At 65.6% G+C, this 56,273-nt stretch carries 58 protein-coding genes (1 of these 58 running past the window's edge); 23 read left to right on the plus strand and 35 right to left on the minus strand.

The features are described 5' to 3' along the window. Positions 1-81: 81 nt before the first annotated feature. The 6 genes from Q9G87_RS27805 to Q9G87_RS27830 form a co-directional block, all read right to left on the minus strand. Positions 82-783, minus strand: coding sequence for a collagen-like triple helix repeat-containing protein (locus tag Q9G87_RS27805; RefSeq protein ID WP_305919430.1), 702 nt, complete (start codon positions 781-783; stop codon positions 82-84). A gap of 162 nt (positions 784-945) precedes the next feature. After that, the gene (locus Q9G87_RS27810; protein WP_305919431.1) at positions 946-1,761 is read right to left on the minus strand and encodes a CPBP family intramembrane glutamic endopeptidase; all 816 of its coding nucleotides are present in this window, start codon (positions 1,759-1,761) and stop codon (positions 946-948) included. Between the two features lie 328 nt (positions 1,762-2,089). Continuing rightward, positions 2,090-3,271: an RNA polymerase sigma factor gene (locus Q9G87_RS27815; protein WP_305919432.1), complete on the minus strand. Its 1,182-nt coding sequence runs from the start codon at positions 3,269-3,271 to the stop codon at positions 2,090-2,092. Next, positions 3,265-3,612: a YciI family protein gene (locus Q9G87_RS27820; protein WP_305919433.1), complete on the minus strand. Its 348-nt coding sequence runs from the start codon at positions 3,610-3,612 to the stop codon at positions 3,265-3,267. Before Q9G87_RS27820 ends, Q9G87_RS27815 begins: the two co-directional genes overlap by 7 nt. A gap of 319 nt (positions 3,613-3,931) precedes the next feature. Continuing rightward, complete coding sequence (locus tag Q9G87_RS27825) at positions 3,932-4,291, minus strand: ankyrin repeat domain-containing protein (protein WP_305919434.1); 360 nt, start codon at positions 4,289-4,291, stop codon at positions 3,932-3,934. Positions 4,292-4,767: 476 nt separating this feature from the next. Beyond that, positions 4,768-4,929: a hypothetical protein gene (locus Q9G87_RS27830; protein WP_305919435.1), complete on the minus strand. Its 162-nt coding sequence runs from the start codon at positions 4,927-4,929 to the stop codon at positions 4,768-4,770. Between the two features lie 23 nt (positions 4,930-4,952). Here Q9G87_RS27830 and Q9G87_RS27835 point away from each other — a divergent pair, with 23 nt between their 5' ends. Further along, positions 4,953-5,795 (plus strand): helix-turn-helix transcriptional regulator, encoded by an 843-nt coding sequence (locus tag Q9G87_RS27835; RefSeq protein ID WP_305919436.1) that lies wholly within the window; start codon positions 4,953-4,955, stop codon positions 5,793-5,795. 450 nt (positions 5,796-6,245) lie between these two features. On the opposite strand, the gene Q9G87_RS27840 is transcribed toward Q9G87_RS27835, so the two are convergent. Together Q9G87_RS27840 and Q9G87_RS27845 are read right to left on the minus strand one after the other, a co-directional pair. Next, positions 6,246-6,806: a cysteine hydrolase gene (locus tag Q9G87_RS27840; RefSeq protein WP_305919437.1), complete on the minus strand. Its 561-nt coding sequence runs from the start codon at positions 6,804-6,806 to the stop codon at positions 6,246-6,248. 215 nt (positions 6,807-7,021) lie between these two features. Beyond that, a complete protein-coding gene (locus Q9G87_RS27845) occupies positions 7,022-8,017 on the minus strand; it encodes a zinc-dependent alcohol dehydrogenase family protein (RefSeq protein ID WP_305919438.1) in 996 nt (331 codons plus the stop codon). Positions 8,018-8,120: 103 nt separating this feature from the next. Between Q9G87_RS27845 and Q9G87_RS27850 the strand changes: the two genes are divergently transcribed. Continuing rightward, a complete protein-coding gene (locus Q9G87_RS27850) occupies positions 8,121-9,050 on the plus strand; it encodes an AraC family transcriptional regulator (RefSeq protein ID WP_305919439.1) in 930 nt (309 codons plus the stop codon). A gap of 258 nt (positions 9,051-9,308) precedes the next feature. After that, complete coding sequence (locus Q9G87_RS27855; protein ID WP_305919440.1) at positions 9,309-10,244, plus strand: DUF2332 domain-containing protein; 936 nt, start codon at positions 9,309-9,311, stop codon at positions 10,242-10,244. 63 nt (positions 10,245-10,307) lie between these two features. On the opposite strand, the gene Q9G87_RS27860 is transcribed toward Q9G87_RS27855, so the two are convergent. The 4 genes from Q9G87_RS27860 to Q9G87_RS27875 all read right to left on the minus strand — a co-directional run bounded on the left by Q9G87_RS27860 (position 10,308) and on the right by Q9G87_RS27875 (position 13,998). Next, positions 10,308-10,808, minus strand: a complete 501-nt coding sequence (locus Q9G87_RS27860; protein ID WP_305919441.1) for a hypothetical protein — start codon at positions 10,806-10,808, stop codon at positions 10,308-10,310. A 182-nt stretch (positions 10,809-10,990) separates the two neighbouring features. Continuing rightward, positions 10,991-11,968 carry a trypsin-like serine peptidase gene (locus Q9G87_RS27865; protein WP_305919442.1) on the minus strand — a complete coding sequence of 326 codons (978 nt, stop codon included), beginning with the start codon at positions 11,966-11,968 and terminating at the stop codon, positions 10,991-10,993. 106 nt (positions 11,969-12,074) lie between these two features. Next, positions 12,075-12,746: a hypothetical protein gene (locus Q9G87_RS27870; protein ID WP_305919443.1), complete on the minus strand. Its 672-nt coding sequence runs from the start codon at positions 12,744-12,746 to the stop codon at positions 12,075-12,077. 409 nt (positions 12,747-13,155) lie between these two features. Continuing rightward, on the minus strand, positions 13,156-13,998 hold the full coding sequence (locus tag Q9G87_RS27875; RefSeq protein ID WP_305919444.1) for an NmrA family NAD(P)-binding protein: 843 nt from the start codon (positions 13,996-13,998) through the stop codon (positions 13,156-13,158). Positions 13,999-14,062: 64 nt separating this feature from the next. Here Q9G87_RS27875 and Q9G87_RS27880 point away from each other — a divergent pair, with 64 nt between their 5' ends. From Q9G87_RS27880 to Q9G87_RS27905, 6 genes are all read left to right on the plus strand, one after another. Next, entirely contained in the window at positions 14,063-14,398 is a 336-nt protein-coding gene (locus Q9G87_RS27880) for a winged helix-turn-helix transcriptional regulator (RefSeq protein WP_305919445.1), read from the plus strand. A gap of 185 nt (positions 14,399-14,583) precedes the next feature. Continuing rightward, the gene (locus tag Q9G87_RS27885) at positions 14,584-15,003 is read left to right on the plus strand and encodes a RidA family protein (RefSeq protein ID WP_305919446.1); all 420 of its coding nucleotides are present in this window, start codon (positions 14,584-14,586) and stop codon (positions 15,001-15,003) included. 708 nt (positions 15,004-15,711) lie between these two features. Beyond that, positions 15,712-16,188 (plus strand): ATP-binding protein, encoded by a 477-nt coding sequence (locus tag Q9G87_RS27890; RefSeq protein ID WP_305919447.1) that lies wholly within the window; start codon positions 15,712-15,714, stop codon positions 16,186-16,188. A 42-nt stretch (positions 16,189-16,230) separates the two neighbouring features. Continuing rightward, positions 16,231-16,995, plus strand: coding sequence for an alpha/beta fold hydrolase (locus Q9G87_RS27895; RefSeq protein ID WP_305919448.1), 765 nt, complete (start codon positions 16,231-16,233; stop codon positions 16,993-16,995). 21 nt (positions 16,996-17,016) lie between these two features. Then, entirely contained in the window at positions 17,017-18,291 is a 1,275-nt protein-coding gene (locus Q9G87_RS27900) for a cytochrome P450 (protein ID WP_305919449.1), read from the plus strand. Next, a complete protein-coding gene (locus Q9G87_RS27905; RefSeq protein WP_305919450.1) occupies positions 18,288-18,986 on the plus strand; it encodes an IclR family transcriptional regulator in 699 nt (232 codons plus the stop codon). Before Q9G87_RS27900 ends, Q9G87_RS27905 begins: the two co-directional genes overlap by 4 nt. A 78-nt stretch (positions 18,987-19,064) precedes the next feature. On the opposite strand, the gene Q9G87_RS27910 is transcribed toward Q9G87_RS27905, so the two are convergent. Further along, positions 19,065-19,817: an MBL fold metallo-hydrolase gene (locus Q9G87_RS27910; RefSeq protein ID WP_305919451.1), complete on the minus strand. Its 753-nt coding sequence runs from the start codon at positions 19,815-19,817 to the stop codon at positions 19,065-19,067. Between the two features lie 27 nt (positions 19,818-19,844). Here Q9G87_RS27910 and Q9G87_RS27915 point away from each other — a divergent pair, with 27 nt between their 5' ends. Next, positions 19,845-20,246 carry a MerR family transcriptional regulator gene (locus Q9G87_RS27915; protein WP_305919452.1) on the plus strand — a complete coding sequence of 134 codons (402 nt, stop codon included), beginning with the start codon at positions 19,845-19,847 and terminating at the stop codon, positions 20,244-20,246. A 202-nt stretch (positions 20,247-20,448) separates the two neighbouring features. Here the strand turns inward: Q9G87_RS27915 and Q9G87_RS27920 are convergent, their stop codons facing one another. The 5 genes from Q9G87_RS27920 to Q9G87_RS27940 all read right to left on the minus strand — a co-directional run bounded on the left by Q9G87_RS27920 (position 20,449) and on the right by Q9G87_RS27940 (position 24,127). Continuing rightward, positions 20,449-21,096: a dihydrofolate reductase family protein gene (locus Q9G87_RS27920; RefSeq protein WP_305919453.1), complete on the minus strand. Its 648-nt coding sequence runs from the start codon at positions 21,094-21,096 to the stop codon at positions 20,449-20,451. A gap of 569 nt (positions 21,097-21,665) precedes the next feature. Further along, entirely contained in the window at positions 21,666-22,061 is a 396-nt protein-coding gene (locus Q9G87_RS27925) for a hypothetical protein (protein ID WP_305919454.1), read from the minus strand. Between the two features lie 96 nt (positions 22,062-22,157). Continuing rightward, entirely contained in the window at positions 22,158-23,423 is a 1,266-nt protein-coding gene (locus Q9G87_RS27930) for a S1 family peptidase (protein ID WP_305919455.1), read from the minus strand. 272 nt (positions 23,424-23,695) lie between these two features. Then, on the minus strand, positions 23,696-23,842 hold the full coding sequence (locus Q9G87_RS27935; RefSeq protein WP_305919456.1) for a hypothetical protein: 147 nt from the start codon (positions 23,840-23,842) through the stop codon (positions 23,696-23,698). 99 nt (positions 23,843-23,941) lie between these two features. Next, positions 23,942-24,127 (minus strand): transposase, encoded by a 186-nt coding sequence (locus Q9G87_RS27940; RefSeq protein WP_371825834.1) that lies wholly within the window; start codon positions 24,125-24,127, stop codon positions 23,942-23,944. Positions 24,128-24,268: 141 nt separating this feature from the next. Here Q9G87_RS27940 and Q9G87_RS27945 point away from each other — a divergent pair, with 141 nt between their 5' ends. The 3 genes from Q9G87_RS27945 (at position 24,269) to Q9G87_RS27955 (ending at position 25,463) form a co-directional block, all read left to right on the plus strand. Further along, the gene (locus tag Q9G87_RS27945; protein WP_305919457.1) at positions 24,269-24,694 is read left to right on the plus strand and encodes a hypothetical protein; all 426 of its coding nucleotides are present in this window, start codon (positions 24,269-24,271) and stop codon (positions 24,692-24,694) included. After that, positions 24,691-24,996 carry a winged helix-turn-helix domain-containing protein gene (locus Q9G87_RS27950; protein ID WP_305919458.1) on the plus strand — a complete coding sequence of 102 codons (306 nt, stop codon included), beginning with the start codon at positions 24,691-24,693 and terminating at the stop codon, positions 24,994-24,996. Before Q9G87_RS27945 ends, Q9G87_RS27950 begins: the two co-directional genes overlap by 4 nt. A gap of 182 nt (positions 24,997-25,178) precedes the next feature. After that, entirely contained in the window at positions 25,179-25,463 is a 285-nt protein-coding gene (locus Q9G87_RS27955) for a hypothetical protein (protein WP_305919459.1), read from the plus strand. A gap of 689 nt (positions 25,464-26,152) precedes the next feature. Here Q9G87_RS27955 and Q9G87_RS27960 read toward each other — a convergent pair. Further along, positions 26,153-26,326, minus strand: a complete 174-nt coding sequence (locus Q9G87_RS27960; protein WP_305919728.1) for a hypothetical protein — start codon at positions 26,324-26,326, stop codon at positions 26,153-26,155. Positions 26,327-26,364: 38 nt separating this feature from the next. Between Q9G87_RS27960 and Q9G87_RS27965 the strand changes: the two genes are divergently transcribed. Continuing rightward, complete coding sequence (locus Q9G87_RS27965; protein WP_305919714.1) at positions 26,365-26,622, plus strand: GNAT family N-acetyltransferase; 258 nt, start codon at positions 26,365-26,367, stop codon at positions 26,620-26,622. A 297-nt stretch (positions 26,623-26,919) separates the two neighbouring features. Here Q9G87_RS27965 and Q9G87_RS27970 read toward each other — a convergent pair whose 3' ends face one another. Further along, positions 26,920-27,045 carry a hypothetical protein gene (locus Q9G87_RS27970; RefSeq protein WP_305919460.1) on the minus strand — a complete coding sequence of 42 codons (126 nt, stop codon included), beginning with the start codon at positions 27,043-27,045 and terminating at the stop codon, positions 26,920-26,922. Between the two features lie 152 nt (positions 27,046-27,197). Between Q9G87_RS27970 and Q9G87_RS27975 the strand changes: the two genes are divergently transcribed. Further along, on the plus strand, positions 27,198-28,808 hold the full coding sequence (locus tag Q9G87_RS27975) for a hypothetical protein (protein WP_305919461.1): 1,611 nt from the start codon (positions 27,198-27,200) through the stop codon (positions 28,806-28,808). Positions 28,809-28,829: 21 nt separating this feature from the next. On the opposite strand, the gene Q9G87_RS27980 is transcribed toward Q9G87_RS27975, so the two are convergent. From Q9G87_RS27980 to Q9G87_RS27990, 3 genes are all read right to left on the minus strand, one after another. Then, positions 28,830-29,276, minus strand: a complete 447-nt coding sequence (locus Q9G87_RS27980) for a hypothetical protein (RefSeq protein WP_305919462.1) — start codon at positions 29,274-29,276, stop codon at positions 28,830-28,832. Positions 29,277-29,644: 368 nt separating this feature from the next. Continuing rightward, positions 29,645-30,064: a hemerythrin domain-containing protein gene (locus Q9G87_RS27985; RefSeq protein ID WP_305919463.1), complete on the minus strand. Its 420-nt coding sequence runs from the start codon at positions 30,062-30,064 to the stop codon at positions 29,645-29,647. Continuing rightward, the gene (locus Q9G87_RS27990) at positions 30,061-31,383 is read right to left on the minus strand and encodes an MFS transporter (RefSeq protein ID WP_305919464.1); all 1,323 of its coding nucleotides are present in this window, start codon (positions 31,381-31,383) and stop codon (positions 30,061-30,063) included. The genes Q9G87_RS27985 and Q9G87_RS27990 overlap by 4 nt, the downstream gene beginning before the upstream one ends. A gap of 22 nt (positions 31,384-31,405) precedes the next feature. Here Q9G87_RS27990 and Q9G87_RS27995 point away from each other — a divergent pair, with 22 nt between their 5' ends. Continuing rightward, on the plus strand, positions 31,406-32,044 hold the full coding sequence (locus tag Q9G87_RS27995) for a TetR/AcrR family transcriptional regulator (RefSeq protein ID WP_305919465.1): 639 nt from the start codon (positions 31,406-31,408) through the stop codon (positions 32,042-32,044). A 346-nt stretch (positions 32,045-32,390) separates the two neighbouring features. Here the strand turns inward: Q9G87_RS27995 and Q9G87_RS28000 are convergent, their stop codons facing one another. Both Q9G87_RS28000 and Q9G87_RS28005 read right to left on the minus strand, forming a co-directional pair. Beyond that, positions 32,391-32,888 (minus strand): NUDIX hydrolase, encoded by a 498-nt coding sequence (locus Q9G87_RS28000; RefSeq protein WP_305919466.1) that lies wholly within the window; start codon positions 32,886-32,888, stop codon positions 32,391-32,393. Positions 32,889-34,159: 1,271 nt separating this feature from the next. After that, positions 34,160-34,825: a TetR/AcrR family transcriptional regulator gene (locus tag Q9G87_RS28005; protein WP_305919467.1), complete on the minus strand. Its 666-nt coding sequence runs from the start codon at positions 34,823-34,825 to the stop codon at positions 34,160-34,162. A gap of 132 nt (positions 34,826-34,957) precedes the next feature. Between Q9G87_RS28005 and Q9G87_RS28010 the strand changes: the two genes are divergently transcribed. Beyond that, positions 34,958-35,662 (plus strand): DUF4386 domain-containing protein, encoded by a 705-nt coding sequence (locus Q9G87_RS28010; RefSeq protein ID WP_305919468.1) that lies wholly within the window; start codon positions 34,958-34,960, stop codon positions 35,660-35,662. A 691-nt stretch (positions 35,663-36,353) separates the two neighbouring features. Here Q9G87_RS28010 and Q9G87_RS28015 read toward each other — a convergent pair. Continuing rightward, complete coding sequence (locus Q9G87_RS28015) at positions 36,354-36,941, minus strand: TetR/AcrR family transcriptional regulator (protein ID WP_305919469.1); 588 nt, start codon at positions 36,939-36,941, stop codon at positions 36,354-36,356. A gap of 467 nt (positions 36,942-37,408) precedes the next feature. Between Q9G87_RS28015 and Q9G87_RS28020 the strand changes: the two genes are divergently transcribed. Then, positions 37,409-37,786, plus strand: coding sequence for a cytochrome P450 (locus tag Q9G87_RS28020; RefSeq protein WP_305919470.1), 378 nt, complete (start codon positions 37,409-37,411; stop codon positions 37,784-37,786). On the opposite strand, the gene Q9G87_RS28025 is transcribed toward Q9G87_RS28020, so the two are convergent. The 6 genes from Q9G87_RS28025 to Q9G87_RS28050 all read right to left on the minus strand — a co-directional run bounded on the left by Q9G87_RS28025 (position 37,773) and on the right by Q9G87_RS28050 (position 50,796). Next, entirely contained in the window at positions 37,773-38,186 is a 414-nt protein-coding gene (locus Q9G87_RS28025) for a hypothetical protein (RefSeq protein WP_305919471.1), read from the minus strand. The two genes, Q9G87_RS28020 and Q9G87_RS28025, sit on opposite strands and share 14 nt — an antisense overlap. A gap of 421 nt (positions 38,187-38,607) precedes the next feature. Further along, positions 38,608-40,398 carry a DrmB family protein gene (gene drmB, locus Q9G87_RS28030; protein ID WP_371825835.1) on the minus strand — a complete coding sequence of 597 codons (1,791 nt, stop codon included), beginning with the start codon at positions 40,396-40,398 and terminating at the stop codon, positions 38,608-38,610. Next, positions 40,338-43,490: a helicase-related protein gene (locus tag Q9G87_RS28035; RefSeq protein WP_305919473.1), complete on the minus strand. Its 3,153-nt coding sequence runs from the start codon at positions 43,488-43,490 to the stop codon at positions 40,338-40,340. Before Q9G87_RS28035 ends, drmB begins: the two co-directional genes overlap by 61 nt. Continuing rightward, entirely contained in the window at positions 43,487-45,313 is a 1,827-nt protein-coding gene (locus Q9G87_RS28040) for a UvrD-helicase domain-containing protein (RefSeq protein ID WP_305919474.1), read from the minus strand. The genes Q9G87_RS28035 and Q9G87_RS28040 overlap by 4 nt, the downstream gene beginning before the upstream one ends. Beyond that, entirely contained in the window at positions 45,298-49,899 is a 4,602-nt protein-coding gene (locus Q9G87_RS28045; protein WP_305919475.1) for a DEAD/DEAH box helicase, read from the minus strand. The genes Q9G87_RS28040 and Q9G87_RS28045 overlap by 16 nt, the downstream gene beginning before the upstream one ends. A gap of 201 nt (positions 49,900-50,100) precedes the next feature. After that, positions 50,101-50,796 carry a hypothetical protein gene (locus tag Q9G87_RS28050; protein ID WP_305919476.1) on the minus strand — a complete coding sequence of 232 codons (696 nt, stop codon included), beginning with the start codon at positions 50,794-50,796 and terminating at the stop codon, positions 50,101-50,103. A gap of 1,016 nt (positions 50,797-51,812) precedes the next feature. Here Q9G87_RS28050 and Q9G87_RS28055 point away from each other — a divergent pair. Further along, entirely contained in the window at positions 51,813-52,001 is a 189-nt protein-coding gene (locus Q9G87_RS28055) for a hypothetical protein (RefSeq protein ID WP_305919477.1), read from the plus strand. Between the two features lie 143 nt (positions 52,002-52,144). Here Q9G87_RS28055 and Q9G87_RS28060 read toward each other — a convergent pair whose 3' ends face one another. After that, on the minus strand, positions 52,145-53,248 hold the full coding sequence (locus Q9G87_RS28060; RefSeq protein WP_305919478.1) for a DNA cytosine methyltransferase: 1,104 nt from the start codon (positions 53,246-53,248) through the stop codon (positions 52,145-52,147). Between the two features lie 379 nt (positions 53,249-53,627). On the opposite strand from Q9G87_RS28060, the gene Q9G87_RS28065 reads away from it, so the two are divergent. Then, a complete protein-coding gene (locus Q9G87_RS28065) occupies positions 53,628-54,047 on the plus strand; it encodes a very short patch repair endonuclease (protein WP_305919479.1) in 420 nt (139 codons plus the stop codon). Then, positions 54,034-54,210, plus strand: a complete 177-nt coding sequence (locus Q9G87_RS28070) for a hypothetical protein (protein WP_305919480.1) — start codon at positions 54,034-54,036, stop codon at positions 54,208-54,210. Before Q9G87_RS28065 ends, Q9G87_RS28070 begins: the two co-directional genes overlap by 14 nt. Positions 54,211-54,380: 170 nt before the next feature. Here the strand turns inward: Q9G87_RS28070 and Q9G87_RS28075 are convergent, their stop codons facing one another. Continuing rightward, the gene (locus tag Q9G87_RS28075; RefSeq protein WP_305919481.1) at positions 54,381-54,626 is read right to left on the minus strand and encodes a GntR family transcriptional regulator; all 246 of its coding nucleotides are present in this window, start codon (positions 54,624-54,626) and stop codon (positions 54,381-54,383) included. Between the two features lie 148 nt (positions 54,627-54,774). Between Q9G87_RS28075 and Q9G87_RS28080 the strand changes: the two genes are divergently transcribed. Then, positions 54,775-55,053 (plus strand): hypothetical protein, encoded by a 279-nt coding sequence (locus Q9G87_RS28080; protein WP_305919482.1) that lies wholly within the window; start codon positions 54,775-54,777, stop codon positions 55,051-55,053. After that, complete coding sequence (locus Q9G87_RS28085) at positions 55,050-55,343, plus strand: hypothetical protein (RefSeq protein WP_305919483.1); 294 nt, start codon at positions 55,050-55,052, stop codon at positions 55,341-55,343. The genes Q9G87_RS28080 and Q9G87_RS28085 overlap by 4 nt, the downstream gene beginning before the upstream one ends. 327 nt (positions 55,344-55,670) lie before the next feature. On the opposite strand, the gene Q9G87_RS28090 is transcribed toward Q9G87_RS28085, so the two are convergent. Further along, positions 55,671-56,273, minus strand: partial view of a hypothetical protein gene (locus Q9G87_RS28090; RefSeq protein WP_305919484.1) — the end only. Its footprint extends 615 nt past the window's final position; only the last 603 of its 1,218 coding nucleotides appear in the window; the start codon falls outside the window, past its right edge; it ends in the stop codon at positions 55,671-55,673.

Raw genomic sequence — 56,273 nt, forward strand, 5'->3', positions numbered from 1 at the left:
AGCATCTTGCCGTTGACGTTGAAGCGGCGGTCATGGACCGGCGAGCTTCGGCACCGCGAGCGCGCCGCGACCGTGCCATGGTCAGTGGAGGGTGCCCACTCGGGTGGCGATGATCTTTCCGTTCTCCACGTCGACGTCGTTGAAGATCTCGTTGGCGCCCTTGGTGCAGGTCAGCGTGATCGTAGTCGGCTGGGCGTAAGTCGCTGCGGTCATCAGGGGCACGGTCGTACTCTCGAACGAGTCGTCGGTGAACCCCCAGTCCGAGCTGTCCGCGCCCCGCGCGCCGTTCTCCAGGAGCTCGCACCAGCCGACGCTCTCGGTGTCGTCGGACAGCAGCACGCTCGCCTTGGCCTGGATCACGTACGTTCCGGCCGGCACGTTCAGCGACACGATCGGCACCAGGCTGCCGTTCACGTTGATCCGATTGAGCTGCTCGGCGGCGTAGGCGTCCGAGGACCCGGGATCCCCTTTGGGCCCAGTCGCCCCCTGCGCTCCCTGCGGACCTTGCGGCCCGATCGGGCCACGCGCCCCCATGTCGCCCTGTGGCCCTTGAACTCCCGGTGGGCCCTGCGGCCCTTGCGGGCCGATCTGGTTCCACTGCACGGGCAGCTCGCCCAGTCGGCACGACGAGCCCTCCTCGACCACTCGTAGCAGCCCGGTGAGCCGGAGGTAGCAGCCATGAATCAGCCCATCCGTGCTCGGTATGGCGGCCGCGCCGGCCACCCCAGCCATGCTGAACGTTACGACGGCCGCCGCCGCGGCCAATGTCATCGGCTTTCGCATGCGCCCATGCTCAACCGGCCCGGCACCCGCCACATGAGTATGCCCCTACTCAAACGCCGCCGCGGGCGGACAGCGGCCGTGGGCGCAGGCATGAGGGTGACGGGGCACCCGCGAGGCGTCCGGCCCTCGGCCGGCGGACGGCGCCCCTCGTTTCGGGTGGTCTTATATCGAGTAGGCGCCGGAGGCGAGGGCGATGACGCCGACCACGGTCATCAGCAGTGCCGAGCCGGGGTGCATGGCGATGGAGATGCGGATGTCCTGCTTCTTCCAGGCGAGCCAGATGCCCGGGTAGAGGAAGACGAGCTTGGACAGGACTGTCCATGGGGCCCAGAAGTGGTACATCGAGAAGAAGAAGGTGTTGAAGAACGGGGCCCACTTGCCGAGTTGCGGGAGGCGGGGCAGCAGGAAGCCGCGGAAGTAGTACTCCTCGAGCAGGGGCAGGGTGAAGCCGGTGAACGGCGCGCAGATGAGCAGCGTGGTGAGCACGAGCTCCTGCGGGTAGCCCTGGAGGTAGGCGGTGCCGTCGGGGCCGGCGCCCTGGTAGTCCACCCAGGTGAAGAACCAGTCGTAGACGATGTTGTCCAGCGGGGTCAGTGAGAGCGAGACCACGCTCATCCACACGAGGCACGCGGTCCCGAGCCAGAAGACCTTGCCGCGCGAGACCGGTTTGTCGCGGTAGTGGACGACGCCCTTCATCGTGAAGCGGCCGGTCTGCTTCTTGCCCAGCCACAGCAGGAAGAGCTGGAGCGGGAAGAGCACAACCGCGAGGGCGATGGCCCAGGCCAGGAAGATCGGGAAGTCCATCGCCCGGACCAGGGGGGCCGCGAGGAACGCGTACACGGCGACGATGACCGCGCCGGGCACCAGGTGCAGTGCGATGGAGAACGGGACGGAGTGACGGTCGGCGAGGAGCTTGGCGACGAAGCCTTTCGGCTGGGCGCCCTGGGTGTCGGCCGGGGGCCGCATTGCTTTATCCATGCCGAGAATCGTGGCCCCGAGACCCGACACGGAGCTGACATCGCTCTGACACGGCTTCGAGTCGCCGTGAAAGGCGCAGGTTATGGCGGGTGCGTAGACCCAGTCAGCAACTCTACGACTCGGAGATCTGCAAGACGATCCAGCGATCCAGCAGGCATGTGGTGTTCGGGGAGACCAGCAACGGCGGCCTGAAGTCGCTCGCTGCGTCTAAGGCCCGGCGAGCATCTCCAGGATCAGGCCGTGGGCGGTCAGGTGATCGGCCAGCGCGGTCAATTCGGCGGCGTCTCGGCCTAGCCGCTTCATCTCATAAACCGTCAGGATGACCCAACTAACCCGAGCCTGCCATGCCTGCCAGTTCCGTTAGCCGGCGTTCGAGGAAGCGCCGTTCGGCGCCGTCGTCGGTGAGTTGTCTGGCACGTCGATATTCGTCACGCGCCTCGTCGATGCGCCCGAGGCGCCGCAAGAGTTCTGCCCTGGTCGAGTGTAGGTAGCGGAAGTCATCGAGACCGAGTTGGTCGACGATGCCCAGCCCGGCCTCGGGGCCTTCGGTTTCGGCGATGGCGATGGCGCGGTTGAGCTCCACGACGGGCGAGCCGGTCAGGCGGGCGAGTTGGCCGTACAGCGTCGCGATCTGTGCCCAGTCGCATGACACCTCGGCGTGCAGCGACGCGATGGCGGCCTGCAGGACGTACGGCCCGCGGCCGCCGAGGGCGAGTGCTCGGTCAAGTTCGGCGCGTCCATCGGCGATCTGCTCGGTGTTCCAACGTGACCGGTCCTGATCTCCGAGCAGCACGAGTTCGCCGTCGCGGAACCGCGCCTCGCGACGGGAGTCGTGCAAGAGCATCATCGCCAGCAGCCCGCGAACTTCGGGGTCGTCCGGTAGTAGTTCAGCGAGCGCGCGTCCCAACCAGATTGCCTCTGCCGCGAGCTCGTCGCGTCCGCCGTAGCCCTCGTTAAAGATCAGGTAGACGACGGCGAGAACAGCGTCGAGTCGCTCGCGCAGCAGGTGATCCGGTGGCACGCGAAACGGGATCCCCGCGGCTTTGATCTTGCGTTTGGCCCGGACCAGCCGCTGCGCCATCGTGCGCTCCGATACCAGGAAGGCACGGGCGATCTCGTCGGTGGTGAGCCCGCCCAGGGTGCGCAGGATGAGCGCAACCTGCGCCTCGACCGCGAGCGCCGGGTGACAGCAGGTGAAGATGAGCTCCAGACGCTCATCGGGAAACTTGGTGTTCATCGGCACCTCGACACGATCGCTAGCAACGAGCAGGCCGAACTTGGCCGCGAAGGCCCGATCGCGGCGGATGCGGTCCGTGGCCCGGTTGCGAGCTGTCGTCATCAGCCAGGCGCGCGGGTTGCTGGGGACGCCCTCGCGTGGCCACCGGTCGGCGGCGATCGCAAAGGCCTCCTGCGCGGCTTCCTCGGCGAGATCGAAGTCGCCGAGGAAGCCGATCAGGGTGGCCAGGATGCGGCCCCGCTCCTCACGGAAGACCTGTTCGAGCGCTAGCAATACACCTCCGAGGGGCGGATCTCGACCGCGCCGCCATAGCGTGCCGCTGGGACGCGGGCGGCAACCTCGATGGCCGCGTCGAGGTCGTCGGCCTCCAGGACGAACACGCTGCCCACGGCCTCCTTCATCCCGACGAACGGGCCATCGGTCGTCAGAGTCTTGCCGCCCTCGACGCGGACCGTTGTCGCGTTCTCGGGATGGCCGATCGGCGGTACGGAGGTGACGCCCGGCGTCTCATTGATCCCTTGGTAGTCGGCGTAGACCTGCTTCTGCTCCTCCTCGGACAGTGCAGCCTGTCGCTCCTGTGCGTCAACCTGATAGATCAGCATGACGTACTTCATCGCATCCTCCTTGCCGCCGGACGGTCAAGCACTAAGACGAACGACGAGCCAGGAAATCGACAGCTCAACGACGGAAATCTTGAGCTCCCCGAGCCGCGCGCCCAAACGCCCGGGAACGCCGCCAGGTCCCGGGCGGAGCCTACCTGCGTGTTTGCCGCGCTGGCCACCATGCTGACACTCCGGAAGAAGTCGTTGAGCACTAGGTCGTACTCGTAGGAGGCGTACACGTCGGGGACCGCGTCGATGCGACGCTGCACCACCCGTGGAAAGATTTCAACGAGCTGGGGGGCCTGATGCCGCGTGACCGGGCAGTGCTGCATCAGGCCAGGGATTCGAGATATTTCTGGATTTCCCGCTTCTTGAAGTACTGCGCCCAGCCCGCCGGCTGCGCGTTGAACTGGGGTTCGCGGGCGGTGTGGTCGGCACCGTGCTCGATCAGCAGGCGCACGATCGACAGCTCGCCGGCGGCCGCCGCATGGTGCAAGGCGGTGGCGCCGTCGGAGGTGACGCCGTTGACGCCGAAACCAAGATCGACCAGCAACCGGACCGCTGACCAGTTGCGCGCCTCGGACATCCGCATAACCAGATCCGCATGCCGATCGCGCAACCCGGGATCGGCGGCCAGCATCGACTGTACCGTCGTTTCCTCGGCGGCCTCGGCGGCTTCTACGAACTTCATTATGTACTCCTCGTGTGATTGGGCGCTCATACCCATGAGCAACCCACCGGATGGTCACGCGGTAAGACGAACGACGAGCCAGGAAATCGACCGCTCGACGCCGGAAATCTTGACCTCCCCCGAGCCGCGCGCCCAAACGCCCGGGAACGCCGCCAGGTCCCGGGCGGAGCCGTGCGGCGGAAGGCCGGGGTCCCCCCGCACGAACGACAAACCTGCCCCGCTCCTCGGCAATCACTTCACCTGCCCGGGAGGCGACACCTCGGGCCTGCGTGGCGATTTCTCTTTAGAGGCAAGAGCTGTTGCCACTGCTGCTGGGGCCGCGGTGGGGCCGATCATGCAGCCCAGCCCGCCGACCGCTGCGCCGGTGGCGAAGGCTGGCGGCAGCGATCGTGTCCGGAGTTGAGGATCCGGGGAAAGCGGATGTCGCTGAGCATGATCAGGGTGTCGCTGAGTGTTGGCCCTGCGTCTGGCGGTCTCTACATGGCGCGCTGGGCCGGGGACAGGAAGTCGCGCACGAGCCGGTCATAGCGCGTGCGATCCACGTTCCACGCCTCCGTGTGCTCACCCTGCGCGAACGGCTCAAACTGGATCTTCCAGCCCAGACGCTTGCCAGCGATGACGAGGTCGCGAGGGGTCACCCTCAGGCGGGAGCCGATGCACTGTGGAGAACGGTGGCAGGCAGCGGGCCAGGCAGGCCGAGTTGGCCGCGTTCCTGCGCGCGCAGCGGGCCGGCTTACGGCCCTCGGACGTGGGGCTGCCGGAGGGCGCCGCCCCCGCACGCCGCAGGACCCCCGGGCTGCGGCGGGAAGAGATCGCCGAGCTGGCCGGCATCAGCGTCACCTGGTACACCTGGCTGGAGCAGGGGAGGAACATCTCGACGTCGGCCCAGGTGATCGACGCGCTGGCCCGTGCCTTGTCGCTCGACGACGACCAGCACCGCTACCTGCGCGACCTGGCGGGCCTGCCCGCTCCGGAGCGCAAGCCCTCCGACGACGCGCAGGCTCGGCTACGGCGGCTGGTCGACGCGGCGGCGCCGAACGTCGCCTCCGTCTACGACGTCAACTTCGACTACCTGGCCTGGAACAAGCCCTATGCGCTGATCCGCCACGACCCGGGCAGGTATCCACGGGAACGGCGCAACCTGCTGTGGATGATGTTCACCGACGCGGAAATCCGCACTCGTCTGGTCCGGTGGGAGCCGGCCGCGCGCTCCGTGCTCAGCCAGTTCCGCGCGGCCGCCGGTCGGCACCCCGGCAACCTGCGCTTCGCGAGCATCACGCGGGCCCTGTCCGAGACGAGCGCGGAGTTCCGTGAGTGGTGGACCGAATATCCCGTCCGCTCCTTCCGGCCCGCCATCATCGGTATCGACCACCCCGAGGCGGGACGGCTCCACCTGGAGCTCTTCCAGCTGCACCCGGCCGAGCGGCCTGACCTCCTGCTGGTCATGCAGGTCCCGGTCGGCAAGACGGCCCTGCGGCGAATCACCGCGCTGCTCGGGACGTAGGCGACCAGACCGGGGCGGCCAGCGCGCGGTGATGCTGCCGATCTTTGATGATGCGGCTACAGCGGCGTACGGCCCAGGCCCTGGTCCAGAACACCGTCGTGACCATGCTCGGCTATGAGGGCAAGCCCGTGGCCCAGGATCCGGACCGCGTACTGAAAGCCTGGAAGTCGCCGGCGGGCCCGTCGGCCTCCAGCAGTGCATGTCTCCGTGCCATGCCGGCGGCGGCGCGCAGTGGTGGAGCTCGTACCGATCGCCGTGATACCTCTGGAGCGGTTCGTTCGCCCAGCCTAGGGCTGTGATCGGAGAAGATCCCTGGTTGGTGGTGGTGACAGCGTTTGTCGGTCTGTTGTCCCGGGACATCGAACCTTGAGCTCTTGTCATCGAGGGCTGAGCGGTCAAGTGCGCCGTCTCATCGCGGGCATGGCTCAGATCTTCAATGCTGACGGCTGGTCACAGGCGGCCGGTCCACTCGTGGCCTGTAAGAACGTCAGCGCCCCTGGCCGGGAAGACGCGGTTGATCAGGAAGTCGTGCACGTCCGGTTCCCCGTCGGCGCAGGCGTCGCTGAGCACGGTCACGTGGTAGTCGCGGTCGGAGGCGTCGTAGAGGGTAGCGGCGATCATCGCCCCGGTCGCGACACCGGTCAGCACGATCGAGTCGATGTGCTGGGCGCGCAGGAGCCGATCGAGGTCGGTCGCCGCGAAGGCGCTGGCGCGGCGCTTCAGGACGACAGCCTCGCCCGGCAACGGCGCGATGCGCGGGTGCACGAGCGTCTCGGGGGATTCTTCGTGAAACAGCGTCCCCGCCCCGTGCAGGCCGCTGATCAACTGGTTTCCCGCTGCCACATCAAGGCCTGAGGCCCGGAGCCCGAAACGGATGAAGATCACCGGGATTCCGGAGGCTCTGGCCGCGGGGAGAACCTTCTCCACGACCGGGAGCACGCCGGCGGCGAAGGGGTAGTTGTCCACGATGCCCGCCTGCAGGTCGCCGACGATGAGCGCGGTCGTGGTCATACGGCTCCTTGTCTGTACGGCGCGCCATCGGCCATCCCCCACGGTCGTATCCTTCGCGCTGTTGTCGTCGATCTAGTACGACGATAGTGGGACAGATTCGCGTAAGGGCCATCGGCCGCCGAGCAGGCGGCTTGGGCTGATGTCGCTGAGAAGTGACAGCGCCCTTGGGCTTGGTTCCTGGACGGCTTCATCGCAGGCCCCGACCGTTCCATCACTCAGTGCTGGACAGTTACGACGATCTTGCCGATTTGGGTGTTCGATTCCAGGTGGCGGTGTGCCTCTACGATGTCCGCCAGGTCGAAGGTACGGTCGATGGCGGGCTTCAGCGTGCCGGTGCGGAGTCCGGCCTCCATGAACGCTCGGGCGCGGCTCATGCGGTCGGGGTCAGCGGTGATGAGGTCGACGTTGAAGCCGTGGACGGCGATGGGCCAGTTCATGGGCAAAGGTGCGGGTCTGGGATCGAGCCGGCCGTAGACGATCAGCAGGCCGTCGGCCGCTACGGTCTCGGCGAGTTCGCTCAGGCCAGGCCCTCCGACGGCGTCGAAGACGATCCTCGCCCCCTTGCCGTCGGTGACGGCGTGCACTCGGCTGACGAGGTCGCCTTCGTCGGCGGCGATGACATGGGCGGCGCCGGACTGAAGCAGCCGCGTGGACTTGGCGGCGGTCCGGGTGACGGCGATGGGAACGGCACCGAGGTGGTTGGCGATCTGGATGGCCGCGAGCCCGACGCTGCTGGACGCGGCGGTGATGACGACGCTGTCGCCGGGGTTCGTGCGACCCACTTCCACCAGGGCGCCATAGGCGGTCAGGTACGTGGTCCACAGGGCGGCGCCAGTGATCGCGTCGACCGGCGCGGGCCGGGGCAGGAGAGACTGGGCCGGGACGTTGACGCGATCTGCGTAGACGCCGTGGCGTGACATTTCCTGATCGCTGATGATGCTGACCGCATCGCCGGGCGCGAAGCCCGCGACATTGGGGCCGACCGCCTCGACCATGCCGGCTGCTTCGAAGCCCAGCCGGGAGCCGGGAAGGGCGGGCTGGTAGTAGTAGGAGCCGGCGCGGAAGAGCGCTTCTGCGCGGTTGAGCCCGATGGCGTCGATCCGGACATGGACCTCACCGGGGCCCGGGGCGTCGAGCCGGACCTCCTCGATCTTCAGAACGTCAGGGCCGCCAAGTTCATGGAAGAGCACCGCTCGTGCGTGGTTTGCCATGAGGAACACGCTACTGATCGGCGTGTGAGACTCTCCATGCCGCAGAGTCCTTCATTTCTGTCTGATCGTCTTCATTGATGGATGTCGGGCTATGATCAGCCGCATGGACGTGCTCAGCGACGCGATCACCGCCATGCGCACCGGCGTCCCCCATTCCTCGCGCACGCTCATGTCCGCGCCGTGGGGCATGCGGTTCGCCCCCTCCGATGGGGCCGGCTGCCACGTCATCCTGCAAGGCTCCTGCTGGCTCCTGTCGCCCGGGCGGGAGCCGATCCCCCTCGCCCCTGGCGACGTGGTGTTCCTCGCGCACGGACGCGGGCACGCGATCGCGGACGATCCCACGACGCCGCTGGTCGACGTCATCCAGGGCCAGGACGGCACTTGGGTGCTGAGCGAGGAGACACCGCAGGGCACGGGCCCGACCACGCTCATGCTGTGCGGCGCTTACCGGCTCAGCCAGGCGCGGGCACACCCGCTGCTCACCGGACTCCCTGACGTCGTCCACCTACCGGCCAGAATCGGCACGCACCCCGCGCTGCGCGCCGCCGTGGATCTGCTGGGCGCCGAGTTGGAGCGGCCCGGGCCCGGCTCTGACGCGCTGGTGCCGGCGCTGCTCGACTCGCTGCTGCTCTACATCCTGCGCACCTGGCTGCACGAGCACGCCGAGCAGGCGGCCACCGGCTGGGCTGCCGCGCTGGCCGACCCGGCGATAGCCGACGCCCTGCACGCCCTCCACCGCGACCCCGCCCGCCCATGGACCGTGGAGGAACTCGGCGCGCGTGCCAGCCTGTCGCGCGCGGCCTTCGCGCGACGGTTCACGACGGTCGTGGGCCAGCCTCCCCTGACCTACCTGACCTGGTGGCGCATGACCGTTGCCAGCCGGCTTCTGGCCACCAGCGACGCCCCGCTGCGCGTCGTCGCCGAATGTGGCGGCTACTCCTCGGAGTTCGCCTTCGCCAAGGCGTTCAAGCGGGAGTTCGGGGTGTCGCCCGGCAGGTACCGCAGACAACACGACAGCAAGGCCGTGAAATAGGCCTACGCTCCAGCACCGGACTCCTCCGGGGTCTTCTCCGGCGGCAGGGACGAACGGCATCGGTCCCAGCGACTTCATCACCCGCCTCCGCGGCGGCACGACTCCCGACGAGTTCGCTCCGCGAGATCAAAGAGCAGGCCATCGTCTCCATCCTGACGCGAAACAACGCAGTCAGCGCATAGCGTCGGCCGGGTTCATGAGCAACGACCCCAGCCTGTGGATGCGAGTGCGGAAGGAGTTCACTGCGATCATCGGCAGATGACGATCGCTGCGATCTACGCCGACTTCGCCGCGCACGAGGCGCACGGCGTGTCGCCCGCGTACGAGCGCCTGGCATCTGCGGTGACGCGGGATCGCGAGCTCCTGGCCTTGCTCGCCCTGCTTCCGCCGGCCAAGCGGCAGCCGAACCTGCTGTTCGGCGTAGTCCGGTTGCTCGGCGGGCCGGTCGAGGATCCGACCGCGTTCCATGATTACACGGTGGCGAACTGGCCGGTGATCGAGGCGGAGATGCGCACCCGGGCCACGCAAACGAACGAGGCCGGACGGTGTGCCGTCCTGCTACCGGTGCTCACCGCGCTACCACAGCCGCTCGCGCTGTTGGAGGTCGGCGCGTCCGCCGGGCTGTGCCTCTACCCCGACCGGTACGCCTACCGTTACGGCGATCACCTGATCGGCTCCGGTGAGCCGGTCCTTGCCTGCACGGCCACCAATATGGCGCCACCGACCGGCCTGCCCCAGGTGGTGTGGCGGGCCGGCCTGGACCTGAACCCGCTTGATGTGACCGACCCCGCGGATCTCGCATGGCTCGACGCCCTCATCTGGCCGGAACACACGCATCGCCGCGCCCGGCTGCGGGCGGCGGCGGCCGTCGTCGCAGCCGACCCGCCGCTGCTCGTACGGGGCGACCTGGTAGACGACCTGCCGGCACTGGCTGCGCAGTCCCCACCCGACGCGACGCTGGTAGTGTTCCACAGCTCCGTGCTGTACCACGTGCCGACGCCGCGACGGGTAACGTTCGCCGAGGTGGTACGCGGGCTACCCGGAAATTGGATCGCGAACGAGGCCCCGGACGTGCTGCCCTACGACACGCTTCCGATGCCGCCGGGCGAGGCGCTGCACAACGTGCTCGCGCTGGACGGGACGCCGCTCGCCTGGACCCGATCGCACGGGCAGGCGATCAACTGGTTCGCGTAATACGCTTGGGCGCCCGACGCGAACCCGTCGACGACCCAGCGGTACTCCTCGCTGCCCGGGCAGTCACGTTCCGACGAAGATAGCGACGATCATCACGATGAGAAAGAGACTCCCCGACGCGCCCGACCAGATGATCATCTTCCTCGAACCCATCAAGAGAGCACAGAAGAACGCCATGACCGCCAGCCCGAATGCGATGCCGCTCGGCACTAGGACTGCCCGCCACACGCCACGTTCCCCCGCGGGCAGCACCCGGTCCCTCTCGGGAGTCAGCACCGCGGGGAAAACCTCACCCACCTTCACCTCCGGGACGGTGTCCACGACGATCGACTGCTTCGACCGGTCGTCGAACACGAACCGCGCCTCACAGTCATACCGAGTCTGCCTCGAGCGCCAGCTTCCTACGGTGTAGCGCTCGCAGGACACGACCGTCGCGGTGCCGGGTGTGCCTGCGTGACCGAACGCCGTCCTCAACTCCGGCGTGACGACCTCGACGAGCCCGACCGTCAGCCAGATGAACAGGCCCGCCGGAATGATCAGACACAGCGCCACCCCGATGGTCATCCCGACTCCGAAAGGTTCCGGCGGTTTGGCGGGCGCCAGAGCCTTCTTGCGGACCGAAGTCTTCGTCGAAGACCGGTTGGCCGCGACCCCGAGAGGGTGCTGGGCCATGGTCTTCCTCGCACGGCTCATGCTGTCCACTGTGTGCGCCGGTGTGTGCGCCGGCACTTGAAAGGCACAGCGCCTCAGCTCTGGTTGGCGCCGCGCTCGCCGGCGGTCTCCCACAGCCGTTTGGCGTTGTCACCGAAGAAAGGACCGAAAACCGTTCCACCGATACGGCCTTCGCTGGTCACCGTCGTGACGTAGCCCCACATGCGGTCGGCCCGGTAGTCGTACATCCATGGTCCGCCGCTCGCGCCGTGTTGCGCAATCTGCGGGCAGTCGTTCGCGTAGGGGCTGAGACCGATGGCAACCACGACGGTGTCGCTGCAGTTGTACTGCCAGCCGCCCTCACTCGGCGGGATGCCCGGATAGCCCCACAGAGAACCCGAGTAGCTGAAGTTGCGGTTGAACGACATGCCGTTGAACCCCGTGACGTCACCGAGCACGGCGCCGTCGCCGCGCGGCCAGACGCTGGCGAAGGCGTAGTCGTAGGCGTCCTTGCCTTCCTGGCTCCAGCCCTTGTAGACGTGCATCCAGGCGACCGTCCACGAGCCGTACCACGGGTCGGGCTGTTGGTTGTAGTAGGGCATGTAGATCACCTGCTGGGCCCAGCCAGTGCCGGGGCCGTCGTGGATGCAGTGGCCGGCGGTGGCGATGACATTGCGCGCCGGACCCGGCACCGCGCCGGCCGAGCAGCTGAAGAGGACGCCTGCCGAGTCGATGCCGAAGATCTTGCCGACCGTCGGGGTGGCGGAGAACGCCAGCGAGCCGATCGAAGAGAACGCCGGAAGCCGGGCGGGCACGGCGCCGGCCACGGTCTCCTCTCGGCCGATCGCCTCGACCGGCCGGCCGGGCGCGACCTGGTCCGCACCGTGGACGATGTCCTTCGGCTTGGCTTGGGCCATGCGTTCCGGGGTCCAGTAGGCGCGAATCGATTCCGGCGTGTCGAGCCGTACGCTGTCGACCGTTGTCGCCTCACCGCTCGCGTTCGCGGGAGCCGGGAGCCCGGTGAGCGTTCCGGCGACGAGTAACGTGCCCAGGAGCATGCGGAGATGTCTCATCTCACGGTGATAACGATCACCACTGGGACCTGGGTTGGAACTGGCTGCAAAGACTGTGCCTACGACGCCGCGGAGCCGGTGGTCGACCGGCGGCCTGTGCCCATGATCACAGCAGTGAGCAGGACCGCCAGGCGATCGGCACACGCGGCGACCACTGTCCGCCGTCGCCGCGTACGACCACGTACGCGGTAAGCGGCGCTTTGAACGAGCTCCCGCCGCACAGGACGCGCCCCGTGTCGACCGAGAAGCTGCCCGCCGGTCCATTGCCGCCCGACTGCGCGGTGGCACGGCCCTGCCACAGCACCCCGCCGTCCGAGGAGCGCTTGACCTGGACGGTGACCTGGGTGCCAGGCGTCAGGTAGTAGCCGCGAACGGCCACCGTCTGGTACGGCCTCTCGTTGGTGGTGGAGCAGGTTTCGCCGTCACAGGAGGGCCCGTTGCCGGCGTGGTTGCGCTTCATCATGATGACCCAGGCGAGCCTGCGGGCCGCGCTGTCGTTGTCGCGCCGCGCCTGGGTGCGGGAGCTGGGGACCACGCACCGGTAGTCGCCGGGATACGCCTCCCGCCAGACGAACCCGGTCGTGCACGCGTGCCAGACTCCTGACGCGTTCTCCGACCGCGTCCGGTCGCGTACGGACGGGTCCACGCATACGTGGTCGCTTGGCCGCGCGCCGCGCCAGACGTACCCGCTGGTGCAGGTGTCGGGGGCGAACGCGGTCTCGGCGCCGGCTCCCGTGACCCCGAACAGCGACCACGCCAGGCACCCCGATGCTGTCATCGCCGCGAGCCTGCCGGACCGTGTGAGCATGTTCTTCCTCCGGGAGAGATCAAAGGACTAAGCGCGGGCAGGCACTCCCGGCCCCCGTGATCGCATCCTGTCCCGCGGCCCACCACCGGGACATGAGTAGCCCCTACTCATATTTCGCTCTCTGGAGTGCGGCTCGTGTTCTGGCCGCCATGGCGCCGTCCACCACCGGGTGCGGTTGGCATGGGAGTGGCCGATCCCGAATTCCGCTCGCGCGCAGGCCTTCCAGCTGGGTTCCTGTCAAGTTCAGCGTGTTGAAGTGGGCGGGCGGGCCTTGGTGTGGGCGGTCGGCGGTCCTCGAGGACTGGCAGGCCACCCACGGAGTACGGCGGCCTGCCAAGTCCTGCCTGCCTAACTCGGCCATAGCCGACAGTGGTTGCGGTCAGAGGCCGATGTCGGTCAGCCACTGCCCGGTGGTGCGGGGGCTGACGCCGAGCAGCTTCTGGGCGGAGTTCTCGGGCGTGATCGAGCGGTCCGGGAGCGTGCTCATGGCCGCGTAAGCCCCGGCCACGTCGGCGGCGGGGCCCTCGCCGATCAGGGGGGCGATGGAGGTGCGGAGCTGCTCGGGGGTGATCTGCTCGAAGAGCACGTTCTTGCCGAAGTGGGTGCCGAACGCCTCGGCCAGGTCCGGTCCGGTGATCGCCGGGTCCTGGCCGACGGAGACCATGCCGGTGACGTCCGGGCGGTCGAACAGGGCGACCGCGACGTCGGCGATGTCCAGGTGCGACGCCCAGGAGACGGGGAAGTCGGGGCGGATCGGGTAGGGCAGCGCGCCCCGTTCGCGGACCGTGTCGATGACGTACGGCATGAGCAGGTTCTCCAGGTACAGCTCGGGCGCGATCACCGCGTACGACACCTCGCTGTCGGCCAGGCCGCTGACCAGCGCCGAGACCGCGTCGTCGCCGGTGGGGTCGATCGGGAAACCGCTGGTGGAGAACACCACGCGGGCCGGGCGGGCCTCGCGGACGGCGGCGACGATGTTGCGCGCGTAGGTCTGGCGGTCTTCTTCGGAGACCACCGGCAGGTGGACGAACACCCCGTCGGTATTCCGGTACGCCTCGGTCAGTTCCTCCGTGGAGGAGTATCCGGCGGCCACGACGCGCGCGCCGTCCACGACGGCGTCCGGGTTGCGGGTAAGAGCGGTCACGGACTTGCCCGCGGCGGCGAGAGCGGCGACGACGGGGGCACCCTGGGCGCCGGTGGCGCCGTGAATCACGTAGGTCATGACGTCATTAGTGCATACAATGCATCAGTTACATCAACTGCACTAATGGGATACGGTCAGAAATGTGACTGATCCCTGTCTTCCCGAGTGCGGTGTCGCCCGATTCCTCACCCTGCTCAACGGCCCGTGGGCCACCTTGATCGTGCGCGAACTGCTGCATGGCCCCCACCGCTTCACCGAACTGCGCGACGCACTGCCCGGCATCAGCCCCCACACCCTGACCAGCAGGCTGCGCCAGTTCGAGCGGCACGGCATCGTGACGCGCACCACCTACGCGGAGATCCCGCCGCGCGTTGAGTACGAGCTCACCCCTCTCGGCGAGGGGCTGCGCGACGTCCTGGAGGCCATGGGGACCTGGGCCATGGCGGTGCCGGATCCCGGGACCGACGTCACCGTCTGACGTGCGCCCCCGCCCGGCGGTGCGGACGCGGTCACGCCGAGGACACTAGCCTCTGCCGTCCGCGCCGACGGCAGCCCCCACGTGACCCCGGTCTGGTTCCTCCTCGACTCGACCGCAGCCTGTCCTGAAACATCATGATTGAGCAGGGCTGGCCGGGCATGCATCCCATCAGTACGAGGAGTCACATGGCAGACGGCTTCAACCCTTCGGGAATCTGGGCGCCGAACGGACGGGCGTTCTCACAGGGCGTCATCCAGGGCGCGGGAGAGGTTGTCCACGTCACCGGACAGGTCGCCTGGGACGAACACGGCGAGGTGATCGGCGCGGGTGACATTGAGGCGCAGATGGAGAAGAGCATTGACAACATCCGCCGCATCCTCGCCGCCGTCGGCGGTCGGCTGGACGACATCGTCTCGATGACGATCTACTTTCTGCGCCGTGAGGATCTGTCGACGATCCAGCAAGTACGGTCCCGGCATTTCTCACCTGGCTCCGCCCCCGCCAGCGTGTTGATCCAGGTTCCCGGACTGGTACTGCCGGAGTTCCTGGTGGAGCTCGTACCGATCGCCGTGATACCTCTGGAGCGGTTCGTTCGCCCAGCTTAGGACTGTGATCGGAGAAGATCCCTGATTGCTGGTCAGGCTGCTGCGGGGCAAGGCCCCCCGCAACGGGCACCCCCAGCGGCCGCCGGCCTGGTGGGAAGCCCAGCGCACACGAGCGCACCAGGCGCGGCGCGCCGGTCGTGGCGGCCGCCCCCGCACCCGCACACCGTCCGACATTGACGGCCCGCCGCCCGGCCGCGCGGCCGGTGCGCAGCCACCCAGCCCGCCCCCGACCACATTCGCCGCCGCCCCGGGCATCGCCAGCCGAGCCACCTGGACACGACCGTCACCCTAACTCCGTGCCGCGGTCGTGACGCTCGCTTCGCGTTTCGCTGCCGCCCTCACGGACCAACGCTGACAGCGATGTCTTCGGCATGCCACCCCGCAGGGGTGTCTCCGGCATACCGGCCTCAACACGAATGATCCACATTTTGTGCCATTCGCGTTGACAGCAGCCTTATTCCGATCGATGCTTTCTTCGCTGCGCGCCCATCTTTTGACCATCATGCCCAATATTTGGGCATCCCGGGGAGAAGTTCACGCCGTGTTCGCGATGCATTGCCTGAAACCCGAGGTCGGACCTGCCGCCGCCTTATCAAGGCGCCTCATGGAGAGTGGCGCGGGCCCGGGAGCCACCAAGGAGAGAGGCGTCGCGCGGTGCCGTAACGGCACGCCGCCCTGTCCTTCACCGCCAATCGGAGCGAACGCGCGATGACCGTCGTCACCGACCTCACGAGCAGGCGGCTTTCCGGCTGGTGCGATCTGCCCTGCTCCCCGATCGCGTCATCAATCGCTCGCCGCTGGGTGTCGGCGATGCTCGCCTCCTGGGATCTGCCTCTCTGCGCCGCCGTTGAGGCGACGATCATGGAGCTGACCAGTGAGTTGGTCACCAACGCGGTCCAGCACGCGACCCCTCCCGCTCGGGGATCCTCCGACATAAGGATCAACGTGCGGGCGGGGAACACCACGGTCTGGCTGGCGGTCTGCGACTCCGATCCGACCCTCCCCACGCAGCGAGCCCCTGACTTCCTCGCCGAAAGCGGGCGTGGACTGTTCCTGGTGGAGGCGCAGGCCGACCAGTGGGGCGCCGTCCCGCACGAAGCCGGCAAGTACGTCTGGTTCAGCCTGGAGTTGCCTCGGCGACGCCCGACGGTCGGGCGAGGTGCCGCATGGCAGGACATTCGCTGAGCGTTCCCCATCCGGCGCCACGAACACGAAGGAGAATCCCTCATGTCCCCCGTCGTTCTTCCCCACGACGTCCACGGCTCCGGGCCGCACCGCGTAATTGCGTTGCACGGCTGGTTCGGAGACCGCGGCTCCTTCAGGAAGATCCAGCCCTACCTGGACGGCGACGCCTTCACCTACGCCTTCCCCGACTACCGGGGGTACGGCGAGGCCCGCGACCTCACCGGCGAGTACACCCTCGCCGAGATCGCCGCCGACGTGACAGCACTCGCTGACAAGCTGGGCTGGGAGACCTTCTCCCTGGTCGGTCACTCCATGGGCGGCACGGCGATGCAGCGGGTGATGCTGGACGCGCCCGGCCGGGTCCGCAAGCTCGTCGGCATCTCTCCGGTGCCGGCCTCCGGCGTGCCGTTCGACGACGACGGGTGGGCGCTGTTCTCCGGCTCCGCCGAAAAGCCCGCCAACCGTCGTGCGATCATCGATCTCACCACCGGCAACCGGCTTCCGGGCACATGGCTCGATGAGATGGTGGACAACTCGCAGCGAAACTCCACTGTGACCGCCTACCGGGCCTACCTGGACGCCTGGGCGCGCACCGACTTCCACACCGAGGTGGCCGGCGCCGCCACGCCTGTGCTCGTCATCGCCGGTGAGCGCGACCCCGCACTTTCCGCCGACGTCATGCGGGGTACGTGGCTGCAGTGGTACCCGAACGCCGAGCTGCTGACATTCGCAGACGCCGGCCACTACGCGATGGATGAGACACCGTTGGCCCTGGTGTCCGCCATCGAACGTTTCCTGTCCGCCTGACGATCTCCAGATGGGATGTCCATGACCGACACAAACACGACGGTCAACGTGTTCGACCCGCGCATCTACACACAAGGCATCCCGCATGAGACGTACCGCTGGCTGCGCGACCACGACCCCGTGCACTGGCAGGAGGAGCACGAAGTCGGTGACTGGCCGGCAGGGCCCGGATTCTGGGCGGTGACCCGCCATGCGGACGTCGTACGCGTGCTACGCACGCCGATCGAGTACAGCTCCTGGCTCGGCGCCACCCAGATCCGTGACCCGGACCCCGCCGACCTGTCGTTCATCCGGCGCACGATGCTCAACCTCGATCCGCCGGACCACGGCCGGCTCCGGCGGATCGTCTCCGGCGTGTTCACCGCCGGGCGCATCGAGCGCCTCACGACCGGCATCGCGGCACGGGCGCGTCTGCTCGTCGACGAGATCGCTGAGCGAGGCGAGTGCGAGCTGCCGGTGGACGTGACCGACGACTACCCGATCCACAACCTCGCGGATCTCCTCGGCATCCCCTCCGCCGACCGCGGCCAGATCCTGGAGTGGACCAACCGCGTGATCGGCTACCAGGATCCTGAGCACGCGACAGTCGTTCACGGCCCGGACGGCAAGCCGGCCAACCCGCGATCCCCGGCCATGCTCACCGACATGTTCGAGTACGCTCACTCCCTCGCCGCCTACAAGCGCCGGAATCCGGCAAGCGACGTCATGACCGCGCTCGCCACGGCGGAGGTGGACGGGCAGCGTCTCACCGATCCCGAACTGTCGATGTTCTTCTTTGTCCTGGTCATCGCGGGCAACGACACTGTGCGTTCGGCCCTGCCCGGCGGGATGCTCGCCTTGCTCGACCATCCCGACCAGCATCGTCGGCTGCTCGATCAGCCTGAGCTCCTCGACTCGGCCATCGAGGAGATGCTGCGCTGGCATCCCCCCGTCCTCAGCTTCCGGCGTACCGCTGTACGCGACACCGTCCTGGCCGGGCGGCGCATCGCCGCGGGCGACAAGGTCGTCGTCTTTCACGGTGCCGCCAACTTCGACGAGCGGCAGTTCCCTGACCCGATGCGTTTCGACATCGCACGCCGACCCAATGACCACATCTCGTTCGGGGACGGCCCGCACGTGTGCCTCGGCTCCCGTTTCGCCCGGCTGCAACTCCGCGTGTTCTACCGGGAACTGCTTTGGCGGCTGCCCGACGTCGAACTCGCCGGACCACCGGTCCGGCTGGTGTCGAACTTCATCGGCGGCATCAAGCACCTGCCCGTGCGCTACACCCCCGTACCTCGCCAAGGCGTCCAATGACCGCGGAACAACACAGCACGGCCGCCTTCATGGCGGGCTCGAAGACGATCGACACCGGACTGCGACTCCTGGAGATCCTCAGGGACCATCCGGACGGTTTGACGATCACCGAACTCGCGCAGTTGGCAGGGATCCATCGCAACGCCGTCTCCCGCCATCTGACCGCCCTCGGCAACCACCGGCTGGTCGCACGGATCGGCACCCGCTACACCCTCGGCCTGGGCATCGTCGAGCTCAACGCCGCCGTGCAGCACAGGCTCCGCAGCGCGGCCGCCTCCGCGCTCCAGGTGCTGGCCGACACCTGCAACGCCACCGCTTTCATCACGGTGCTCGACATCGACGAGAGCCAGGCGGTCGTGCTCGCAGTGGCCGAGCCGCGCGCCTCACAGATCCACGTCAGCTATCGCGCCGGCACCCGGCATCCCGCGAACCGCGGCGCCTCGGGGATCGCCATCCTGGCCGGCCGCCCGCCCTGCCCTGGCGAGCGCCCGGCGATAGCCGAGGCCCGCGTCACCGGTTACTCGGTCACCGCGGGTGAGCTACAGCCCGGGGCGTGGGGTGTCGCCGTCCCGATCACCATGCCCGGGCGACCGGCCGACGCGAGCGTGGGCGTGGTCACCATCGGTGTGCGGGATGAGAGCACGATCGTCCCACTGGTGCTCAGCGCCGCGACCGAGATATCGCGGCTCCTCTAGGGTGACAGGGCAGGCCGTCTCGCCCTGCACCCCATCGCAGCGGTTCGATGCGCGTCACAGTCCCGTGCCGGAACACGTTCAGCACGGCAGCTCCCAGCGTTCACCGGTCGGCAGGTCGGTCACGAGCAGGTCCGGGCCGGCCAGCCGCGCCGCGTCCGAGGCGGTGCCGTTGGTGCGGAACAGCCGCGAGAGCGGGTCATGCCCGTGGGCGTCGTGCACGGGGACCAGCACCCGCGCGCCGAGTATGGACGTCCCCGCAACCGCCTGCGCCGGACCCATCACCAGGCGCGGGCCGAACAGCGGGCGCAACCCGTTGACCGGCAGCAGAGCGAGGTCTACCGGTGGCTGCTCGGCTCGGTACGGCTCCAAGAGCGCGACGTCGGCGATCTCACCGCCGAAGAACACCCGGCCACGTGCGGTGTCGAACGCATAGGCGTTGTTGGGCCACATCAGGGTCCGTCCCGCGGGCACCACCCGCATGGACACACTGGGGGCGATGTCACGGGTCTGTCCCCAACTCAGGCGCTCTGCCCGCAGGAAGCCGAGTGCCCGGGCGCGGCGCGCCATGCCGGCGGTTGGCACGTACAAGGGTGTGGTGTCCTTGGCGGGCAGGGCGCGCAACCCGCGTAGGTCCCAATGGTTGGTGGCCAGGTTGGTGACGACGATGGCGGCGAGCGGGGGCAGGTCGCAGGTCCCTAGGCCCAGTGGCTCTCCACGGCGCAGCCACCACCGTTCGGTGAACCACGGGTCGGTGAGTACGGGCTGACCGTCCAGCTCCAGCAGCACGCAGGAGTTGACTACGCGGGTGACCGCGATCGATGACTTGATCATGCCGTCAGCGTGCCGGTTAATGTACACATGAAGTCAAGCGAGAGCCTGGCCATTGGCGAGCTGGCACAACGGTTCGGCTTGGCCACGCACGTGCTGCGGCACTGGGAGAGCATGGGTCTGCTGGAGCCCGCGCGGCGTGCGGATGGTCAGCGCTCATACGGGTCGGCGGATCTGGAGCGCGTGGCGTTGATCCTGATGGGCAAGGAAGCCGGTTTCACGCTCAGAGAGCTGCGTGCACTGCTGTCCACCCCCAGCCCGATGGACCACCCGGACCTGCTGCGCGGCCACATCGAAGAGCTTGAGCAGCGCATCTCACAGGCACAGGCGGCCAAGGAGCTGATCGAGCATGCGCTTGCCTGCCCGCATAGCTTCGCCGAGTGCCGGCATGCTCGCGACCAGATCGCGTCACGGATTCCTCCTCCCTCCTGAGCCTGTCCAACCAGCATGACTTTGGCGACCGCGACCCTTTCGATGCCCCCAGGCCGTCAACGACGGAGCCGCGACCGCACGAAATTCCGGACGTTGACTTCCTCCCGCCGACAGGAAGACCTGAACAACTCCGCCCCAAACCGTCCGGACCAAGGTGTCGTGCCACAGGTCAGAACCTGTCCCAGCCAAGGTCGCCCCTCATTCAGGTTGTGGCGGTCTCGTACTGTGGGCGACCGGTGGTGCGGTAGGTCTGGATCGTCAGCCCCTTCGGGGTGGACTGCAAGTCGACCAGCTCGAGTCCTATGTCCGGGCCGGTGGCGGGGAAGAGCCGCGTGCCCTGGCCGACGACCACGGGATAGGTAAGCAGTACGACCTGGTCGACCAGCCGGTGGTTGAGCAGCCAGCGGATCAGGGTGCCGCTGCCCCACACTTGCAGCTCACCGCCCGGCTTGATGGCTCTCAGCTCGCCGATGGCGCCCGCGATGTCACCGGACAGGACGGTCGTGTCCGGCCATTGCGGGTCGGTGAGCGTGGTCGAGGCGACGTACTTGGGCCGCGTGTTCAACGCCTCCCCGACGGGGTTTCCCGGATCCATGCCTGCTCCCCAAGAGCCGGCGAAGATCTCGTAGGTCCGCCGCCCGAACAGGAACGCGTCGGCTCGCTGGAAGGCCTGGCTGATGAACGTCGAGGCCTCATCGTCGAGCAGTGGCGGGGCCCATCCGAAGCGCTCGAATCCGCCGCTGCCATCCTCGTCCGGCGCCCCGGCTTCGCGCCCGGTCCCTGCATCAATCCGTCGATGCCCCTGCGTCACTCCGTCGACGGAGACGTTCGTGACGGTCGTCAGTTTCATGGTCGCAGGTCCCTTCGCGCTGGGTCGTCGTTGGGTACGACCGACCCGCGGCGCCGATCTCATCGGTCGTGCACGGATCTGCCGCGAGTCGATGGATACCCCCACTGGGCACAACCGTCCCCTAAATCACACACCGCGACGCGAGGGTCCGCACCTGCCAAAACCGGCGAGTCCCCCTTGCCAAATCTGGCGACTCCATATGAAGCACCTTCAGACCATTTACCTCCAGAAGGTTCACCCTCAGACGATCATTCTCCTCTTGCCGGATCTACAGCACCGTAAGCCTGCCGATCATGAAGCGCTGCGCGAGAGGGAAAAAACCAGGCAAGGACGACCACGACGCGGGCGCGGCCGATCAGTCCGACTCCTCGTCGCTGCGGGTTCGTGGGGCCCCGAGCGTGATGGCGGCGATCACTTCGTTGAACGGCAAGGACTCCCACAGTTGCAATTTCCGTGTCGCGTAGTTCCAGTACATGCGGGCGGTTGGATCGTAGAGGACTGCGTTGCTGCGGCCTCCCACGATCTCCGCGCCAGCAGCGCCGGTCCGCCTGCACGCCGACGGCTGACCATCAGGTGCCGACGCTGACCACCAACCAGATTTGGGAGCGATCGCAGCCCTCCGGTGCCGATGTGATGATCTCCGCCTGTGCGGTTCCCCCGCCGAGTTCGACGGTTTTGCCGAGCGCCGCGGTGCGCCCATCCACGGTCAGGGTTTGCGCCGTCGCATCCCACTGGGTGCCCGCAGCCGGGAACACCGGCAGCCACCGTTGCCCGTCGCTGTCGGCGTAGAGGCAGCCCTGGTCCAGGACGAGGGTTCCGGTCAGCAGAGCGGCATCGCCCACTCCGGACTGGACGCGGTCGTAGCTGGCGAAAGGGTCCGCCGTCGAGGTCTCTCCGGTGGCCGTACAGGCGGCGAGTGCGAGGGACAGGACGAGGAAGCCGACTGCGGCCCTGATCGAATACATGGGTGCTCCGGTCGGTCGGACGGGCGTCTCGTCATTGGACGCACGACCGTGGGCACGCGTTGCGGCGCATGCCCACGGTGTTACGCATCGCCTCGGCTAACCGTACAGCAGGGAGACGTTGATGTTGGAGATGTAGTTGATCGCCATGTAGACGGCCCAGTTGCAGCCGGCGGTCCCGGTTCCGCTGGATGATTGGCCCTTGTAGATGCCGTAGGCATTGGTGGAGTTGAACCAGGGGCCTCCACTGTCACCCGGATAGCATTTCAGACTGGGACCGGACACGCGGATCCAGGTAGCCGAGCAGGTGACGCCGTTGCAGGCATTGCTCCAGGTCGGGCGATAGGTGATGGTGCTGACCGTGCCGCAACTGTAGCCGGTGGTCTTACCCCGGTGGCAGACGTAGTCACCATTCTGGCCGCTCCGCACCACGCGCCCCGTGAGCGTGCGCGTGGACGAGGTGCTGCTGGCGTGGAACCGCGGGTAGGAGACGTTGCTGGGACGGGTGTGCCATTGCACATCGGTGGTGGAGGTGCGTGCCTGGCTCCGGAAGCTGGTCGACAGCCACGTGCTGGAACCATAGTAGTGGTATTGCTGCGTGTTGCCGCAGTGTCCGGCGGTGAGGATACCCTTGATGCCCGCGGAGTTCTTGACAGAGAACCCGCTGGTACAGGAGGTCATCGGCAATCCGCCACGCTGGCCGTCGGCGGCGGACTGCGGCGTGAGCTGGATGTCGGCGGAGCGGATCTCTTCCGGCAGAGAGGCGGGCAGTGTCGCACGCAGCGCGGCCGTCACCGCCTCCTCCGACCGAACGCTGGTTGCCGCGCCGACCATGTCCAGCACGAATTTCTCGTTGGCCGAGTCGTAGTAGACACCTTCGACCGTGCCATGAGTATCGAGGGTGGTCCCAGTCGATTCGATGATCTTCTCGGCTTCGGCGATGCTGTACCGCGCCCCCGCTTCGAGGGTGACCGCTGGCGCGCCCTCGGCGATCTCCGCAGCCCTCTCGGGCACCTTGTCACCGGTGAAACGTACGCGGAGACCGAAGTCGCCCTCGTGATCGAGGGTCGATCCGGCGAAGGTGTCGGGGTAGGCGGCTTCGATCTCTTCCACCAGGCGGCCGTAGTCATTCTGTGCCGTGAGCCTGGCACGGGCCTCTTCGGTCGTGACCCCGAAGTCCTTGGCGTAGGACTCGGCATCCAGGGCGAGTCCGTCCTCGAGGCCGCCGTCGTCGGGTTCGTCATCGGTCGCGGCGGCGTCGACGACGGTAGGCGCTGCCTGCGCCGAGACCGGCGCCAGCAGCCCACCCGTGAGTAATAAAAGGAGTGCGGTCAGCACTCCCGGCATACGCTTGCTGATCCCCATGTTTGCCCTTTCTATTCCCCTGGGGCATATCTTCCTGTGAATCATGACTTGACAAGAGTCATTGGGCAAGAGTTGCGCTTTCCGGATAAGCCGCCTTCGATGCCGACCGGCACGCGGCCCGCCGGACGCTATTGGGATGTCGGCCTGCGCACGCCGCCGCCGGCAATATGTGGAGGCGTTCCAGGCGAAGGTCGCCGAGCACATCCACGCCTGAGCATGAAGAGAGGCCCGCCGCGCACCATCGCGCGGCGGGCCTGACTGCGTACTCGGAGCTACTGGGCCTGCTCGGCGTACTGCTCGATGGGCTCGCGCTCCCACTCTGTGGTGGCCTCGGGGTCGGCGTTGATGACCGCCTGGACCGCCGGGGCTCCGGCCGGAGTGGCGGGCGAGCTAGCCAGACAGGCCTTCAGGCAATTCATGGGCGTTTCTGCATTAAATATGGGTTTTGTCCGGTCCGGGTGGCCGATAGAAACCGGCGCATGGCCACACCTTCCCACGACCCTGCTGGTTAACTCGTGTCAGGCCGCGAGAGCGTGTTCTGCCAGTTCGAGGCGGGCGAGGTGGCTGGTACGGGTCCGGTCGAGCACGTGTCCGTTCCACCAGGCGCCCAGCCGGATGAGGTTGAGCGCCACGGCGGAGAAGACGTGTTCGAGGTGGACCTTCGCCAGTCCTCGGTAGCGGGCCCGGCGAACACTCGAAGCCATCGTGTCGATGGTGTGGTGATCCGGCGCGGGAGGAACTGCGGCCGGTCCAGCTGATAGCGCGGTCCCGCCTGGGGTTACTCATTCATCCCTCGACACTTGAACGACAGTTGAGTACTCTACGGAGAGTCATGGCATGACGACTTGTCAGCGGAAGCCGCCCTTCGTGAGGTGGACCGCGCGCAGGGTGCGGTACGGAAGTCCAGCCTCCGGGTCGCGCGGTTCTTCCTAGGGATGTGGCTCGGGAACACCGCCTACTGGCTGACCACGCTACTCGGCCCCGAAGCGATCAAGGACTACGCCATCTGGGTACCTACTGCCCTGGTCGTGGCCGGTGCCCTCTATATGGCCCGCCAGCGGGCCTACGGTCGGTTGCAGTCCCGGCTCTCGCGCTCCGTCACCTATGCCTTTGTGGGGACGACGGTGATCGGGGCGCTCTACAACATGTTCCTGCACCCGCAGAACCCGGGCCCGCTGTGGGCGGTGGCCGATGTACTGGTCGCACTGATCGCAGGCGCCCCTCTGCTGTATGGCGCGGTGCGCATATTCCGCTCCGCGGAGGACCGGTGACCCATCCACGGCACGCGCTCGACGAAATCATCCACGCCCCGGTCCGACTGTCCATCATGGCCATGCTCGCGGCGGCGGAAACGGTCGAGTTCGGCTTCCTGAGAGACACGATCGAGGTCAGCGACTCGCTCCTGTCCAAGCACATCCAAACGCTGGAGAAGGCGGGCTACGTGCAGGCGACGAAAGGCTTCGTCGGCAAACGCCCCCGAACCTGGCTGGCATTGACCGACGAAGGGCGCGACGCCTTCCAGAACTACACATCCATACTTCAGCAGATCACGAAGGGCACCCATCAAGCTTGAGACACAGGAACGACTGGTTGCGGCAGGAATGCTGGGCGTCCTTCCCAGGACGAATCGGCCGCCCTCGGAAGGACGCCCAGCGATGACCGCCTCGCTATGCCGGCCGTCGCCAGCAACGATCACCGTATGGGGAATGCACACAGCGTGCCATTGGCCGCTTCGTTCGTGGGAGGGATCACCTCGTGGCGGAGGATTGGAAGCTGTCCAGGCTTCATGACGGGTACGACTGGTCGCTCACCAACACCAGTGGAAAGGTTGCTCGGGACGTCTACATCGAATTCCAGGGCGTTGTGGATGGACGACGGTGGCGGGAGGGTGTCACACCGTCCAGGAGCCTCAGAGCGATTGGCGAGGTCCAGCCGTACCAGACGGTCCAGATCAACATCGATAGCTCGGACACTGTCGACAAGGTAACCGTGTACTGGAGGTCCCGTCTCCGCAGGAAGACCTGGGAAACGACCGCATGACTACGGGCAGTCCCGTCCACAACTCTCCCGCGCTGTAGTCGCCGTCGTCCTCGGTCGGTCGGACGCTTGGCGGTTGGCGGGGCTGAAGTCGCTGGCGTGGACATCGAGGTCGGACCTCGGAGCCACTGCTCACCGAACGTCACACTGCAACTGGCCGTACGTGGCGAATTCGAGCTGGCCGCTGTCACTCGTGGCTGGTGATGGCGTTGCCAAGCAGGCCAGTGCAGATCGAGCGCCTCTACTTTCGGCCGCGGGTTGCCAGCCGCACGATGAGGAGGACCACTCCACCGACAACTCCGACGAAGATGAACAGCATCACAAGCAGCTGGATGAGTTCCGGAAGACCTAAGTTCATGGTTGTCCTTGCGTCGCGAGGTGACAGGAAGAAGACGCGCGAGGCTCAAGCGAAGTTCCCGGGACTCTACACGTTGTCCTGCTGATGCGTACTGTCGGAGGCAGACTCCAAGGCGGCCCATGCCTGGGGCGTGCGCAAGGCTCCGGCGCTGCCCGGATAGGCGAAGCAGGCGGCGATGGCCCAGCTGGGCACGCGTTCGTGAGCGTCCTAACGCAATGAGCGTTGGTTTGCCGCCAGCCAGCCCGGTCGGATAGGAAGCTTGCATGCTAAAGGGCAGCAAAGTCGCGCTCAGGGCCCGGCACGAGGATGACATCCCGATCCTGCAGGCCGAGCTCTACGACGACGTGGTCACCCACTCGCGGGCCCAAGGCCAGCCGTGGCGGCCGATCACGCCCGGCTCGAAGGACTTGCCGCTCGTGGTGGACGACAAAGAGCAGGGGCACGTACCGTTCTCCGTGGTGGAGCTGGTCGGCGGCACGCTGGTCGGCACCGCGGTGCTGTGGGGCATCGACAACCACAACCGGTCCGCGCATCGGGCTGGGGCTGCTGCCGTCGGCCCGCGGCAAGGGTTACGGCACCGACGTGGTCGCGGTGCTGTGCCACTACGGTTTCATCGTGCGCGGCCTGCAGCGGCTGCAGATCGAGACGCTGTCGGACAATGCCGCGATGCTGCGCTCCGCCGAGCGCAACGGCTTCGTCCGCGAGGGCGTGCTGCGCTCCTCGGCCTGGGTGATGGGCGAGTTCCTGGACGAGGTGCTGCTCGGGCTGCTCGTCAAGGACTGGAAGCCGGGCTCGAAGGGCTAGGCTGCCGCCCGACGGTCAAGGGGGTCCGCGGAGCCGACATGGACGGCCGAGGGCCAGGACGGCTCATTGCGTTAGGAGCCCGAGTTGTAGCTCACGTCGACCGGGTCGCCGACAGGCCCGTAGGTCGGGGTCCTCCACACCGGGGTGTGCGGTGACCACGACGCCCGCACGCATCAAACCTCCAAGGCGCAAAGGACCGAATCGAACGTACTCAGCCTGACATTAGACGGTGGATCGAGCACGTCGAGGTCGATCAGGCCATGACCGGAGTCCTTCTCGGCAAGGGGGACGGACCTCTCAGCTGCAGTGCTTGATAGTGCTTGAGCTCCATTGGTCCAGGTTGTCCCAGGAGACCCAACCCTCCTTGGTGGTCCCTGCGACCCGGACGTAGATCCACATCTTGCCGTAGTCGTTGATGACCATGCAGTGGAAGTAGACGTTCCCGGCGATATAGGGAAAACATACCGGCCTCCTCTACCCTCCGTATGTCTTTCCCCGGCTCAACGGACAAGCTCGGCCTCCGCCTCGGTGGCCGGAGAGTTGGGTCCGGGGCCCCTTCGGAGGAGAAACACACTATGCCCGGATCTCTATCGCGCCGCAGCCTGCTCAGGATCGGTGGTGGGGCCGTGGTCGCGGGGGCGGCCGCGTCCCTGACCCGTGACGTGCTGGCCCCCGACGCGGCGCAGGCGGCTACATGGCATTCCCAGCTCGTCTACCCGGGCGCCGACGGCCGGCTTGTCTACAAGCCGGATTCACGAGAGAAGGTGATCCCGGACTTCAGCTGGGCCGGGTACCGCAATGGCCAGACGCCGATCCCGTCCGTCCCAGTCGTCAAGGAGATCGGCCCTGTCGATGGTGACAACACCGCGCACATTCAGGCCGCGCTCGACGAGGTGGGCGCGATGCCGCTCGGCGCCAACGGGTTCAGAGGGGCGCTGCTCCTCAAGGCCGGTCACTACATCGTCGAAGGCACGCTCCGGATGAAACACGACGGTGTCGTGTTGCGCGGGGTCGGCAAGGAAGCCGACACGTCGGTCAACACGGTCATCACCGGTAAGGGCGACGGGAGCAGGAGCGCGGTCCTCTTCGTCGGTGGTACGTCCGGCGGCTGGGAATCGCAGGTGCCCGGCACCCAGACCGGCATCACCTCCAGCCTGGTCAAGAGCGGACAGCGCCGGATCACCCTGGCATCGACGGCCAACCTCAAGGTCGGCGACAACATCATCATCTATCACCCGCACACCCAGGAGTGGACCGAGGCGATCAACGGCGGGGGCGTGGTGAACGAAGCTCCCTGGGCCCCCGGCGAGCTGCCCATCATGTACAACAGGTACATCCGGGAGATCGTCGGCAACGACATCATCATCTGCGCACCCGTCTTCAACGATCTGCGACGGTCCCTGTCCGAGTCCTATGTATACGTCTGGGACCGGGTCGGGCTCGTCCGTAATGTTGGTGTGGAGGACCTCCGCATCGACATGGACGATCCGTCGAGCACTAGCGAGGACCACCCGCAGAGCTGCATCTTTGTCAGCAGGGTCGAGGACGCGTGGGTCATGAACGCCGCGCTCCTGCACTTCTCGGTCTCCGGCGTCTGGGTGCAGCGCAGCACGCGGGTTACCGTGCAGCGGGTTCGGGCCGTCCAGCCTCGTTCCGAGATCATCGGAGGGAGGCGGTACAGCTTCTGTGCCGGTGGCATGGCCCAGCAGGTGCTCTTCAACGACCTGATCGCGTTCCATGCGCGGCACGCCTTCATCGGCACGGGGATGAGCACCTGCTCTGGCAATGTGTGGCTGAACGGGTACAGCAAGTTCGGCTACAACGAGACCGGCGGCCATCACCGGTGGAGTCAGGGGCTCCTGTACGACAACATCCAGGAACTGTCCAACCAGAGCGAGAACGATTGGGTCCTGGCCCTGCACAATCGCGGAGACAGGGGAAATGGGCATGGCTGGTCCTCGGTGAACAGCGTGGCGTGGAACTGCACCGTCGACAACGGCAAGGAGCTGTGCGTGCAGACTCCACCGACCGCTCAGAACTTCGCCATCGGCACTACCGGCATCGTCACCGGGCAGAACTGGTACACCAACCACCAGACCGGCTATGTGGAGGGGACCAACCGGTCGGGTCTGGCACCTGGCTCCCTCTACCTGGCGCAGCTCGCCGATCGGCTACGTGGCTCGTAAGCGATGAGCGTTGGCCGCGCCTCACTGGGCACGGCCAACGTCGTTCCGGCCTACGTTCGTCCAGGCCGTCCGCCCCTGCCCTCGGCAGCAGTGTCTTGAGGAAGGACAGGAATTCCCGCCACCGCTTACGCTTGCGGATGCGTAGTAGAGTCGGCCGGTTGCCGGGTCGAGGGCAGTAATCATGTGCATGACGCCGAAGTAGCGGTTACAGGTGGCCCGCAGCCGGGCCGGGCTTGCGGCGGGCCGCCAGCGCTTGCCCTTGCGCGGCGTCAGGTTCAGCGGCCCGAACTCATCGGCGCAGATTACCCGCCCGTCGGCGGGACAATCGTCGTATAACGCCAACACGCGCTGCATCTTGGCGATGAACTGCGGGGCGTTGGAGGACTTCCAGGTGGTCGTGGTCTGCCAGGTGTCCTTGCCCGCGCGCAGGATCCCCGAGAGGTGCCTGCGGCTGGTCGAGGTGGGCACGCCGCGGGCGATCAGATGCTAGACCAACGTGCGAAGTCTCCACGTGGAGTGGCCGGTGATGCCCCATTCGGCGGGGCCGTCCGAGCGATCAAGCAGATGTGCTCGCGCGCCTGCTCACTGATCGCCGCCGGACGGCGCGGCCGGCACATCGAGTGGGCGGTCTTCAAGCTCCCGGCGGCCAGTGAGATCACCATCTCGTCCACGCCCGACAGCGACGTAGCTGGGTGGCCAGCAAGGCCGTGGATGCCCGTGCGCGCGTGGTATCAGCGCTGGTGAGGGTTGCCAGCGCTGGTCATGGTTCACAATCGTGCGGCGCTCGGAACGCGCGGACGGTCGCCAGCCCCCTTGCACGACGTCCTGCGCCGAGCCTAGACCCCCTCGGGGAGAGTAAGCATTCTGTTGAGGATCGGGACCAGCTGCTCCTCCTCATAGTCCAGGTGAGCCTCCAACTCGGTGGCGAGCCGGTCGAGCTCCTCGCCGACTTCCATGCCCTCGTGGTCGAGGAGCTGCCTGATCCGTTCCATGAACCGGGCCACCACCTGGTGCTCCGAGCGGAGTCGGGTCAGGGTCTCGGCCAGTTCCGGGTGCTCGGTACCAAGATGGGGGAAGAGTGCGTTGTCCTCGCCTTCGTGGTGGGCGTGGAGGGCGTCGCAGAACGTCAGGCAGTGCATACGCAAGTCCATTGCGCCTGCCCGCGACGACCGCAGGTCCGCCAGGTCCCTACGGAAGCCGTCGTGTAGTTTGACCAGCTCGTCGCCCCATGCAACGATGCGCTGCTCCTCTGTCATGCCAGTTCCTTTCGTGAGAGGTTTCCGTGGACGGCGGCGAACAGGGCCGCCAGCAGAGCCGCTGCGGCTGCGATGCCGAAGCTCCATCCGGCGCCTCCGCTGGAGAGCACCGCCGCCCCCACCGCGCCGGCCACGCTGCTGCCCATGACCCTGACCAGCGCGTTCACCCCGCCGGCCGCTGCGGTCTTGGTGGGCTCCACATGTTCGACGGCCATCGTCCCGAGCGCCGCGTAGCCGAGGCCGATGCCCAGCCCCAAGAGCGTCGCGGCTCCGTACAGGTCCGCATCTGAGGACCTGGACAGCGCCAGCCACAGGGTGGCGGCCGTCACCAGCGCCGAGCCTCCCGCCACGAGCGCGGACGCCGTGAAACGGCGCATCAGGGGACCCGCGAGCACGGAGACCACGAGCATCAGCACTGTCGTCGGCAGCAGATAGATCCCGACCTGCAGGACCGAGGCCTCTAGCGCGCCCTGGGCCACCGCCGACACCGTCGTGATGGCGGCGAACAGCGCGAACCCCAGCAGGAACGACGCCACCGTCGCCCCCACCGTCCCCCGGTGCAGCAGCATGGGGATCTCGATCAGCGGCGACGCGGTACGGCGGGCGGTTGCGACCCACACCGCGGCCACCATCACCGCCGTAGCGAACAGGCCCAGGGTCAGCGGCGAGGACCAGCCCCAGGCCGCGCCCTTGCTGATGGCCAGCAGCAGGCAGACGAGCCATACCGCGACCAGCGCCGCCCCGGTCAGGTCCGGCCGTCCGGATCCGCGCGTCGGCGCCTCCCGGACCACGACCGCCACCAGGACGAAACTCAGAGCAGCCAGCCCAGCCAGCGCCCAGAACACCGCCCGGTGGTCCCCGTCCAGCACCCCAGCGAGGATCATGCCGCCACCGCTGCCCACTCCGATGGTGGCGCTGAGCACCCCGATCGCGCTCGGCAGCCGGTGGCCGGGCACCACCTGCCTGACCATGCCCATGGCCAGCGGGAGCAGCGGTGCGGCTGTTCCCTGCAGCACACGGCCCACGATGAGCACGGGCAGTGTGTCTGCCATGGCGCTGAGTGCCGAACCGGCGACGAGCAGGCCGAGGGCGACCAGCGATGTCGTACACCGGCCGTACATGTCGCCGAACCGTGACAGCAGCGGGATCGAGACCGCCCCCGACAACAGCCCTGCGGTGAGCATCCACGAGACGGTGGTGGAGGGGGCGTGGAGCTGCTGTTCGAGACCCGGCAGCAAGGGGACGACAACGGTCATCTGAAGGGTTCCCACGGCTACCGCGAACGCGAGCACCGCTACGGTCCATAGGTTTTTATACATGTATAGAAAGTAGCATGGCAGGATGCCGACGCGTACAGGACGACCACCCAAGATCTCCCGGCCGGAGATCGTCGCCGCCGCGCTGCGAGTGATCGAGGAAGGCGGAACGGGCGCGCTCACCATGCGCAGGCTGGCCAGAGAGGTCGGCAGCACGGCGATGGCGCTCTACCACCACGTACGCGACAAGGAGGAACTCCTCCTGCTACTCCTCGACGACTACGCGGCCGGAATCCCCCGCCCCGACCTGCCGGACGAGCCACACGAGCGCATGGTGGCCGCCGCCATGGCCATGCACGACGCCGTGTCCGGATGCCCGTGGGCCGTGGACGTCCTCAAGGCCGACGACCTGATGTCGGTGGGCGCGCTGTGGTACCCAGAGCAGATCGTCGACGCCGCCGTCCGCGCGGGGCTGACGATCGAGGAGGCGGTGGACGCGTACCGGATCATCTGGCGCTACACCACCGGCGAGATCAGCGGCCGGGCGGCGGCTCGCAGGCGGCGAGACGAGGGCGGACCCACCTACCGGGAGCGGGTCTTCGCCGAACTGGATGCCAAGGAGTTCCCCCGGCTGAGCACGGTGGCGAGGCAATGGGAAGACCTGACCGCCCGCGACACCTACGCCAAGGGCGTGCGCGCCCTCGTGAACGGCCTCCTCTCGTGAAGGCATCGCCCCGAGGGGGCGGTCCGTGAAGCAGTCGAGTCTGATGATCCGGTGGGCCGAGGCGAGGAGGGTGATCGACATCCCAGGCTCTCGCGAACGAGAGCCCGGCAGATCAAAGCCCACGCCCCGCATTGCCGCGTCATCCTCACCGTGTACGAGATGAAATGGCTCGGCCGCGACGCCGGCGAGCAGACCTTCCCATTCCTGCCACCGCGGTCGCCGACGTGCTACTCAAAGGCGAACGCGACAGATTCCCACCGCCGACCACACCCTCGCCGCAGAAGCGGTGGTGCCGGTGCCGCACGAGTTCGTGGCTGGGCGCTGACCTGGTCGTACAGGTGAATGATCAAGGGCTCACGTCTCGGTGTCCCCACACCGAACCGGGCCTGCCTGTCCTTTGACACATCTCGCGAAGATCGACCATGGCAAACAGCACGCGGACATGATCGGCTAGAAGGACCGCCACCGCATCAGGTAGCAGATTCAGGCCGGCGACGGCGTCCCGCGTCAGCGGTGTGGTCTGCAGCAGGTATTGGCCCCGGGCGGGATCGTTGAACTCCGGACCGGAGCGCGCCCTGATATCCCAGGCGTCGATGCGCGCCAGGAAAATGTACTGCCGCTGCCCAGGCACACTGTCGTCGATGTGAATAAGGGAGTGAATGACGGCCTGGCCGCCGAGTTCTTCGTCGATCTCGCGCAGCAGCGCCGCCTCGAGACTGCGGTCGCGATCTTCGACACCGCCGCCAGGCAGGACGGAGTAGAACGCACGTCCCGGCCGGATTCGCCCGATGGTGAGCATTTTGTCGTCCGGCGTGATCAGGACGGCCCGGACACGATCGCTCACGCGCTACGTCCTTTCAATGCAGCAGCCAACCGCCTTCGACGTGCAGGGGGCTGCCCCGCGATGAACGCAGCCGCAGCCCTGCCAGGAACGTTACTGCAGCGGCCACGTCAGCGGGCTAGCCTCGGCGGGGCACGCATTGCCGGGCAAGCTTTGCAGCCACGGGGTGCGCTGCTCAGGCGCAAGTCGGCGTTCTCGTTCCACTTCAATCGGGCCGGGCACAACCATGTTGACGCAGATGCCGTACGGTCCGAAGCAACAGCCAGGTTTATGACGATCGCGGCGCCGATACCGATGGCTGACCCGGTCACAACGGCGACCTGCCCTGGAAGCGGCGTGGCTGCGAGCTCAGCATGGCGATCCTCCTGGAGGCTGGATACGCGTGAAGGAGCCAACGTGGTGCCAGGCGCGCCAAGCTCAGCGAGCTTAGCCAGACAGACGGCAGCGTCTTGGGTGGTCATCGCGGTGAGCGGCAACACACCCAGGATGCGCATCGCCAGCCAAGGACGCAAAGCGGTCAGCGGATCCCCGCCTTGGGGGGCGACCTGGTGCGGAACTGGGCACCGGTAGGTGGCTCGTTACTATGCCCACGCCCACGACCTTCGGCGGCTTCCAGGTCTGGACGTATCGAGTGTTCACCAGCCCTGCCCACGACTGGTACGGCGGGCAGATTTGGGAGTTCTTCGGCGGCGAGTAGTCGCCCGTAGCGCCCGCCGGCCGGTCGAACTCCGACGTCTGGGGTGACCCGGACGAGGAGGCCGATCGGTCAGCGGCGTTCCATCGGCATCAGGCGGTGCCCGCTGCTGCCCGGGCCCTCGGCCGACATCTGCCGCCGGCGCCTCTCGCCTACGCCCTGCCTTGCAGCGCTCGGATCGCGCTCCGAGGTGTCCGGATCTGCCGGTGCCGAGGACAGTCATCGTGCAGCGGGCGGTCGCGTACGTGCCGGAACTGGCGGTGCGCGGGGCGCCGGTGCCGGGGATCGCCTATGTCCGGCTGTCCGACAAGCCGCCTGCGCGGCTGGTACTGGGCGGCCGCAAATCAGACCATTCACCGCTGGTGGCGGGGCATCTAACGGCTTTCCTCGGTTCCAGGACGGCGCTCTCACTGCCAGGCCCAGCCGGGCGGCGTCAGGACGCGGCCATAAGCACCGGGCCGAAGGGTAACTCGGGCGGCGGCGTGGTAGAGGTTCGGGCTGGTCAGTGATTGAAGCCCGAAGGCGTCCTGGGAGTCGGGTACGGCCTCGCCCTCACCGTCCCGGGAAGGAACGGCGAGCCTCACCCTTCCCCGGCGAGCAGCCGCTCGAGGCCGTGGAGGATGAGCTCGAATCCGAAGGCGAACTCGTCGGCGTAGGTGTCGTCAGGCCGCGATGCCTGTTCGACGGCCGTCTCCCGGAGGTGGGGGTACTGGTCGGCGGGCATGCGACGGACCAGCTCGCTCGCGGCGTCTTTGAGCTCCTCGGAGGCTGCGAAGGGTAGCTGCTGCTCCTGGAGCGTGAATCCGTACACGTAGCTGTCGATGACCGAAACCGCGTGCACGGCATCGATGATCGAGAAACCTGCCGCCCGCAGGTTGCCGATCACCGCGTCATGGTGTCGGAGTGTGGCAGGGCCCGTGTTGCGCCGTGACTCCATCAACCCGAGCGCCCAGCTGTGGCGCGAGAGCGTGTCGCGCGCCGAGGTGGCCCGACGCCGCATCGCCGTCCGCCAGTCGAGGTCTGGCTCCGGGAGTTCGATCTCGCCGAAGACGGCGTCGACGATCCCGTCGAGGATGGCGTCCTTGTTCGCGACGTGGTGATACAGCGACATGGCCTCGACGCCGAGCCGCTCCGCGACATTGCGCATGCTGACCGCCGCGACGCCGCGCTCGTCGGCGACTGCCACGGCCGCCTCGATCACGCGCTGCCGGCTGAGCGATGGGCGAGATGTCGACGTTCCGGGCACCCGGACCTCCTGCTGCACAGAACTCTTGACGACCTTACGCCCGTAAGTGTAACGTCCAAAGCGTCCTTACACCTGTAAGGATATCGACCTCGGGTATCTGTCGGGTCCGCCCCATGGAGCATCAGGGATGTCATGAATACAAATAGGCAAGCAACCACAATTGCCGGCGCACTGGTCATCGCGGGCATGATCGCGGGTGGCCTAAGCGTCGTTCCCGTTCTCGAAGATCCGAACTATCTGGGCCTCGTTGTTTCGCAGGAGAGTCAGGTCTTCGTCGGCGCATTTTCGCAGTTCATCATGATCCCCGCCTATGTGGGGTTCGCCCTGTGTCTCTATCCGGCCTTGAGGGCCGTGAACGAGACGCTAAGTCTGGGCTTCCTTGGATTCAGACTGATCGCAGCGATGTTCCACTTCATAGGCGTGATTCTCTTGCCGCTGTTTCTGGTGCTGGGTCAGGAATTCACCCAGGCCGGCGCTTCCGGCGCACTTCATATTGAGGCCCTGGGTGAGGTGCTGCGAACGGGGCGTGACATGGTCAATCATGTCGCACTAATCATTTCGCTGAGCCTCGGAGATCTCCTGCTGTTCTGCATTCTGTATCGGTCGAGAATGGTCCCGCGCTGGCTGTCCGTGTGGGGACTGATCGCGGCTGCCCTGGCTGTGTCAGCGAGCTTCTTGGTGCTGTTTCGGGTGACTAGTGTCGTCACGCCGCTCTACCTGGCCATAAACGCGCCACTGGCTTTGCAAAGCCTGGTCTTGGCCATACGGTTGATCGCAAAAGGCTTCGATACGCCGACATTGACCACGCACCACCAGCACGACGGCCCGCGCGGCTGACATGCACGTCGCCCCCATGGCGTCGAGGAAGCTGGTGGATCGCAGGCCGCCGACCATGGTGATGAGGTCGTGCAGAAGAACCCCAAAGACCTTGGTGGCCAATTGGGAGACACGCGCGGTGGTGGTCCGTGATCTCTTCTTGGTCTGACTGAAAGATGCTCTGTGCGGTCGTCTTCCCTCGCTCGGCCGTGGATGGAGCAGCAGGTGTCGATGCAGCCGCAGCCGTGGCCCAAGATCCCGGAGATGACCGCGCGGGTGGCGCGGGTTGCCTGGCGAAGGGGCAGTATCCGCTGGCGATGCGGGTGCGTGATGAGTTGGGCGAGTTGGGCGAGTTGTTCGCCGATGCCGAGTTCGCTGCCGCGTATGGCAGTCGGGGACGCCCTGGGTTGCCGCCGACCGCCCGATGGTGAGCATTTTGTCGTCCGGCGTGATCAGGACGGCTCGGACACGATCGCTCACGCGCTAGTCCTTTCGACGCGGCCGCCAGCCGCCGTCATAGTACGACTGCAGTAGTTCGTGATCGTTCACGCTGAGTGATCTCCCGCACGTGGCCACACGAACCATCGCGACGCGACACGGATGGGCGATCACGGTCTGGCGAGGCCACCGCGCGCCCGCCATCTCGGCGGGCGACGCTTAGCTGTTGCTGGCCAGAAGGTTGTTGACGCTGCCGGATTGGGCCGGGTTGGCGTCAGAGCGAGGCGTGGTAGTGCACCAGGGGCAGGAAGAGTTGGTGCGCGATGTGGTCGAGTGCTTGGTCGGATGGGGCGGAGCGTTCGGCGATCATGGAGTACCGGATGAGCATGCCCGGCATGGCGAGCACCGCGTCGGGAATGGGCGCATCGCCGACTTCCCCCCGGCTGCGGGCCTGGTCGATCACCTGCTGGAAAGCGGCGGGGACGACGTCCGTGGCCTCTTCGGGGATCTCTTCCAGCTCGCTGAATAGGCCGATCGCGACGTCGATGCCGATCTGCTGAATACGCTCCGCGAATCCTTGCAGGAGGGCACGGACGTCGCCTTCGAGCCTTCCCGTATCGGGGACGTGCCCGATGACCGTGCCAGTGTGGGCACGCACGGTCGCGAGCACGAGCGCGGCACGATTGGGCCAGCGGCGGTAGATCACCGCGCGGCTCGTGCCCACAGCTCGGGCCACGGCATCGATGGTGAACGCCGCGTAGCCGTCCCGCTGTAGCTGCTCCCATGCGGCCTCGAGCAGAGTGTCATCCAACTCGGGCCCGCGACGGCGGCGGACCGGACGGGCATCGTGCTGCGTCTCCACACACGTGAGGATACACGTGTATCTTATTTGCCATAAGATACACGTGTCTCTTGGGGGGATGATGGCGGAGAAGACGAAGCTGGAGCCGTTGGGGTGGCCGCTGATCCGGTTGGCGCTGGTCGTGGTCGTCGGTGGGGTCGCCCCGTTGGTGGACACCACCGTCGTGAACGTCGCGCTCCATACGATGAGCGCCGATCTGCACGTCGGCACTGAGACGATCCAATGGGTGACGACCGCCTACCTGCTCACCGGCGCACCCACCCCGCCGACGACATGGTGTCCGCGCTCATCGCCGCAGAGATCGACGGCGAGCGGCTGTCGGACACCGACATCCGCGCCGTGCTGCTCCTGCTGGCGTCGCCGGCAACGAGTCCACGACCAAAATCCTCGGAAACGCCTGGTACCAAGCCGCCCGCCATCCCGACCAGCGCAACATCGCCTTCCAGCCCGGCCGGATCGGCGACTGGGTGGAGGAGACGCTCCGCTATGACTCCTCCGGCCAGATGACCCCAAGGCTCGTCACCCGCGACGTCGAATGGCATGGCACTGTGGTCCCGGCCGGCTCACGGCTGCTGCTGATCTTCGCCGCAGCCAACCATGACCCGCGTGTCTTCCCCGTGCCCGACACGTTCGATCTCAACCGCGACACCTCTAAGGCGATCGCGTTCGGGACAGGCGCGCACTTCTGCCTGGGCGCAGCCTTGGCCAGGCTGGAGACCCGGATCGTCCTCGAGGAGTTGGTCGCCGCCGTGCGAGAGGACTACGACGTTGGCACGCCGACCCGCGTGCACCATCCCAACATCCGCGGTTTCCGGTCGCTGCCGACCACCATCAAGCCCCGTTAGGGACGCCGCCGATGCCGACCTCATGGCCGGCCAGCCCTTCGGAGATACCGTCCGGGAGCCACTCGTTGATCGGTAACTGGCCGAGCTCGCCCCAGTTCGAACCCGGCCAGCAACGGCGGGGGACCGGGGGGCGGAACTGCAGCCGTCGTGCCGGATTGGCTTCGAGGAGGTCCTGGCGCTGGGCCCAGGTGGGTGAAGGAGACCAGGGCGGACAGGTGCCGGTTCCAGGTGGCCGGGGCGCGCTGTCCCGGCTCGCCATGGTGGCGGCGTAGTGGTCACGGGTCAGATCGGCGACTGGATGCTTGCTCGGGTGGTGCGCCGCGAACGACTGCCAGTCACCCGACCAGGCCGCCCGGGGGACGGCTGCTTCCAGCCGGTCGAGGTCGTCGGCGGACAGCACTGCGCGGGGAATCCACCTCAATGCATCAAACCCATCCCCTCCATTAGGCGGCAAGCTGGGCCTCGACATCGCCCATCAGGTGCCCGCGCTGTTCCCCCGGCGAGTCGGCATGGCGATGGAAATCGTCGACGCCGCGCTCGGATCATGCAACCTACAGCGATGAGATCGCCACTTTGGGCTACATGCTAACTGTCATGCCAGCTAGCATGACAGTTAGCATGACGCGCACGCGACCAGAATGGCGATGCTTGACGAGGAACTCTCCGAGATCATCGAGAATCCGCGCACACTGGGCGGAGGCATATCCGACATTGAGGTGAAAAAGTCCCAGCGCGGGTTGCCGAAGACAATCCGCGAGACTCTCTCAGCCTTCGCCAACACGCACGGCATGGACATATTTGTTCCAATGCTGAGAAGTCCGTCAGAAGAACCCCAGGTCGGGTTGATCTAACGTCCCTGTCAGCAGGGCGCGATCAAGCAAGGTATTGAATTCCTCGCAACTAGTTTCGGGCAACAGCACGCACGAGTGGCAGGCGGCTCGGTTCAGATTGTCGGTTCCGCTGGCGTCGGACTCCGCGCAGAGAGGATCCGCGGAGCACCACGAGATTCGCTCGATGGCCGTGCGAATGGAGGTTGCGAGATTTCCTGATTCCACTTGTGCCACGATGCCGCCGAGGCTTCCTGCGGAGTCACTCGTCGCCGTGTAGATGAGCAAGCCAGACATCTCGTTCGACACGTAGAGCCGTTCACGCAGCGAAGCGGTGGGATAGCCTGAGTCGAGACTCCACTCATTGATGATCGAATGGGCCAATGTGTGGATCATGACCAGGCGTGGTGTGATCTCTTTGTCAGGGGTGAGGCCGAATCGAGCGAACCGCTCTCGGTATGCGGCGTCGATCGGAGCGACCCGTGCTCGAACCTCAGCTCGTGACTCCCAAGCAATCAATCTAGTGGTGTCCAGACGCAGGAACACTCCTTCGCCGATGACCTCGATCGCCGGGAGCCAGTCAGGGCGGTTCTCGGCGGTGTAGAGCGCCGCTCGGCGGTTCGGGTTGTCCGCGCTCGGCGCCGCGAGGCGACTGAAGCCCTTGAGGACACGAACCTCGCGCAGCCGCTTGACCCGCATCACCTGGTTGATGCCATGTTCCGTCGCGACCTTGTCGTCGAGCCACGGTACGCAGACGAAGTCCTGCTTTCCGGGCTTCTCCTCAGTCGTCCTGGTCAGAGCCCGATACTCCTCCAGCTTCAGCGCCGGCTCGGAGCCGTCTGAGAGGCCCGCTTCGTCCTGACGCCGCCGCTCAACCGCCTGAATGATCTCCTCCACGCTGTACAAGCGATGGTTCGTGAGGTCCAGCTCTTCGAGACGCTCGCGGAGGTCGGGAGCCCTCCGCAGAGACTTCCAATTGCGTTCGACGAGCTTCTGAACGCCTTCGGACCATGGGGGGATGGAGAGAGCGGATCGCACATCGGAGAACCAGACTCCGGATGCACCACGCTGCATCGCACGTGGAGGTTCCTCGCAGTCCTCCTCGGACGCGTCGCCCAGCCAGGGACGCCTTCCCGTGCAGGAGGTTGTGCCCTTCAGCGCGCCCTTACGAAGAGCGCCTTCCATGGTCACGGGACGAACTCCGCAGCTGCACGATATCTCGATATCGCCGAGCGACGCGCTGCGACCCGTCGCCCTGAGCTTCAGGTCATGATCGCGGCTCTCCCCACTCGCAGTAGTGGCGCCCTTATGGAGCCAGCGGAAATAGGGAAAGTCGTCGATGTGGCCGGCGGCACAGCAGACGACGAACCTGGAGGGAACCAACTCCCGATCGCATTCCTTGCACTTGGCCGGGCTACGGGTGGCGCCGAAGAACCTTGCCTTCGCCAGTCTGTTGCACCCAGGGCAGGACTGAGCCTCCGGGAATCGAATGACGGGAACGTCGCCGTACTTGTCGCTGTCAGAAGCCGGGGGAAGCCGGAAGCATTGAACGCCGAGCTCCTTCTCAAGCCGACGCTCGTGGATGGTTTGATCGTAGGGACCCAACTCAGACCACCGATCAAGTCCGGCGACCATGAATGACTCACTGCCTACTGCGATCAAGGAGCCTACCCCGTAGGTGGTGATCAGCTGGGCGCGGCGTACGCCCCCGATAGGCTTCCCCTTCACCGTGTTCCCCTGTCCAGGTAGATGGTGGACTCCACGTCGACATCGCGCAGACTCCACAGAGTCGCGAAGGAGTCCGCGATTTGATCATCCGACTCGTCCCAGCGGCCGGCGTCGACCAGCAGTCCAGGCTGTCGATAGGTGCCGTAGATCAGGCCGGGGTTCGCTTCCGCGGCCTCATGCCACTGATGGATGATCTCGTCGATGTGCTCAGCCGTCATGTCCCGCTCGGACTGGCCCGCCACTCGCTCCACGCGATCCAATATCTGTTGACAGACCTTGCGAAGATCGTCTTCGAACTCGGCAATGTACCCTGCGGCCTCCATCGGACGTGCCATGGGGATCAAGAGCCGGGCGAGGCCGACGATGGCCGCGTGCAGGCCACGATCGCGGGCCCGTGCAGAGAACGGCGTGACACTGGTGGCTTCCACCTGCCGATACAACGCCGAGTGATAGGCAGTGAAGTTCTCGTAGTGCGATCGATCCCTGGACCTGGCCGCGTTGAACAGGGTGACCACGAGTCCGGGCCACTTTCGGCCGACACGACTCGTTGCCTGGATGTACTCAGAAGTGGACTGGGGCTGGCCCATCATCACCATGAGGCCGAGACGATCGACGTCCACGCCAACGGAGATCATGTTGGTGGCGAGGATCACACCGAGCGCATCCGGGTACGGCGCGGCCATGTCCTGAAGGTGGCCGGGAATGGCGCTGGACGGCTCTCGACTCGTCAGTTCGATGTCGCGGCCGATGTCCCGTCGCTTCTGGCCGAGCGTCTCACTCAGAAGATCGAGTCGATCATTGACGTCGTCCTGTACCTGAAGCTTCGCACCCCCCAGGAGCCGCAGGCTGTTGAAGTACCCCAGAAGGGTCCAGTACGCGTCGCGTACGGCGTCGTCCCCTTCGATTGCCTGGGCATGGTGAAGAAGTGCCGCGTAGACCCGCACCATCAGGCTCGTCTGGCTGGTAGCGGGTGCCATCAGCCCCACATACCGCCTGTTTGCCTTACGCGTTGGCGGAGCCTCGACGGAGAAGTAGGAATCGCGTGCGTCCAGGCCTGGCGGTGGGAACTGCTCGACCTTGCGGTCGAACAGTGCACGGCCTTGTTGTACGGCGCGGCGAATCGTGGCCGTCGACGCCACAACCTTGGGACGGCGACCGATCAGATCGACGGCGGTTTCGTACAGGCCAGCCAGGGTTCCCAACGGGCCGGAGATGAGGTGAAGCTCGTCCTGAATGATCAATTCAGGCGGCGGTTCGGCGCTCAAATGATTGAAGAGGTTTCCGATCTCAGGCTTCCACGGAAGGCCGGCGAACTTGTCGGACGTCGCAATGATCAATGTCGGCCGGACGGCGTAGATGCTTTCGTCCACGACGTGGATGGGTAGCCCGCGAGCGAAATCACATTCGCTTGTCTCGCAGGCGATGACCACGCGATCGTCCGAGATCCTGTAGTTGTAGTGATCAAGCGCGGTCCCGCACCAGGGGCACGATCGGATTTGAACGGGATTCTCTTCCTGGACTTCTTCGTTCTTGGCCAACCTACGCAGCGCGCGCTTGGCCTCGTCCAAGGTGTTGGGCGTGGATCCGCGACCGACCCACATGCCGATGGAGATTTCTGTTGGGCCGAGGAGTTCAGGCCGGTCCAACCGCAGTCGCTCCATGCAGCACATCAGCAGGGCCGCGCGTTCAAACTGTTGAACCGTGAGAAGGCGGAGCGTATAGCGCATAAGAACAGTCACCCCGCCTCCGTTGAGCGGATCATGGAGACGTCTGAGGAAGGTAGCGAAGGCGATCAGTCCCAGGTACGCCTCGGTCTTTCCACCGCCTGTGGGGAACCACAGCACGTCGGCGATGTCGCGGTCGTCTGACGTGTGGTCGGCTATGCCCTGCAGCGAGAGGAGCACGAAAGCGATCTGGAACGGTCGCCAAACGCCCACGGATTCATCGGGCGAGGTGCCTGCTCTCTCAGGGGACTTCAGCCACTCCGTCCGAGCGCGCTGCATGGCCATGGCCTGATTGGCCAGTCGGAACGCCTCCATAGGGTTTGGATCCGAGAAGTTCGCCAGGACTTCGATCCCCGCTTCCATTCGGCCGCAGGCTGCCCTGCACCGTTCCAGATGCTCAACGGCGGTCTTCTGAAGCTTGTCATCGAGGACGCTCCGGGCCTGCTCCATTCTGTGTTCGATCCAGCGTCGATATCCTGACGTCAGACCCTGTAGCGCGGAGATGACCTCTGCGTCGGATGCCGTCGCCAGGCGATGCATCCCGAGGCTTCCTGTATCGATCGTTGGATTGGAATCAGCCAATCGCAGATCATGCGTAGGAACGAAGGTGGTGCGGATCCAGGCGGTGGACGGCTTGGCTGCCATGTCATTGATGGCGATGTCTGAGGGCTCCCACTCCACTGCGCAGCCGTGGCCGGTGGCGAAGATCGGAGCATGGCGGTAGAGCAGACGGTACGAGTTGAGCTCCTCGTCCGAGTCTGCGGAGCCGAGCGAAGGACGCTCTACGAACGGGGACGCACCATCCGTTGCTTTTACGGTGATGCAGGGCTGGAAGAAGGCAGTCGCATCACGGTCGGCGCTGTTGGCGGACGCCTTGAACGTATTGATCAGTGCCAGCGTGACAGCGGCTACTCCGTCCGCATTGGCCTGACGCACCCGTACGAACAGTCCCAAGTTGTCCGTGAGTCGGATCGGTTCTGGCTTATCGGCCACGGAGACCTTGATACTTCGGGGTGCTATCGAGATGGGCTCACGTTGCCAGGCCTCCTCCGCTAGCGGACTGGTCCGACTGCGCCGGCCTTCGGCCGCAGCCGGTACATAGCGAGCCGCTTCCACCTCGACGATGATCGAGGCCGCTATGGTGGTGTCGACTGAGAACGTCATCCCCATGGATGACGGGTATCTGACGTTGGCCATGGTGACGGCAGGGTCGGGGACATCGGTCGGATGCCGGTTCTCGAGCTCTATGTCCGGGGCGTTGTCGTCGTCCACATTGTCATCCGACTGAGGGAAGAGGATGCCTGCCGCGTATTTGGTGATCGGAGGGTCCCCGATCACTTCCTCGGATGAGGACGGGCCGATCAGGTCACGCTCCAACCGTGCCACCAACTCGTCGCGAAACACATAGTGCTTGTCGAAGCTCACGCCTGCTCCCCAGCCCAATCGAAACGGCCCAGTCCTGTGATCCGCGGCCGCAGCCATACGCCCGACCACCCGAGACCGGCGTTGACGCCGGCGACTTCGCGACCGATCACGGTCTCCACACTGTCTACTCGAAGCTCCTTGACACTGAAGGGCAGCCTGCGATCACGTCCTGGAAGAAGCGTTCGTAGCGCCTTGGCGAAGGTATCGGTGGTCACACCGATGCGCCGACCCTCATGCTCCAGGGCGTATCTCGGGACGTCCTCAGACGAGAAGCCGGGAACCCGAGCCAGTAAGACGGGGTCTCCCCTCCGTACCGCTGTGGCCAGGTACTTCTGGATCTCTCGCGGGTCGTCTTGAAATCCGACTGTGCCCGCGGGGTCCTCGGCGTTCACGTCGTCGGGGCGGATCTCCATGCCAAGGCGGTGTCCCGCTCTGAAGCCGAGTTCGGCCCACCGTCCGTCGAGCAGCTGCTTGAGCTGTCCTGGAGACAGTTTCGTGACGGGCTTCAGGTGTATCAGGAGGTCACGGGGACGGGTCATTGCGACGTACAGCAGTCGCGCGCGCTCGGCCTGTTCTATCGGATCGTCGTCCGGTGCCTCGCCCGGGTCGACGACGATGACTTGCTCGAACTCGAGGCCTTTGACCCGATGGATGGTGGAGACGGCGAGCGGCTCCGGCGGCTGATGAGTGAGCTCGTCGGGAAAGTCTCCACGCGACAGCCTTCGACGGACGACTGTGAGATCAAGCGTCTCGTCGCGCCGGTTCGGGTCCATACGCCTAAGGAGGTCCCACGCTTCCTGGGGATCAACACCGGATTCCCGCACGACCCTCAGGACGGATTCCTTCGTTGGTTGTTTGGAATCGATTTCGCGGAAGAGAGCACTCACCCACGTAGGGAGAACCTTGTCCTGGGCGGCACGCTGAAGGCGATGCCGTACGCCAAGCTCATGAAGGCGCCTGGAGATCAGGAGGACTTCTTTGTTGCCTCGACACAGTAGCGCCGTGGGTGCTGTCATACGGGCCATGACCGGGGCCGCCTGATCCAGCGTGCCGAGTGAGTCACCGGACAGGAGGACGGTTCTGAGATCGCGCTGGATCTGCGCGAAGGGCGCATCGACCTTGCCCAGTGCGGTGCCGAAGGAGAGCGCAGCCCTGGCTTCCGGTTCCCGGGCGCGGAAGTTGCCCTCGAGCGTGATCTCTACAAGGTCGTCGGTGAAGTGCCTGCGCACGTCGTCATAGAGCCGGGCAGCGCCCGTGAGACGTTCCTGCGGATCATCAAGTTGGAAGCCGTAGATCCCTTGCGCGGGATCGCCCAGGAGAGTGAAACCATCGAGACCGGTACTGAGCAGGGCCTTGACCAGCTCAGCGCGATCGCCGACAAGGTCCTGTACCTCATCGACGACGAGATGACGTACCTCCCCGATCAACTCTGCGGTGCTTGTATCTTCCTTTATCAGTCGGGTGGCCTCCCGGATACGTTGATCAAAGCCCTGCCGTTGCCATGGGCCGTCCGGTGATACCTCAGACAGTAGCCACGTCGCGTAGGAGTCGAACGTCCGTACGTCGACTTGCGCAACGGCGGAACCGTATTCGATAAGACGATTGCGGATCTCACGAACGGCTGCACGGGAGAAGCTCAGAACCAAGAGCTCGGCAGGTTCGAGTTCCTCTTCGTCGCTGAGAAATGCCAGACGGCGGATCAATGAGAAGGTCTTGCCCGTTCCGGCAGGAGCCGTTACCAGGAGGCAAACGGTCGCGGGGGCTTCGACGACGCGTTGCTGCGCCGCCGTCAGCGTGGCCTGGTCTGTCATCGTCTTTTCCATAGGTACTCGAACTGGCGGAACGCAAGCTCTTCACCGTATTGGGCGATGTTGTCGGCGACATTGATGATGAGGCACTCCTCCTTGCCGCCGTTCAGGGGGCCGCGAATACCCCGGCCGATCATCTGCTGGTAGACGTTGGGGCTGTACGTAGGTCGTGCGACAAGCACTGCCCGCGTCGCCGGGGCGTCGAATCCCTGGGACAGGACGTTGTAGTTGGCGAGCACTCGGATTTTGCCCTGGCGGAACTGTTCGATCGCATGCCGGCGCTGACCGAGGTCGGTGTCACTCGATACGGTGGCGGCCGAGACCCCCTTGCGAGTAAGAAGTGCCGCCATGGTCTGGGCATGGTTGACGGACGTGGCGAAGAGCAGGATCGGCCAGTCGTCCGGCAAGCTGAGGATCTTGTCGATCAGAATTCGGTTACGGATGGTGTCATGGCCGAGTCGCTCCTCCGCTGACGCCGGCAGACGACGCAGTTGTGTGAGTGTGTCTTGCTCCCGTGCACTGAGATCGAGCGTGGCGCCCGGCAGCTCCTCGTGTCTGACCCGGGCCAGCACGCCGAGCTTCTGCAGGGTGGCGTACGGCTCACCGCCTAGGATTTCCGTGCCGTCCCGGTGATGATCGAGCCGGTTCCCCCCATAACGAGCCACTAGGCGGTTCGTCTCTTCCGTATTGGTCCCTCGGAAGGGCGTTGCGGTCAAGCCCACCAGGGGGCATCGCGATCGATGCGGTGTCAGACCGAGAGCGGCCAAGACCTGCGTGTATCGCGGACTGATCGAGGTGTGGGCTTCGTCCACGATGACGGCTTGAGCCTCGCGCAGCCACGCGTACCTGTCTGTCTCGATGACCCTCTCCAACTTGGCATCTGTGGCGATGACGAGGTGATACCCCTCCTCCACAGGGTCTGCCTCGTTGGTGGCCCACAGTCTGCTGATGGTCAGCTGCTGGGCCGGGCCCGTGTGGCGCCAGACCATCTGCCAGGTCTGGACCGCCTGCTCGCACAGCTCTTCCGTCTGCGCCACCCATAGCACCGGGACGGAGACGGCCTCAGGCAGGAGCGAGCGCAGGCGGCGGATGATCGCCTCGACGGCGACGCGGGTCTTGCCCGCCCCGGTGGGCAGGCTGAGCATCCCTCGTTGGGAGGGCTTGCTCTGGAGGACCTCCAGAATCCGGCCGACCATCAGCTCTTGGTACTCATGCAGAGCAGGAAAATCCACCGGGCCCTGCACAGTAACTACCGGGTCGAGTCCAGGCTGTCGGAACCCGGCGTACTCGGCGGGAAAACCGAGATCGGCTACGAATGTCTTCGCCTGATGGTTACCGGTCATCTGGGTCGGTACAGGGAAGCCGTGATCCTCCAGTTCCTGACGGAACTCCCGCAGAATGCCTGAGCCGTACACCGCAAGTGCCAGCTCGGCAACAGTTCGGTCGTCGATGGGACCTTCCTCGGCCTCGACGGCGTCCACCAGACCGTATGGCAGTCGTTCCCGAAGCACGTCGTCACCGAGCATGGCCACTAATTTGTCTCTGAGGTCCGGCAGCTCCCTGGCCTTGATGATCTGCTGGTCTCGCTGGATGTCTGCACGGTGCTGGAGGACCTGCCGACAGCGTTCTTCCGAAAGGCCCAGCTTGAGGAGTGCGTTCAGCTCCTGCAGCAGGTTCAGATCATCGCCGCGGTCGCGCCAGTAAATCGTCTCATCGCGTCTGCCGATCTCGACAGGCTCCGACGTCTGTCCCGACGGTGTACGGATAAGCTGCTCCAAGGCCTCACAGCGCAGCAGGTGGAGGCCGCGCAGCGGACGTCCCGGCTCGAATTTCAGCTGGGGGAACACATCCTCGAGAGGGATCGGCTGACCCGGGTATGTCGCGCGGAGTTCGGTGATGTAGACCTCGTCGAACGTCTTCATTCCCCATTGGGACACAAGCTGGGCGACGTCGTCCGATCTGGGAACGAGCAGAGCCGGGATATCGCCTGCCATGAGACGTCGGTATTGATTCTGATCCGCGGTGGCGACAGCGTTCGCGGGAGGACACGTGATCCACTCCTCGCCCTGCTGGCAGCGGATCTTCGGTGGGGTGCTCAACTGGGTGACGGCCAGCGCATAAAGCATGCCGATCTCGACAGGCCTCTTGTTCTCAAGAGCTTGGTTGAGGAGAAACAGCCAGAGCGACCCTTTGATTTCCTCAAGGGTGTTTGCGAGACCTAGGGCACGTGCGAGGCCGGGGTCGATGTCGGCGACCGGCAGGACGCGAGCATGGTCGCTCAAGCCAGGACCTACGCAGTCTGCGATGCGACGGATTCCCATCGATGTGGCCAGTCTGCCGCGCTGGGCAATGGCCCATACCAGCGGTGACTGAACGGACAGGGGCGCGTCATCGGGGCGAGTGAGTGCGTAGACCGACCAGGTAGTGACCATTCCGGTGCTCGGAAGGTTCTGAATGAACCTGGAGCGCGCCGCTGGCGTGAGGCCGAACAGAAGCCCGAGGTGACCGGCGGGATTTGCGCCTGAGACCACGATCTTGCCGTGCTGCGGCCTGCGATCGCCGTGAGGAATGGACTTGTAGTAAAGGTCGATCATGCTCGATCTGTACTCGTCGAACCATGCAGCGCGTGAAGGATCCACATCGGCACTCGGGATGTCGGACATGCCCAACTGGCGCAGCATTGCCGTGTCATCGTGGTGGAAGTCCTCGTCCACCACGAAATCCCCGTCGTCGGGACTGCCGGAGGGTATGACTGCGCCAGGGAGCAGGCAGTCGCTCAGTCTTTTGTAGACGCCAGTGCGTGTACGGACCTTGAGATCCGCGACCACGCCTCGGCTGATCACGTGTTCGACGGCGCGCTCGGCGCCTGTTGCCCGGGCAAGCAGCCACAGCCGGTCCCAGTCGGGTCCCCGGTAGAGGACGAAACCACCCGAGACCGCCGCGGAGAAGCGGCCGAAGGCGTCTGCCTCCCTGATACCGAGAATGTCGAGGAAGCGAGAGGCGGCTGGATCGTTCTCCAACTCTGGGTCGACATAGACGGTGCCCTCGGTGGAAGGATCCATCGGCGAACGTCGGAAGACCTTCCCCTCCTGAGGGGGTACCAGCTGTCCGTCAGCCGTGCGCAAGACCGCAGACCTGATCGCCTCCCCCTTGTAGGGGTGGTTCTCTGCAGCCATCTCCGCCACGATGGACAACGCAACAGCTGAGGCGGCGGTGGAACCGTCGGAGACCAGTGCCTCCAACCACTCCCGGACGGTGGCTGCCCTTCCCCCCGCCTCCTCGATCAGGGTGTCAACGCGGGATCGACGAGTCGCCGTTCTCTCGACGGAGGGATGACACCATGCGACAGGGCGACCAGAGTAGGTGGCCCACCGCTCCACCAAAGTCCTCCAACGCCGCCCGTCATCGGTCGCTGGCGCCTTCGGATGGATCCTCATCTCTTGGGGGTTTTGGAACACCCCTTCCTGATCAGGTAGCGAACGGTTGCGCGCCGCCTCCGTGCGGACCAGTTTGGTGAGCAGCTCGTCAGCCCAGTTACGGACCTCTCGACCACGCGCGGTGATCAGCTCCAGCGGCTTCGCGGGATCCTCCGACGTGGCGAGATCCGGCAAGGAGGCTACGATCAGGCGCGCGGCCTCCTTCATCAGTTCTTGATTGAAGACGTTGCCTTTGAGGATGTGCTGGCGGTCCTCATTGGTCTTCCACGCAGCATTCAGGACACCACTCAAAGTAGTTTTGTACTCCGTCGGAAAGAAGGCCCAGAAGGTTCCTTCCCGCTGCCATCCGGAGGCTGGAACAGCCCATGCGATCGGAACTGCGACACGATTGCGGTATTCGCCGGCATCGGCCCACGCCTCGTCCGACAGTCGGGAGTAGGTCTCGAACACTGACCATTCCAGGGACTCCGCTTCGACGCCGTTCTCAATGACCCGGAGCGAGCGGCGAATTCCTTCGCCTCCTACGGTGATCTCCTTGTGGTACGGCTCGCCTCTGCGGTCTTCCAGGATCACGCGGCCAGCGTGCGGCGAGAACACCGCAAACACCTCCGGGAACTCCCGCAGTTGCTCGGACAGGCGGTCGGCGACGCCGCCGTTGCGGAGAGGAAGCTTGACCACAGTGGCGGCCCAGGACATCAGTTCGTCCAGGGTCGCGTCCGACATACGCTCCTGGTCGGCGTCAAGTAGATGGGCGATACGGAGAACCGGTGTGGGGCCGGACGTGGGAATCTGTTCCAGGATCCGGGCACGAGCACGGCTCGCAGACCATCCGAAGGAGCCGCTGCGACTGAAGAACTGTGGTTGGTCCGAGACGCTCAGGACGGACTTGAACCCCACACCGAATCGCCCGATCTCTGCACCACGCTTGCGAGACAGGTGCGAGGCCAGAATGGTTCGAGCTCCCTCAGGGGTGACCGGATTACCGCGGTTTGCGCAGTACAGCGTTTCCGCCGTCAGAACCACGTGAATCAATCCGTCCGGGGTGGACCGGAGTTCGTCGGCACCGTTCTGGATCAGCTCGAAGAGCTGTCGGGTTCCATAACCACCCTCCCGAACGGACGTCTCGATGTTCGCGTGTTCCTCGACCAGATCGGTGTTGGCCACGTAGGAGTTGAGGCATGCCTCAGATTGGGTCAGGACAACCTGGGCTACCAGACTGTCCTCGCCCGCCCAATCGGGGCGGCCGGCATGTAGGGCCTCGTTTGGACTGACCACGTAGATCTGCTCTCCTCGCAACCACAAGGGATGCTGCTATAGAGATATTTATGCCAGAGAGGTACGACAAACGGGGCGGAACTTCGCCAGTCATGCCTCTAGGTTCGCCAGGCGGTAGTGGCCAGGCGGGATCTCCTCAGGGCGGTCGTCATGTGACTGAATCAGCCACCCTTGGTCGATCAGTTCACGGATCTCCTGCCGCCACGTCGGCGTCTTGGCGACGCGTTCAAGCTGTTGAGGACTCGCCGGCCACGGGCTGATGTGAAGGAGGTACTCCATCAGTCTCTCCGCAGGGCTCGTGCCGCCGACGGACATGATGGTCGCTTCACTGGAAGCCACCGATTCCTCCAGTTGCGGCGCGTTAAGACGGTACGGCGCCTCAGCGCCCGCGCCGAGGGTGTCGATGTCCCAGCCGAACGCGCGAAGCTCGCGGATGCGCCGTGCCCACGCCCGGATTGCCGCTACACCCTCCAGCTCTTGGGGCGAAACCTCCTCGCCCGGATGACTGCGGAAGTAGAGGAGGAGGGCTGCCCGGGCGCCGCCGATGACTTCTTGACGCACTTCGGCAAGGGCGTCCCGCGATTCGGCGAGGCATACGCCCACTGCAGCAGCAGCGTCCAGCCAGTCAATGGGTCTCAAATTCTCGCGCTGTGTGTTCTGCTGCGTTTTCTGGACGATCGCCAGAGCATTCTTGAGCGACTGTTCGAGCTTCTCCAACTGTTCCCTGTGGAGGTGTCGAGCGCCGCCGCTGGAGGAAGGTTCCATCGAGCTTCGAATGCCTTTCATCGTCTCATCGTCAAGGGCTGACGCGGACTGGCGTTTGGCACGCTGACGCAGAGCCTCAACAAGATGAGACTCTGCCTGTCCGAAGGGAAAGCATCTAGTTGTATAGCCATGCCTTCAGGCTTAGAGCTCATCCAGACGCGGCGTCGACTCGAAGCGAGTCGCTGACGAGAGAGTAGGTGCTTCGTGGTCCGGATGTCAAGAAGCGGCAAGAATCCCTTTTTGGGCGGTGGACGTAACCGGGCGAACGGACACAAATTGCCACAAAAGCTACGTCTAGGATGTTGTGCAGCATGTTGCGTTTTAAGGTCGTATTTCTAAGCTTCGCTTGCGCTGGAGCTTTTTATGCTGGATCCTCTTCGCTAGAGTTCCGGTGACCCGGGGCTGGCGGTGCAGTTTCATGCGGATGCAATTAATGTGTGCGCATCGATGCCTGGTAGGGCGGAAGCCGAAGGTGTCAGCGCGGCCAACGACGAAGTGTGAACCGTTGTGGTTCCGCTCACGGAAAGGTGGTGATGCGATGCGGTGAAGCGTCGCGAGAGTGGGGGCGTCGCCTTGGCGCTCTACGTCGCACGGATGGCTTATCTATCCCTTTGTGTGGGCCGTTGGTCGCATCGCTTGCTGAGCGTTGCGTCGATCGGCGCTTAAGGGAGCGGTGTCGGGCATCTGTGCGGATAACGATGTGACGCTGTTGAAGTGGAGTCGGTTAACTTTATCGAGCGTCTTCCAGGGTTGCGATCTTGGGGGTCCTGGTCATGCATCATCGAGCAAGGCGATGGAAGCTGAACTCCGTCGCCATCTGATGGAGACATGGTCGCGGGCTTGGGTTGCGCTACGGGCGAGGCTCGCAGTACATGGCACTTACTTGGTGTCCATGCCTTACGCGATGCAGCGAATTGAATTGATTCGATGCACGTACGCAGGATCGTCAATGCTCAATTCTGGCGGTCCAAGGTAGCCCCCTAGGTCGAGGGTTCGGCCTTCCTTTGCCTCGAAGCCAACCGTGAATGAGGTTCCCCATGGATGACAACGTCCCCAATGGCTCTACCGGAAACGACAAGCTGCCCTTGCGGTGGGCGCTGATCCTGACCATCAGCACCGCCGTGGGCATTAGTACCGGCCTCGTCGGCGGGCTCGTCGCCGGCGTGGGCCTGGGCTTTGTGTGCGCGGGATTTCTGCACGCGGTGCTGCCCGGCGACAAGCGCTGACGTTAGCTTTGACGGTCCGCCGTGCCAGGAGTTCTCGATGGACCCGTTTGCTGGCACGGCAACCCGTGGGGTTTTGCGCTTGTCGGGGGGCAAACGCAACTCAATTCGTCAGTTCCAACTCTTCGGAGAGCGCCGGTTCGATATCAGACGTACTCCACGTCTGACTCGACGGCGCCGTCAAGAGATGCCGCCGGCCCTGAAGCTCTTACGGATCTCCACGTTGTGAGACTCTGCAACAGCTCCTCCTCGGGACGCTTCCAACCGAACGCAGCACAAAGGATGTGCATGGCCAACCGCGGGGGGACAGCATTTCCGATCTGCTGACCCACATCTCGTCCTGACCACGGATAGTCGACAGGGAAGGTTTGAAGGCGGCCCGCTTCTGCAAGAGAGAAGCGTTCCAACTCGGCGCCGTCTAGAGAGACGACACGGTTTCGGCGGATCTTGCCGGTTACCGTGGCCGAGGGTTCCCAAGAGGCGCGACGGCCACGAGCTTTAGGGTCCCCGCCGGTACCGTAGTTCGAGATCACGAGGAACGGCGACCGTCGATCAAGCACGTCTGCCATGGTCGTCCATTCCGAAAGCTCCTGGTCGCCGGCCTCGCGAGAGACGCCCTTCCGGTAGGGCCGGTGCGTAGGCTGAGGCAGGGTCACCTTTTCATCGCCCTTGCGAGCGATCAGTACTGCTCTCTTGCGGGTCTGCGGAACGCCGTATTCCTCCGTACGGAGGATGCCACAGTCCACTTCATAGCCTTCATCGTCCAAGGCCGCTGCGTAAGCCTCCCAGACCGGAAGTACTGCGGGGACCTGCTCAAGCACGATCGCCCGGTAGGCGGTGTTCTTCTCGTCGTCGATTGCTTCAAGGGCCCAGCGGAGAGGTTCTAGCACCAAGCCGGTTCGCTCGTCCTCCAGCTTCGCGAGATCCCGATCGATCTCTTCTCGGTCCTCTCGGGCGACCATACGCTTGACGAAGCGCAGTACCTCGTCGAGCGCCCTGCGGCCGGCTCCTGTGCCAGCGACAGTGAAGGTTTGACACGGTGGTCCACCCGCCAGTACATCCGCTTCAGGGAAGTCGGAAGGACCATAGCGGCGTACGTCGTCCTCCACTGTGGCAAGGCCAGCGGCGTGGCGCGTCATACAAGCTGAGGCGTCCCATTCCACACCCACCGTCGCGACACCGAGCTTCTCCGCTGCCACGTCGAGTCCGCCGGGACCGGCGAACAAGTCAACAATCTTGACAGGGTGCACATGATCTCCAGGGGTGTGTCGTTCGGGACGATGTTGCCACAGCTCCGGGATGGGTTGTCCCCGAGGGAGCAAGCTGGCCGACGCGCTACTGGGGGCCACCAACGGTATTTAGGGATCACGAACGTATCAGGAGCCACGGACGTTGCGTTGTACATGGCTGGTGTTTCGAACCGCAAGCGGGCAGTACGGGAGGCCCCTCACGTGGGAACGCTCGGCCCTCCACGGGGCAGCTTCGGTTCTCGTTGACACAAGTCGACCTGCACCTGGACGCGCTCCCCTCGGAGGTGTTACACGGAGGGCTGGTGGTAGTTCGGTTGTCCAGGACAACCGTTGGTGTCGCGCAGGGAGGGACGGGATATAGCGTTCTCCTGTGGCCTCTATGCCTTCTCCCAGTTCGGCCGGTGTGTCGGCGCGGATGAGCAAGCAGCGTCGCAGGGACACCGCGCCTGAGATCTCGGTACGGAAACTCCTGCACGCTCGTGGTCTGCGGTACCGGGTGGCGTGGCCGATTCCCGGTATGAAGCGCCGGACGGTCGATATAGCCTTCACACGAGCGAAGGTCGCAGTCTTCATAGACGGGTGTTTCTGGCACTCCTGCCCCGAGCACGCCACACGCCCTGCCGCGAACGACACATGGTGGGCCGAGAAGCTGGCGAAGAACATCGCCAGGGACGTCGCCACGAACGAGCACTTGCATCAGGCAGGATGGCGGATCGTCCGTATCTGGGAGCACGAGGATCCGTCCGAGGCAGTCGATCGGATCATCGAGGAGGTCACGCGTTCGCTTGCCGAGCCCTGAACGCGTCCTGCACTCGATGTTCGACCGCAACGGTCGACTCGTGGAACTCGTACGGGCCGCCAAAGGGCGGGACAACACCGCGAACGTGGTGGCCATGATGAAGCTGGTAGCGCCGAAGCTCATCCTCGACGCGACTGCCGCCCCCAAGAAGACGAAAGACTGACCCCGATGGCGGCGATGGTGCGGAACCCGTTATATGACGCGCGCCAGCATGCTGTTCGCACGGTCGGGGCGATCATAGACGAGTTGCGTCAGATGCTGGGCCGTACGCCCACTGAGGTGACCGAGGAGGAGGCCGCCTCGGTCAGGCGGAAGTACGGGCTCGCCTAAGTCTCATTGACCTGCGTCTTTGGGAGGCGAGACAAAGGAGCCGAGACCTCGGACAGCGTAGATGACACCTTCCCCCTGGAGGCGCTGCAGAACTTTGCGGGCCGTGCCGCGAGCGATGCCGAACTCTTGTACGATTTGGTGCTCGCTGGGGACCGGCGTATCAACCGGGTAGTCGCCCGAGGCGATCCGATCCTTGATGATGTCCGCCACCTGGACCCACTTGGGCTGATTGAGGCGCCACTCGATCATGGCCGAACGATAGGTAGCTGTGCAGAACCAAAGATACCCATGAGTAATCATAGCTCACCATGGTGAACCATGTGGATGTGACGTACGATGGCGACGGCAACAGCAAGCCGTCGATACGGCTTCTTCAGTAGAAGCGAAGGTCACGCGCATGAGTAATCCTGCTAGGGACACCTCCAAGCGAGCCACTCCCCTCCTCGATGAACGGACGAGGATCACATCCGGCTGCGACCTCGACGCACTGCGCGCCGCGTTCCCTGCCTGGTCGTTCTTCCGCAGCGATGCGGGCGTGTTCTACGCAACCCGGCGCGGCGTCCGACTCCGTAAACTCGACATCGACAAGGGCCTGCTGCAGACGGTGAGCGCGGATGACGTGGCGACGTTCGTCTCACTGCTCGAAGACCAGACCCGGATGACGGTGAGGTCGTGAGGCGTCCGCCGTCGCACTTCGACTATCACGGCCTGCACGTCGCGGCCGCGCAGGCGCAGGCCGTACGGGTGGACTGGGCCCCGAGCCAGCCGCGCGCCGATCGGCTGCGAATTCGCGAGCACACGTGTGCCTGCACGTACCCGATGTTCGAGTTGTGCACGGCAGCCGGGCTGTGGTTCGTCCGGCGCATCACCGACGAAGCTCCCGAGGCCATCGTGGAGAGTGCCTGGATGTCCGCACGCGCGGCTCGGGACCTGTGGATGCAGATCGTGACCGGTCAGGCGTGGTGACATCGATCTTCGCAGCAGAAGAAGGGCCACAGGAGATGAAGACCTTCACAGTGACCATTGCCGGCACTGAACGATTCGACGGAGAGGCGCCCTACACCTGAGTCGTGAAGGCACCCGACGTGATAACCGCCATGAACAAGGCCCTGGCCTACCACGCACTCTCACAAGAGCAGCGATTGTGCGACCTGGAAATCGATCCTTTCCACACGTTCGAGGGCCTTCCCCCTGAAAACTGCGACTACCACTGGAGCGACCTACGGACGCCCTCTGCTCCGCCGTGCCCGGCTTGGGGATCATGAACCTGCGCACCCGGCTCCTTGCGCCGATTCAGGATATGAAACGGCGACGCAGGGCTTTGAAGGCCACCCGAGCCGAGCGGGTCCGAAGAAGGAGCGCAATGAGCACCGCGCTGACGCCGCCTACGGTGACGAAGAGCCAAGGCTCGTTGGTCTCCATGACCTGAAGGAGCGCGAGGGCGATGCCGGCGGGCACGGTGACGAGGGTGAACACAACCACAGCGCTGTTGACTTGCCGGTTCTCGTCCTCGCGGCTCAGCCGGTTGAAGTCGTTGATCTCAGTGAGGATCTGCTCGAAGCGCTCGCGGAGCACGTGCTGGCGCTGGTAGGCGGTCAATAGGCGGTTCGGGGTGCCGTGCGGGGTGAGATGCTGCGCCCACAGCTGGTGGCGGAAGGAGCTGACCTCGCGCTCGAGTTCGGCCATCGTCGTCGACAGCGAGGAGTCGAGTGCGGCGGCCATGCGCTCCTCCAGGTGCGTGAGCCCCTGTTTCTGGAGCATGCCGAGCAGGACGGCGTCCAGGTAGATCGAGCGCAGGTACAGCTCCGCGTAGCCGAAGAACGGGTCGTTCTGCCCCTGGTCGGGACGGACTCCGGTGACGCCCATCCCGTCCCGCAGGACGACCGCGTGCCAATC

This window comes from Nonomuraea turcica (assembly GCF_030718205.1).
Lineage (GTDB): Bacteria > Actinomycetota > Actinomycetes > Streptosporangiales > Streptosporangiaceae > Nonomuraea.

Bases quoted from the DNA above. Each gene is read 5' to 3' on its own strand.
- Q9G87_RS27805 (WP_305919430.1), bottom strand. From the start codon at position 783: ATGCGAAAGCCGATGACATTGGCCGCGGCGGCGGCCGTCGTAACGTTC.
- Q9G87_RS27810 (WP_305919431.1), bottom strand. From the start codon at position 1,761: ATGGATAAAGCAATGCGGCCCCCGGCCGACACCCAGGGCGCCCAGCCG.
- Q9G87_RS27820 (WP_305919433.1), bottom strand. From the start codon at position 3,612: ATGAAGTACGTCATGCTGATCTATCAGGTTGACGCACAGGAGCGACAG.
- Q9G87_RS27825 (WP_305919434.1), bottom strand. From the start codon at position 4,291: ATGAAGTTCGTAGAAGCCGCCGAGGCCGCCGAGGAAACGACGGTACAG.
- Q9G87_RS27840 (WP_305919437.1), bottom strand. From the start codon at position 6,806: ATGACCACGACCGCGCTCATCGTCGGCGACCTGCAGGCGGGCATCGTG.
- Q9G87_RS27845 (WP_305919438.1), bottom strand. From the start codon at position 8,017: ATGGCAAACCACGCACGAGCGGTGCTCTTCCATGAACTTGGCGGCCCT.
- Q9G87_RS27850 (WP_305919439.1), top strand. From the start codon at position 8,121: ATGGACGTGCTCAGCGACGCGATCACCGCCATGCGCACCGGCGTCCCC.
- Q9G87_RS27855 (WP_305919440.1), top strand. From the start codon at position 9,309: ATGACGATCGCTGCGATCTACGCCGACTTCGCCGCGCACGAGGCGCAC.
- Q9G87_RS27860 (WP_305919441.1), bottom strand. From the start codon at position 10,808: ATGACCATCGGGGTGGCGCTGTGTCTGATCATTCCGGCGGGCCTGTTC.
- Q9G87_RS27865 (WP_305919442.1), bottom strand. From the start codon at position 11,968: ATGAGACATCTCCGCATGCTCCTGGGCACGTTACTCGTCGCCGGAACG.
- Q9G87_RS27870 (WP_305919443.1), bottom strand. From the start codon at position 12,746: ATGACAGCATCGGGGTGCCTGGCGTGGTCGCTGTTCGGGGTCACGGGA.
- Q9G87_RS27875 (WP_305919444.1), bottom strand. From the start codon at position 13,998: ATGACCTACGTGATTCACGGCGCCACCGGCGCCCAGGGTGCCCCCGTC.
- Q9G87_RS27885 (WP_305919446.1), top strand. From the start codon at position 14,584: ATGGCAGACGGCTTCAACCCTTCGGGAATCTGGGCGCCGAACGGACGG.
- Q9G87_RS27890 (WP_305919447.1), top strand. From the start codon at position 15,712: ATGACCGTCGTCACCGACCTCACGAGCAGGCGGCTTTCCGGCTGGTGC.
- Q9G87_RS27895 (WP_305919448.1), top strand. From the start codon at position 16,231: ATGTCCCCCGTCGTTCTTCCCCACGACGTCCACGGCTCCGGGCCGCAC.
- Q9G87_RS27900 (WP_305919449.1), top strand. From the start codon at position 17,017: ATGACCGACACAAACACGACGGTCAACGTGTTCGACCCGCGCATCTAC.
- Q9G87_RS27905 (WP_305919450.1), top strand. From the start codon at position 18,288: ATGACCGCGGAACAACACAGCACGGCCGCCTTCATGGCGGGCTCGAAG.
- Q9G87_RS27910 (WP_305919451.1), bottom strand. From the start codon at position 19,817: ATGATCAAGTCATCGATCGCGGTCACCCGCGTAGTCAACTCCTGCGTG.
- Q9G87_RS27915 (WP_305919452.1), top strand. From the start codon at position 19,845: ATGAAGTCAAGCGAGAGCCTGGCCATTGGCGAGCTGGCACAACGGTTC.
- Q9G87_RS27920 (WP_305919453.1), bottom strand. From the start codon at position 21,096: ATGAAACTGACGACCGTCACGAACGTCTCCGTCGACGGAGTGACGCAG.
- Q9G87_RS27925 (WP_305919454.1), bottom strand. From the start codon at position 22,061: ATGTATTCGATCAGGGCCGCAGTCGGCTTCCTCGTCCTGTCCCTCGCA.
- Q9G87_RS27930 (WP_305919455.1), bottom strand. From the start codon at position 23,423: ATGGGGATCAGCAAGCGTATGCCGGGAGTGCTGACCGCACTCCTTTTA.
- Q9G87_RS27935 (WP_305919456.1), bottom strand. From the start codon at position 23,842: ATGAATTGCCTGAAGGCCTGTCTGGCTAGCTCGCCCGCCACTCCGGCC.
- Q9G87_RS27940 (WP_371825834.1), bottom strand. From the start codon at position 24,127: ATGGCTTCGAGTGTTCGCCGGGCCCGCTACCGAGGACTGGCGAAGGTC.
- Q9G87_RS27960 (WP_305919728.1), bottom strand. From the start codon at position 26,326: ATGCCCCACAGCACCGCGGTGCCGACCAGCGTGCCGCCGACCAGCTCC.
- Q9G87_RS27970 (WP_305919460.1), bottom strand. From the start codon at position 27,045: ATGGTCATCAACGACTACGGCAAGATGTGGATCTACGTCCGGGTCGCA.
- Q9G87_RS27975 (WP_305919461.1), top strand. From the start codon at position 27,198: ATGCCCGGATCTCTATCGCGCCGCAGCCTGCTCAGGATCGGTGGTGGG.
- Q9G87_RS27985 (WP_305919463.1), bottom strand. From the start codon at position 30,064: ATGACAGAGGAGCAGCGCATCGTTGCATGGGGCGACGAGCTGGTCAAA.
- Q9G87_RS27990 (WP_305919464.1), bottom strand. From the start codon at position 31,383: ATGTATAAAAACCTATGGACCGTAGCGGTGCTCGCGTTCGCGGTAGCC.
- Q9G87_RS27995 (WP_305919465.1), top strand. From the start codon at position 31,406: ATGCCGACGCGTACAGGACGACCACCCAAGATCTCCCGGCCGGAGATC.
- Q9G87_RS28010 (WP_305919468.1), top strand. From the start codon at position 34,958: ATGAATACAAATAGGCAAGCAACCACAATTGCCGGCGCACTGGTCATC.
- Q9G87_RS28040 (WP_305919474.1), bottom strand. From the start codon at position 45,313: ATGGAAAAGACGATGACAGACCAGGCCACGCTGACGGCGGCGCAGCAA.
- Q9G87_RS28050 (WP_305919476.1), bottom strand. From the start codon at position 50,796: ATGAAAGGCATTCGAAGCTCGATGGAACCTTCCTCCAGCGGCGGCGCT.
- Q9G87_RS28055 (WP_305919477.1), top strand. From the start codon at position 51,813: ATGGATGACAACGTCCCCAATGGCTCTACCGGAAACGACAAGCTGCCC.
- Q9G87_RS28065 (WP_305919479.1), top strand. From the start codon at position 53,628: ATGCCTTCTCCCAGTTCGGCCGGTGTGTCGGCGCGGATGAGCAAGCAG.
- Q9G87_RS28075 (WP_305919481.1), bottom strand. From the start codon at position 54,626: ATGATCGAGTGGCGCCTCAATCAGCCCAAGTGGGTCCAGGTGGCGGAC.
- Q9G87_RS28080 (WP_305919482.1), top strand. From the start codon at position 54,775: ATGAGTAATCCTGCTAGGGACACCTCCAAGCGAGCCACTCCCCTCCTC.